Origin of the sequence: Aureimonas sp. AU40 (assembly GCF_001463785.1) — a bacterium.
Lineage (GTDB): Bacteria > Pseudomonadota > Alphaproteobacteria > Rhizobiales > Rhizobiaceae > Aureimonas.
In genome coordinates this window covers 57,159-114,829 of record NZ_BBWL01000005.1, presented here as the reverse complement: position 1 = coordinate 114,829, position 57,671 = coordinate 57,159, and the positions used below count along the sequence as shown (strand labels likewise).

Annotated in this window: 44 protein-coding genes (2 of these 44 cut by a window edge); 24 read left to right on the top strand and 20 right to left on the bottom strand. The window is 68.3% G+C overall.

Annotation, left to right across the window (positions count from 1 at the left end; genetic code table 11):
- The 12 genes from AUL32_RS02500 to AUL32_RS02445 form a co-directional block, all read left to right on the top strand.
- Positions 1-1,156: the 3' portion of an autotransporter assembly complex protein TamA gene (locus AUL32_RS02500; RefSeq protein ID WP_244497614.1), read on the top strand. It extends 809 nt beyond the left edge of the window; 1,156 of the gene's 1,965 nt are visible here — the last part of the coding sequence; the start codon falls outside the window, past its left edge; it ends in the stop codon at positions 1,154-1,156.
- On the top strand, positions 1,156-6,567 hold the full coding sequence (locus AUL32_RS02495; protein WP_062111453.1) for a translocation/assembly module TamB domain-containing protein: 5,412 nt from the start codon (positions 1,156-1,158) through the stop codon (positions 6,565-6,567). The genes AUL32_RS02500 and AUL32_RS02495 overlap by 1 nt, the downstream gene beginning before the upstream one ends.
- A 116-nt stretch (positions 6,568-6,683) precedes the next feature.
- Positions 6,684-6,911: a hypothetical protein gene (locus AUL32_RS02490; RefSeq protein WP_062111451.1), complete on the top strand. Its 228-nt coding sequence runs from the start codon at positions 6,684-6,686 to the stop codon at positions 6,909-6,911.
- Positions 6,912-7,244: 333 nt separating this feature from the next.
- On the top strand, positions 7,245-8,894 hold the full coding sequence (pgi, locus tag AUL32_RS02485; protein ID WP_156421295.1) for a glucose-6-phosphate isomerase: 1,650 nt from the start codon (positions 7,245-7,247) through the stop codon (positions 8,892-8,894).
- A complete protein-coding gene (locus AUL32_RS02480) occupies positions 8,891-11,383 on the top strand; it encodes a glycogen/starch/alpha-glucan phosphorylase (RefSeq protein ID WP_082659175.1) in 2,493 nt (830 codons plus the stop codon). The genes pgi and AUL32_RS02480 overlap by 4 nt, the downstream gene beginning before the upstream one ends.
- Positions 11,384-11,571: 188 nt before the next feature.
- Positions 11,572-12,840 (top strand): glucose-1-phosphate adenylyltransferase, encoded by a 1,269-nt coding sequence (gene glgC / locus AUL32_RS02475; RefSeq protein WP_061974612.1) that lies wholly within the window; start codon positions 11,572-11,574, stop codon positions 12,838-12,840.
- Positions 12,837-14,285 carry a glycogen synthase GlgA gene (glgA, locus tag AUL32_RS02470; RefSeq protein ID WP_062111445.1) on the top strand — a complete coding sequence of 483 codons (1,449 nt, stop codon included), beginning with the start codon at positions 12,837-12,839 and terminating at the stop codon, positions 14,283-14,285. Before glgC ends, glgA begins: the two co-directional genes overlap by 4 nt.
- Positions 14,282-15,910 carry an alpha-D-glucose phosphate-specific phosphoglucomutase gene (locus AUL32_RS02465; protein ID WP_062111443.1) on the top strand — a complete coding sequence of 543 codons (1,629 nt, stop codon included), beginning with the start codon at positions 14,282-14,284 and terminating at the stop codon, positions 15,908-15,910. The genes glgA and AUL32_RS02465 overlap by 4 nt, the downstream gene beginning before the upstream one ends.
- On the top strand, positions 15,907-16,506 hold the full coding sequence (locus AUL32_RS02460; protein WP_082659085.1) for a DUF2585 domain-containing protein: 600 nt from the start codon (positions 15,907-15,909) through the stop codon (positions 16,504-16,506). Before AUL32_RS02465 ends, AUL32_RS02460 begins: the two co-directional genes overlap by 4 nt.
- 31 nt (positions 16,507-16,537) lie before the next feature.
- Positions 16,538-18,553 carry a glycogen debranching protein GlgX gene (glgX, locus tag AUL32_RS02455; protein WP_062111440.1) on the top strand — a complete coding sequence of 672 codons (2,016 nt, stop codon included), beginning with the start codon at positions 16,538-16,540 and terminating at the stop codon, positions 18,551-18,553.
- A 186-nt stretch (positions 18,554-18,739) separates the two neighbouring features.
- Positions 18,740-20,626, top strand: coding sequence for a DNA mismatch repair endonuclease MutL (gene mutL, locus AUL32_RS02450; protein ID WP_062111437.1), 1,887 nt, complete (start codon positions 18,740-18,742; stop codon positions 20,624-20,626).
- 238 nt (positions 20,627-20,864) lie between these two features.
- Entirely contained in the window at positions 20,865-21,089 is a 225-nt protein-coding gene (locus AUL32_RS02445; protein WP_062111474.1) for a DUF2093 domain-containing protein, read from the top strand.
- 172 nt (positions 21,090-21,261) lie between these two features.
- Here the strand turns inward: AUL32_RS02445 and lpxK are convergent, their stop codons facing one another.
- From lpxK to AUL32_RS02415, 6 genes are read right to left on the bottom strand one after another with little or no spacing between them, the layout of a single operon-like run.
- Positions 21,262-22,299, bottom strand: a complete 1,038-nt coding sequence (gene lpxK, locus AUL32_RS02440; RefSeq protein ID WP_062111436.1) for a tetraacyldisaccharide 4'-kinase — start codon at positions 22,297-22,299, stop codon at positions 21,262-21,264.
- Position 22,300: 1 nt separating this feature from the next.
- A complete protein-coding gene (gene waaA, locus AUL32_RS02435; protein WP_062111434.1) occupies positions 22,301-23,614 on the bottom strand; it encodes a lipid IV(A) 3-deoxy-D-manno-octulosonic acid transferase in 1,314 nt (437 codons plus the stop codon).
- Positions 23,611-24,396: a lysophospholipid acyltransferase family protein gene (locus AUL32_RS02430; protein WP_156421294.1), complete on the bottom strand. Its 786-nt coding sequence runs from the start codon at positions 24,394-24,396 to the stop codon at positions 23,611-23,613. The genes waaA and AUL32_RS02430 overlap by 4 nt, the downstream gene beginning before the upstream one ends.
- A gap of 17 nt (positions 24,397-24,413) precedes the next feature.
- Positions 24,414-24,650: a DUF4170 domain-containing protein gene (locus AUL32_RS02425; RefSeq protein ID WP_061974595.1), complete on the bottom strand. Its 237-nt coding sequence runs from the start codon at positions 24,648-24,650 to the stop codon at positions 24,414-24,416.
- A gap of 56 nt (positions 24,651-24,706) precedes the next feature.
- A complete protein-coding gene (locus AUL32_RS02420; protein ID WP_062111429.1) occupies positions 24,707-25,489 on the bottom strand; it encodes a 3'(2'),5'-bisphosphate nucleotidase CysQ in 783 nt (260 codons plus the stop codon).
- A 2-nt stretch (positions 25,490-25,491) separates the two neighbouring features.
- A complete protein-coding gene (locus AUL32_RS02415) occupies positions 25,492-26,829 on the bottom strand; it encodes a TldD/PmbA family protein (protein WP_062111427.1) in 1,338 nt (445 codons plus the stop codon).
- A 92-nt stretch (positions 26,830-26,921) separates the two neighbouring features.
- On the opposite strand from AUL32_RS02415, the gene AUL32_RS02410 reads away from it, so the two are divergent.
- Both AUL32_RS02410 and AUL32_RS02405 read left to right on the top strand, forming a co-directional pair.
- Positions 26,922-28,775 (top strand): monovalent cation:proton antiporter-2 (CPA2) family protein, encoded by a 1,854-nt coding sequence (locus AUL32_RS02410; protein WP_062111425.1) that lies wholly within the window; start codon positions 26,922-26,924, stop codon positions 28,773-28,775.
- A gap of 71 nt (positions 28,776-28,846) precedes the next feature.
- Positions 28,847-29,884, top strand: coding sequence for a DNA topoisomerase IB (locus AUL32_RS02405; protein ID WP_062111424.1), 1,038 nt, complete (start codon positions 28,847-28,849; stop codon positions 29,882-29,884).
- A gap of 46 nt (positions 29,885-29,930) precedes the next feature.
- Here AUL32_RS02405 and AUL32_RS02400 read toward each other — a convergent pair whose 3' ends face one another.
- The 5 genes from AUL32_RS02400 to AUL32_RS26385 all read right to left on the bottom strand — a co-directional run bounded on the left by AUL32_RS02400 (position 29,931) and on the right by AUL32_RS26385 (position 37,108).
- The gene (locus AUL32_RS02400) at positions 29,931-30,809 is read right to left on the bottom strand and encodes a patatin-like phospholipase family protein (protein WP_062111422.1); all 879 of its coding nucleotides are present in this window, start codon (positions 30,807-30,809) and stop codon (positions 29,931-29,933) included.
- 191 nt (positions 30,810-31,000) lie between these two features.
- Positions 31,001-32,332 carry a M16 family metallopeptidase gene (locus AUL32_RS02395; protein ID WP_062111420.1) on the bottom strand — a complete coding sequence of 444 codons (1,332 nt, stop codon included), beginning with the start codon at positions 32,330-32,332 and terminating at the stop codon, positions 31,001-31,003.
- A 23-nt stretch (positions 32,333-32,355) separates the two neighbouring features.
- A complete protein-coding gene (locus AUL32_RS02390; protein ID WP_062111418.1) occupies positions 32,356-33,876 on the bottom strand; it encodes a M16 family metallopeptidase in 1,521 nt (506 codons plus the stop codon).
- Positions 33,877-34,210: 334 nt separating this feature from the next.
- A complete protein-coding gene (rsmD, locus tag AUL32_RS02385) occupies positions 34,211-34,771 on the bottom strand; it encodes a 16S rRNA (guanine(966)-N(2))-methyltransferase RsmD (protein ID WP_062111473.1) in 561 nt (186 codons plus the stop codon).
- Positions 34,772-34,783: 12 nt separating this feature from the next.
- Positions 34,784-37,108, bottom strand: a complete 2,325-nt coding sequence (locus AUL32_RS26385; protein WP_192847407.1) for a pseudouridine synthase — start codon at positions 37,106-37,108, stop codon at positions 34,784-34,786.
- 84 nt (positions 37,109-37,192) lie between these two features.
- On the opposite strand from AUL32_RS26385, the gene AUL32_RS02375 reads away from it, so the two are divergent.
- Positions 37,193-37,621, top strand: a complete 429-nt coding sequence (locus AUL32_RS02375; RefSeq protein ID WP_062111416.1) for a nucleoside deaminase — start codon at positions 37,193-37,195, stop codon at positions 37,619-37,621.
- Positions 37,622-37,641: 20 nt separating this feature from the next.
- Here the strand turns inward: AUL32_RS02375 and AUL32_RS02370 are convergent, their stop codons facing one another.
- The 5 genes from AUL32_RS02370 to AUL32_RS02350 form a co-directional block, all read right to left on the bottom strand.
- On the bottom strand, positions 37,642-38,283 hold the full coding sequence (locus tag AUL32_RS02370; protein WP_061974577.1) for a hypothetical protein: 642 nt from the start codon (positions 38,281-38,283) through the stop codon (positions 37,642-37,644).
- Positions 38,284-38,493: 210 nt separating this feature from the next.
- Positions 38,494-41,529, bottom strand: a complete 3,036-nt coding sequence (ileS, locus tag AUL32_RS02365; protein WP_062111414.1) for an isoleucine--tRNA ligase — start codon at positions 41,527-41,529, stop codon at positions 38,494-38,496.
- Positions 41,530-41,766: 237 nt separating this feature from the next.
- Positions 41,767-42,756 (bottom strand): bifunctional riboflavin kinase/FAD synthetase, encoded by a 990-nt coding sequence (locus AUL32_RS02360; RefSeq protein WP_062111412.1) that lies wholly within the window; start codon positions 42,754-42,756, stop codon positions 41,767-41,769.
- Between the two features lies 1 nt (position 42,757).
- Positions 42,758-43,597 carry a TIGR01459 family HAD-type hydrolase gene (locus AUL32_RS02355; protein WP_062111410.1) on the bottom strand — a complete coding sequence of 280 codons (840 nt, stop codon included), beginning with the start codon at positions 43,595-43,597 and terminating at the stop codon, positions 42,758-42,760.
- Between the two features lie 77 nt (positions 43,598-43,674).
- On the bottom strand, positions 43,675-45,600 hold the full coding sequence (locus AUL32_RS02350) for a pilus assembly protein TadG-related protein (protein WP_062111408.1): 1,926 nt from the start codon (positions 45,598-45,600) through the stop codon (positions 43,675-43,677).
- 294 nt (positions 45,601-45,894) lie between these two features.
- On the opposite strand from AUL32_RS02350, the gene groES reads away from it, so the two are divergent.
- The 6 genes from groES (at position 45,895) to AUL32_RS02320 (ending at position 51,307) form a co-directional block, all read left to right on the top strand.
- The gene (gene groES / locus AUL32_RS02345) at positions 45,895-46,191 is read left to right on the top strand and encodes a co-chaperone GroES (protein ID WP_019996686.1); all 297 of its coding nucleotides are present in this window, start codon (positions 45,895-45,897) and stop codon (positions 46,189-46,191) included.
- A 92-nt stretch (positions 46,192-46,283) separates the two neighbouring features.
- Complete coding sequence (groL, locus tag AUL32_RS02340) at positions 46,284-47,930, top strand: chaperonin GroEL (RefSeq protein ID WP_061974567.1); 1,647 nt, start codon at positions 46,284-46,286, stop codon at positions 47,928-47,930.
- A gap of 246 nt (positions 47,931-48,176) precedes the next feature.
- On the top strand, positions 48,177-48,953 hold the full coding sequence (locus AUL32_RS02335; RefSeq protein ID WP_062111406.1) for a sulfite exporter TauE/SafE family protein: 777 nt from the start codon (positions 48,177-48,179) through the stop codon (positions 48,951-48,953).
- 88 nt (positions 48,954-49,041) lie between these two features.
- Positions 49,042-49,233 carry a CsbD family protein gene (locus AUL32_RS02330; RefSeq protein WP_061974563.1) on the top strand — a complete coding sequence of 64 codons (192 nt, stop codon included), beginning with the start codon at positions 49,042-49,044 and terminating at the stop codon, positions 49,231-49,233.
- A 154-nt stretch (positions 49,234-49,387) separates the two neighbouring features.
- Positions 49,388-50,779, top strand: a complete 1,392-nt coding sequence (gene fumC, locus AUL32_RS02325; RefSeq protein WP_062111404.1) for a class II fumarate hydratase — start codon at positions 49,388-49,390, stop codon at positions 50,777-50,779.
- 150 nt (positions 50,780-50,929) lie between these two features.
- On the top strand, positions 50,930-51,307 hold the full coding sequence (locus AUL32_RS02320) for a DoxX family protein (RefSeq protein WP_244493067.1): 378 nt from the start codon (positions 50,930-50,932) through the stop codon (positions 51,305-51,307).
- A gap of 55 nt (positions 51,308-51,362) precedes the next feature.
- On the opposite strand, the gene hisG is transcribed toward AUL32_RS02320, so the two are convergent.
- The 4 genes from hisG to AUL32_RS02300 all read right to left on the bottom strand — a co-directional run bounded on the left by hisG (position 51,363) and on the right by AUL32_RS02300 (position 55,528).
- A complete protein-coding gene (gene hisG / locus AUL32_RS02315; RefSeq protein WP_062111402.1) occupies positions 51,363-52,055 on the bottom strand; it encodes an ATP phosphoribosyltransferase in 693 nt (230 codons plus the stop codon).
- Positions 52,052-53,206 carry an ATP phosphoribosyltransferase regulatory subunit gene (locus AUL32_RS02310; protein WP_062111400.1) on the bottom strand — a complete coding sequence of 385 codons (1,155 nt, stop codon included), beginning with the start codon at positions 53,204-53,206 and terminating at the stop codon, positions 52,052-52,054. The genes hisG and AUL32_RS02310 overlap by 4 nt, the downstream gene beginning before the upstream one ends.
- Before the next feature lie 27 nt (positions 53,207-53,233).
- The gene (gene hisS / locus AUL32_RS02305; protein ID WP_062111398.1) at positions 53,234-54,787 is read right to left on the bottom strand and encodes a histidine--tRNA ligase; all 1,554 of its coding nucleotides are present in this window, start codon (positions 54,785-54,787) and stop codon (positions 53,234-53,236) included.
- A gap of 84 nt (positions 54,788-54,871) precedes the next feature.
- On the bottom strand, positions 54,872-55,528 hold the full coding sequence (locus tag AUL32_RS02300; protein ID WP_062111396.1) for a DNA-3-methyladenine glycosylase I: 657 nt from the start codon (positions 55,526-55,528) through the stop codon (positions 54,872-54,874).
- Positions 55,529-55,654: 126 nt separating this feature from the next.
- On the opposite strand from AUL32_RS02300, the gene AUL32_RS02295 reads away from it, so the two are divergent.
- From AUL32_RS02295 to AUL32_RS02285, 3 genes are all read left to right on the top strand, one after another.
- Positions 55,655-56,413, top strand: coding sequence for a DUF2927 domain-containing protein (locus tag AUL32_RS02295; RefSeq protein ID WP_062111394.1), 759 nt, complete (start codon positions 55,655-55,657; stop codon positions 56,411-56,413).
- Positions 56,414-56,571: 158 nt separating this feature from the next.
- Positions 56,572-57,447 carry a L,D-transpeptidase gene (locus tag AUL32_RS24405; RefSeq protein ID WP_062111392.1) on the top strand — a complete coding sequence of 292 codons (876 nt, stop codon included), beginning with the start codon at positions 56,572-56,574 and terminating at the stop codon, positions 57,445-57,447.
- Positions 57,448-57,591: 144 nt separating this feature from the next.
- Positions 57,592-57,671, top strand: the 5' portion of a protein-coding gene (locus tag AUL32_RS02285; RefSeq protein WP_062111390.1) for a L,D-transpeptidase. The gene runs 700 nt beyond the window's last position; only the first 80 of its 780 coding nucleotides appear in the window; the start codon lies at positions 57,592-57,594; its stop codon lies beyond the right edge, outside the window.

The following is a 57,671-nucleotide window of genomic DNA, read 5'->3' as shown; positions in this document are numbered from 1 at the left end:
GCTGGAAAAGGCGCGCAAGCGCCTCGTCGATCTCGGCGTGTTCTCCACGGTCTCGGTCAAGGCCGGCGACGCGCAGGTGGACGACGGCACGCTGCCCGTGCAGGTGACGGTGGCCGAGCGCAAGCTACGCGTCTTCGGCGCGGGCGCCACCTTCTCCAACACCGAAGGCGGCGGCGTGAACGCCTATTGGGAGCATCGCAACCTGTTCGGCCGGGCCGAGAGCCTGCGCCTCGAAGGCGCGGTCTCGCGCATCGGCGCCGACACGATCAGCACCACCGGCCGCGAGCTCGACGGCTTCGACTACAAGCTGGGCGCAACCTTCAAGAAGCCGGGCGTGCTGGGCCCCGACTCCGTCTATGTCGGCTCGATCACCGCGCTGACCGAGCAGCCCCTGGCCTACGACCGCAGTTCCATCGCCGTGTCCAACGGGGTGGAATATTCGATCGACGACCGGCAGCGGCTGACCGTCGCCGTGAAGGCGGAGTACGAGACCATCACCGACTATCTCGTTTCCGACGAGGAGTTTCTCCTGGCCTCCGTGCCGGTGACCTACACGTTCGACACGCGCGACAACAAGTTGAACCCGACCAAGGGCTTCCTCGCGTCGCTCTCGGCCGAGCCGACCTACGAGTTCGAGAACTCAGTGCCCTTCGTCAAGGCGCGGGCCGACGCTTCGGCCTATCTCTCCTTCGATCAGGAAAGCCGCTTCGTGCTGGCCGGGCGGGTCGGCTACGGCATCGTGGCGGGCGCCGATCTCGAAGACGTGCCGAACGACCGGCGCTTCTACGCCGGCGGCGGCGGCTCGGTGCGCGGTTACGTGTTCCAGTCCATCGGACCCTACTACCCCGGCTTCGCGCTGCCCGGCACCAATGCGCGCTTCGTCGATACGCCGATCGGCGGCCTGTCGGTGTTCGAGGCTTCGGCCGAGCTGCGCTTCAAGGTGACGGACAATATCCAGGTCGTGCCCTTCGTGGACGCGGGCGCGGTGGGCGACGATTTCGCCCCCGATTTCAGCAAGCTGAAGATCGGCGCGGGCGTCGGCGCGCGCTACATGACGAGCTTCGGCCCGATCCGCGTCGATGTCGGTGTGCCGCTCGACCCCGGCCCGCGCGACAGCGACTTCCAGATTTATGCCGGCATCGGACAGGCCTTCTGATGATGACGATGCACCTCCTTCTCGACCGCCTCCTTCTCGCCCGTCTGGCCCGCCTGCGCGGGGCCTTCGTGCTGGTCGCCTGCGTCTTCGCATCGCTCGCCGCGACGCAGCCCGCCAAGGCGCAGTTCCTCGCCGGCCAGCTGGAAAACCTCCTGTCCACCGAGGACAGGCAGGTGAAGATCCAGGGCCTCTCGGGCGCGCTCAGCGGCAATGTGCGGATCGAGGAGGTCACGGTGTCGGACCGCGACGGCGTCTGGCTGACGGCGCGCGACCTCGCGCTGGACTGGTCGCCGTTGGCGCTGGTGCGCAAGAATGTCGAGATCCAGAACCTTTCGGCCGGCTCGATCCGGCTCGACCGCCTGCCCCGCGCATCGACGCAGACGACCGAAGCTTCCTCGGGCGGCTTCTCGCTGCCGAGCATTACCGCCAATATCGGCCGCATCGCGATCAACGAATTCGTGCTGGGCGAGGCCGTGGCCGGCGTTCCCGCGCGCCTTTCGGCGGAAGCCGGGCTGACGCTCGCCGCCGACCCGGCGCAGCTCGACCTGCAGGCCGCGATCCGCCGGCTTGACCAGGGCGGCGACATCGCGCTGAAGATCGGCTTCCAGCCGGGGGCCAACCGGCTGGAACTGAACGTGACAGCCAGCGAGCCGGCGGGCGGCCTTGTTGCGAGCCTCCTGAAACTGCCGGGCGCCCCGCCCGTCGCGCTCAGCATCCAGGGCTCCGGCCCCTTCGACAATTTCGCCGCCAACGGCACGCTGGACCTCGGCACCGAGCGCGCCGCAACGCTGCAGGCGACGACGCAGACCGGCGCGGACGGACGGCGCGTCTCGGCGACGCTCACCGCTCTGACGCAGCCTTTCGTGCCGGAGGCCTATCTCGGCTCGGTTGGCCAGGACCTTGCGCTCAACGCCAATGTCCTCCTGCGCAACGACGGCGCGATCGTGATCGACGCTGGGCGCCTCCAGTCCGGCCCGCTTGACCTCACCGCCCAGGGCACGCTCGACCGCAGCGGCTCCGCCAACGATCTGACGCTCGCGCTGCGCACGGGATCGGGCGATCCGATCCCGCTTGCCTTCGGCTCGCAGGGCGCTCGCACGGCACTGGAAATCGCCTCGCTCGACGCCAAGCTCACCGGCGCCTTCTCCGCCGCTGGGATCGATCTCGCCGTCAAGGCCCGCACCGCCGGCTTCGAGACCTATGTCCTGAACGAGGTCAGCGCAACGGCGCGCTCCTCCGCCTTCGACCTCAACAATCTCGTCGGCCCCCTTCTGCTCAAGGTCGACGCGCGCAACGCCACCGTCTCGAACACTCAGAATTCCCAGGTCGCCCTAGTCGCCTCGCGCATTCTGGAAGGGCCGATCGCGCTCGACGCAGATGGCGCGCTCACCAGCGACGGCCTCAGCTTCAACCGCGCCACGCTCACCACCGGCGCGGCCGATCTCGCGTTGAGCGGTCAGGCCGCGCTGAACTTTTCGACCTTCCTTCTCGACATCCGCTCCAGCTTCGAAACGGCGGCGCTTTCGCGCGAAGCCGTGCCCTATGTCGGCCAGCGGGTGGCGATCAACGGTCAGGCGCGCCGCGCCGCCGATGGAAGCCTCGGCGTCAGCAGTCTCGTTGTGGATGGCGACGCGCTGGAGATTGCCGGCTCGGCCAGCCTGACGGGCGAGACACTTGCCGCCGCCATTACTGGCCGCCTCGATCAGGCTGGGGTTGCCGACCAGGCGCTGAAGGGCAAGGCCAATTTCACGCTCAATGCCGCCGGTACCTTGAGCGCGCCGGAGGTGAAGCTGACGGCGAACGCTGAGAATCTGGAGGTCGCCGGGCGGCGGCTTCAGGCGCTCGACGCGCGGATCGACGGCACGTTCGCGGCTGACGCGCCGAGCGGCACGATCGCCGTCAACGGCACCTACAACGACGCGCCGCTGGCACTGACGGCGGACCTCGCCACCGAAGGCTCGGTGCGCTCGCTCCGCAACCTCCTGCTGCGCCAAGGCCGCAACAACCTGTCCGGCACGCTGTCGCTGGACGGCCAGAACCGCCCCTCGGGCGATCTCGCGGTCGATGTGCCAGACGCTTCCACTCTTCTAGCGCTGGCCGGCCAGACCGGCTCGGGCGATCTGCGCGGCCGCCTCGCCTTCGCGCTCGGCAATGGTGGTACGCCGGTCGCCGACGTGGACCTGACCTCGGGAGGCGTCACGGTGGGCTCGAACAGGCTCGCCAACGCCCGGATCGACCTGCGCATTCAGAATTTCCTCCAGGCACCGCTGGCGGCGGGGACGATTCGTGCCGCCACGCTGCAGGCCGGCGGCCAGCGCATCGAGAATCTCGACGCGACGCTGGAGACCGTCAACGACGCGACCGCGATCAACGCACGAACGTCCCTCAACGGCGTGCCGACCCGTTTCAGCGGCGATGTCGCCTTCACCGACGCCGGCACGGTGGTGCAGCTTCGCACCCTCACCGCCGACATTCCGAACGCGCGGCTGGCGCTCCGCGAGCCCGCGACGGTGACGCTCGGCTCGGTTCGCACCACGCTCGGCACGCTGCGCTTCGATGTCGGCTCCGGCTCGCTCACCGCCTCCGGCTCGCTGGCGGACAGGCTCGATCTCGATCTCGCCCTGGAACGCCTGCCGCTGGCTCTGGCCAATCCCTTCGTCGCCGGGCTAGATGCCTCGGGCACGCTGGACGGCACGCTGAAGGTCGGCGGTCTTGCAAACGCCCCCGATCTCGACTTCGACCTGCGCGCGGCCGGCGTTCGCACCAGCCAGACCCGCGCAGCCAAGATCGACGCGGTCGATGCCGCCCTCGCGGGCCAGTATCGCGACGGAACCGCGACGCTGCGAACCGCCCGCGTCACGCTCGGCCAAGGCTCCGTCACCGCGACGGGCACTGTGGGTCAGTCGCTCGATCTCGACCTGCGCCTCGTGGACATTCCGGTCGCGCTCGCCAACGGCTTCGTTTCCGGCCTCGACGCCGGAGGCCTGTTGAACGGCACGGCCCGGGCCACCGGCTCGCTCCAGAACCCGGCCGTCACCTTCGACGTGGCGGGCGCGGGCATCACCGCCGCCGAGGTGCGCCGCGCGGGCGTGCAGCCCCTGTCGCTGGACGTGTCCGGTACCTATCGCGCCGCGACCGTTCGGATCGAGACAGCGCGGGTCGATGTCGGCTCCGGCCGACTGGAGGCGACCGGCAGCGTCGGCCGTGCCCTCGATCTCCAGCTTCAGCTCGTCGATTTCCCGGCCGCGCTCGCCAACGGCGTGCGCCCCGGCCTCGGCGCTTCCGGCACGCTCAACGGCACGGCCACCGCAACCGGCTCGATCAGCAATCCCGACGCGCGCTTCCAGCTTACCGGCCGGGATCTCACCGCCGCGCCGCTGCGCCAGTCCGGCGTGCGCCCGCTGGCGCTGGACGTCGCCGGCACCTATGCCGACGGCACGGCGCGCTTCGAACGCGGGCGGATCGATGTGGGCGACGGCTCGCTCGACCTGTCCGGCACGGTCGGCCGCGCCCTCGACCTATCGCTGACGCTCGACCGGCTGCCTGTGGCGCTCGCCAACGCCGCAAGGCCCGACCTCGACGCGCGCGGCACACTCTCGGGCACCGCCCGGGCCACCGGCTCGCTCTCGGCTCCCAATGCCGAGTTCGACCTGCGCGCCGACGCCGTCTCCGTGGCGCAGACGCGCCAGGCCGGAGCGCCGCCGATCGACGCGGTCGCCGCCGGAACCTTCGCCAATGGCAGCGCGAGCCTTCGCGCCGCTCGCATCACGCTCGGCTCCGGCCGCTTGGAGGCGACGGGTACGGTGGGCGAACGGCTCGATCTCGACGTTCAGCTCGTCAACATCCCGGCCTCGATCGCGGCCGCCGCCGCGCCCGATCTCGGCCCCCAGGGCACGCTCAACGGCAGGGTGCGCGCGGGCGGCACGATCGCGGCGCCCCAGGTTCAATACGACCTGTCGCTCGCCGGCTTCTCCGTGCAACCGACGCGGGACGCGGGCGTTGGCTCGCTCGCCATCGCCGCCAACGGCCAGTTCGCCGACAATCGCGTGACGCTGGACTCGACCCTGTCGGGCTCGGGCCTCCAGTTCGCCGCCAACGGCTCGGTCAATGTCGCGGGCACGCCGAGTTTCGACCTTCGCCTCGACGGCACGGCGCCGCTCTCGCTCGCCAACCGCATCCTGGCCGAGAACGGCCGCTCGGTTCAGGGAACGGCGCGCATCAACGCCACGGTGACCGGAACCGCCGCCAACCCGAACGTGGTCGGCACGGTCTCCACCGCCGGGGCGAGCTTCGTCGACACCGGCGCCAATCTGGCAGTGAACGGCATCAACGCGACGGTCGCGCTGAACGGCCAGACGGCGACACTGCAGGGCGTTACCGCGCAGCTCGGCGGCGGCGGCACGGTGTCGGTCTCCGGCACGATCGGCCTTGGCGCCGGCTTCCCGGCCGACCTCGCCATCCGCGTGCAGGACGGGCGCTACAGCGATGGCGAACTCGTCACCGTTCGCCTCAATGCCGGGCTGACGCTGCAAGGACCGTTGACGGGCGCGGCGGTTCTGGCCGGCACGATCGACGCGTCCGAGATCGCGATCCTCGTTCCCGACAATCTGCCGACCTCGGTCGCGCGCATCGACCTCAAGCGGCGCAACACGCCGCCGCCCGTCCTGCAGCAGCTGCGCGAGATCGACCCCAAGTCGGGTTCGGGCGGCACCACGAGTTCGGCCGGCATCAGCCTCAACGTCACGCTGAACGCGCCGAACCGCGTCTTCGTGCGCGGCCGGGGGTTGGATCTCGAGCTTGGCGGCACGATCCGTATCACCGGCCCGGTGTCGAATCTTGGCATCGCCGGCGCCTTCGAGCTGCGGCGCGGCCGCTTCCAACTTCTGTCGCGGCGCCTGAACTTCGAGCGCGCGACGTTGACCTTCGACGGTAATCTCGTGCCGACGCTGGATCTCCTGGCCTCCTCCGACACGGGCGAGGTGACGGTCTATGTCGCGATCACCGGCCCCGCCGCGAGCCCGAGCTTCGCCTTCTCCTCCTCCCCTGCCCTGCCGCAGGACGAGGTTCTGGCGCGGCTGATCTTCGGCCAGGGCACCTCGGACCTGTCGCCTGTCCAGATCGCCCAGCTCGCCAGCGCGGCGGCGCAGCTCGCCGGCGTCGGCGGGTCCACCGGGCTTCTCGACAATCTGCGCTCGCAGCTGGGCGTGGACGACATCGACGTGCGCACCACGGCGGACGGTCAGGCGGCCGTCGGCGTCGGGCGCTACCTCAACGAGAACACCTATGTCGGCGTGGATTCCACGGGCCGCGTCTCGATCGACCTTGATCTCGGGGCCGACATCAAGGCGCGCGGCGCGGTGACGGCGGGCGGTGGCGGCGAGGTCGGCATCTTCTACGAGAAGGAATATTGAGGCCCACTGGCCTGCATCCGCGCCCGCAACAATTCGCGGCTCCATGCGTTTGACGGGGATAAGAGGGACGGCCGGCCGATGAAGCCGGCCGCCCGCTCGCCGAAGGAGCGTAAGACATGAGCACAGAGTCCCTGAAATACGCCAAGTTCGATCGCGACGACGGCAAGAGCTACGCCTCGCCCATGGCCGTTGTGGAAGACGCCGGGCTGCATGGCGGCGAAAAGCGCTCGATCCTCGAAGAGTGGAAGCGCCGCGTCGCCGAGCACAATCGCGCCGACGGCATCCACACGATGGACCATGAGCTCGACAGCGCGATCGAACGTCTGGCGGGCCTCGGGACCTGACCACCTCATTCTGTCCATCGCATTCGCCGCAATCGTGAAAGCCGAGCCGCCCCTCCGGGCGGCTTTTTTTATGGGTGGGTCCGACCGCATGGCCCCGCCTGTCTCAGCCTCACGGAAAAGCGATTTGCCAGCTGTCGCCCCTGCGTTCCCGGACTTTGATGTAAATTCGAAAGACTCGCCGTGCTAGACATGCATCGAACGCATGGATGCCCTGGGACTTGACCCGGATGGAGCGGGCCGGTTTGCTTCCCGTCCGTTTGGTCTATCTCCCGACAGACCTTCAGACCCGCCGGACTCGCCTCACGAGCCCGGCACAGCGACGGATCGATCAGCGTGAACGAACAGCCCCTTGCCGACATCACCCTCGACCAGCTCAAGGAGCGCGGCTCGCAAGCGCTGACAACCGGCATTCGGGCGCTCTTCGCGGGCGATGCCCAGCGCTTCGCCCACCTCTCTTTCCGCCATGACGATCTGCTGCTCGACCTGTCCAAATGCGCGCTTTCGCCGGACGATCTCTCCGCGCTGATCGCCTATGCCGGCGTGGTCGGCGTCGAGGCCCGGCGCGACGCCATGTATGCCGGCGCGCGCATCAACACGACCGAGAACCGCTCCGTGCTGCATGTCGCGCTGCGCGCCCACGAAGAGGACGGGTTCAAGGCCGACGGCGAAAGCGTCGGCGCCGCCGTGGAGGAGGTTCTCCAGGCCATGGCGCGCTTTGCCTCCGGCATTCGCGACGGCTCGATTGCCGGCGCCACGGGCAAGCCGATCACCGACATCGTCAATATCGGCATCGGCGGCTCGGATCTCGGCCCCGTCATGGCCGCGATCGCCCTGTCGCCCTACCATGACGGCCCGCGCACGCATTTCGTCTCGAACATCGACGGCGCGCATATGGCGGACACGCTGGCGTTGGTCGATCCCGAGACCACGCTCTTCATCGTGGCCTCCAAGACCTTCACCACGATCGAGACCATGACCAACGCGCAGACCGCGCGCCGCTTCATCGCCGGCGCGCTGGGCGAAGCGGCAGTGGGCGCGCATTTCTGCGCCGTCTCCACCGCGCTCGATAAGGTCTCGGCTTTCGGCATCGGCGCGGATCGCACCTTCGGCTTCTGGGATTGGGTGGGCGGACGCTATTCCGTCTGGTCGGCGATCGGCCTGCCGCTGATGATCGCGATTGGCCCGGATCATTTCCGCCAGTTCCTCGACGGGGCGCGCGATCTCGACCGGCACTTTAAGTCGGCTCCGGCCGGCGAGAACCTGCCGATCCTGCTCGGACTTGCCGGCTGGTGGCACCGCGTGGCGCAGAACCATCCCTCGCGCGCCATCATCCCCTACGACCAGCGCCTCGCGCGCCTGCCTGCCTACCTCCAGCAGCTCGATATGGAGTCCAACGGCAAGCATGTCGGCCTCGACGGGCTGCGCACGCCGACCGCCACCGGCCCCGTGGTCTGGGGCGAGCCCGGCACCAATGGCCAGCACGCCTTCTTCCAGCTCCTGCACCAGGGCACGGACATCGTGCCGGTGGAGTTCATCGTCGGCGCCAACCCGCACGAGAGCGACCCGGCCATGCGCGTCCACCAGGACCTGCTGCTGGCTAACTGCCTCGCCCAGTCGGAAGCGCTGATGAAGGGCCGCACTCTGGAGGAAGCGCGCGAGCAACTGCTCAAGGCCGGGCGCTCGCCCGAGGAAGCCGAGCAGATCGCCCCCCACCGTGAGTTTTCCGGCGACCGGCCTTCGATTACCATCCTCTACGACAAGCTGACGCCCTTCGCCTTCGGTCGCCTCGTGGCGCTCTACGAGCACCGTGTCTTCGTCGAGGCGCAGCTTTTCGGCATCAACGCCTTCGATCAATGGGGCGTCGAACTCGGCAAGGAGCTGGCCACCGGCCTCCTCCCGGTCATCCAAGGAACCCAATCCGCCCAATCGCGCGATTCTTCGACCGCCGGCCTCGTGGCCGCGATCGCCGCACTCAGGAGCTGAACACGATGACGCCTGCCAGCCCCATCGCGCGCTCCCCGGCCGCCGAGAAGCCCGAACCGCGCCTCAACGACGCCGACACGATCGCCACCGAGATCGTCGAGAAGCTGACCTATTCCATCGGCAAGACCGTGAAGGCCGCGCGCCTGCACGACTGGCTGGAGGCCACGACCCTCGTTGTGCGCGATCGCATCATCGACAATTGGTTCGATTCCACGATCCGCACCTATGAGCGGCAGGACAAGCGCGTCTGCTATCTCTCGATGGAGTTTCTGATCGGCCGCCTTCTGCGCGACGCGATCAGCAACCTGAACCTCACCGAGCCGGTGCGCGAGGCGCTGGCGCGCTACGATGTCGATCTCGACCTCGTGGAGCTTCTGGAGCCGGACGCAGCCCTCGGAAACGGCGGCCTCGGCCGCCTCGCCGCCTGCTTCATGGAATCCATGGCGACCACGGGCGTTCCCGGTTTCGGCTACGGCATCCGCTATGTCCACGGCTTCTTCCGCCAGGAAGTGGTCGACGGCGCGCAGGTCGAGCTGCCCGAGACCTGGCTGAAGCACGGCAATCCTTGGGAGTTCGAGCGACGCGAAAGCTCCTACGAGATCGGCTTCGGCGGCAAGGTCTCCTCGATCGACGAGAACGGCAAGCCGCGCTTCGTCTGGCGCCCGGCCGAGCGCGTGCTCGCCGTCGCCTACGACACGCCGGTCGTCGGCTGGCGCGGCCAGCATGTGAACACGCTGCGCCTGTGGAGCGCGCAGTCGCTCGACCCGATTCTGCTCGACGCGTTCAACGCGGGCGACCATATCGGCGCGCTGCTGGAATCCAACAAGGCGGAGGCGATCACCCGCGTCCTCTATCCCGCCGATTCGCACCAGGCCGGCCAGGAGCTGCGCCTGCGCCAGGAATATTTCTTTTCCTCCGCCTCGCTGCAGGACATCATCCGCCGCCATCTCGCGCAGCATGACGACCTGACCAACCTTGCCGACAAGGTGGCGATCCAGCTTAACGACACGCATCCGGCCGTCTCGGTGGCCGAGCTGATGCGCCTCCTCGTGGACGTTCACGGCATGGAGTGGGACGCGGCCTGGAAGGTGACGCGCGACACGTTCAGCTACACCAACCACACGCTTCTGCCCGAAGCGCTGGAAACCTGGCCGATCCATCTCTTCGAGCGCCTGCTGCCGCGCCAGATGCAGATCATCTACCAGATCAACGCCGAGGTCCTGCGCGAGGCGACGACCGGAAAGGAACTCGACGGCGCCACCATCTCGGCGATCTCGCTGATCGACGAGAACAACGGCCGGCGCGTGCGCATGGGCCAGCTCGCCTTCGTCGGCAGTCATGCGGTGAACGGCGTTTCGGCACTGCACACCGAGCTGATGAAGGAGACGGTGTTCCGCGATCTTCATAAGGTCTACCCCACGCGCATCGAGAACAAGACCAATGGCGTGACGCCCCGCCGCTGGCTGTTCGAGGCCAATCCGGGCCTGACCAAGCTGATCGAGGAGACGATCGGCCCGCGCTTCAAGGACGAGATCGGCGAACTCATCAAGCTCGACCCGCATTCCGAGGATGCCGGTTTCCGTGAACGCTTCGCGGCTGTGAAGCGTCACAACAAGACGCGCCTCGCCCGCCTCGTGGAGGAGCGTCTGGCGATCCATCTCGATCCCGACGCGATCTTCGACATCCAGGTCAAGCGCATCCACGAGTACAAGCGCCAGCTTCTCAACATCCTGGAGACGGTGGCGCTCTACGAGCAGATCCGCTCGCTGCCCCATCTCGACTGGACCCCGCGCGTGAAGATCTTCGCCGGCAAGGCGGCGCCTTCCTACGTCCAGGCCAAGGAGATCATCCATCTGGCCGGCGATGTGGCGCGGGTCATCAATTCCGACCCGACCGTGCGCGGCCTTCTGAAGGTCGTCTTCATCCCGAACTACAATGTGAGTTTGGCCGAGATCATCATGCCGGCGGCGGACGTGTCGGAGCAGATCTCCACCGCCGGTCTGGAAGCCTCCGGCACGGGCAACATGAAGTTCGCGCTGAACGGCGCCCTGACGATCGGCACGCTCGACGGCGCCAATGTCGAGATGCTGGAGCACTTGGGCGAAGACAACATCTTCATCTTCGGCCTCAAGGCCGACGAAGTCGCCCGGATGCGCGCCGAGGACCATCGCGGCCAGAGCGTCATCGACAAGCAGCCCATGCTGCGCTCGGCGATCGACTCCATCTCGGCCGGCGTCTTCAGCCAGGACGATCCGAACCGATACGCCAATCTGATGAACTCCATCCGCGACCGCGACTGGTGGATGATCGCGGCCGACTTCCGCGCCTATTGGGACACGCAGCGCCAGCTCGACATGGTCTGGAAGGACCGCGCCAAGTGGGACGCGATCGCGGTTCGCAACACAGCCCGGATGGCCTGGTTCTCCTCCGACCGATCGATCGACGAGTACGCGCACGACATCTGGCGCGCCGGCCCGAAGGGGGCCTAAGCGCCCTCCCCTTCCCACGTCTTTTTCGCCGCGACAGGATCGCGGCGAAAAAACGTGTGGGCACCGCTTTCCCCTTGCTGGAAGGTCTGGTGCCACACGCTATGTTGATACGGGAAGATCGATATAGAAAACTGCGGGGGATCGCCGGCTGAGCCGGACACGCAGCGATCCTTGGGGGAGAGAACGGGATGGCCGACAGCCGGCGAGTGGCACCGATCGCGCGCGATACAATGGCCTATGTTTTGGCCGGCGGTCGCGGTTCGCGTCTGATGGAACTGACGGACGACCGGGCCAAGCCCGCCGTCTATTTCGGCGGCAAGTCCCGCATCATCGACTTCGCCCTGTCGAACGCGGTGAACTCGGGCATCCGCCGCATCGGCGTCGCGACCCAGTACAAGGCCCACTCGCTGATCCGGCATCTCCACCGGGGGTGGAACTTCCTGCGCCCGGGCCGCAACGAGAGCTTCGACGTCCTCCCCGCCTCGCAGCGCGTGTCGGAAGACCAATGGTATGCCGGCACGGCCGACGCCGTGTACCAGAACATCGACATCATCGAGGCCTACGCCCCTAAGTACATCATCATCCTGGCGGGCGACCACATCTACAAGATGGACTACGAGATCATGCTCCAGCAGCATGTGGACACGGGCTCCGACGTGACCGTCGGCTGTCTCGAAGTCCCGCGAATGGAAGCGGTCGGTTTCGGCGTCATGCATGTCGACGAAAAGGGCCAGATCACCGACTTCATCGAGAAGCCTGCCGATCCCCCGGCCATTCCCGGCCGGCCCGATACGGCGCTGGCGTCCATGGGCATCTACGTCTTCAACACGGCCTTCCTCGCCGACCAGCTGCGGCGCGACGCGGCCGACCCGAAGTCGAGCCGCGACTTCGGCAAGGACATCATCCCCCATATCGTCAAGCACGGCACGGCCTGGGCACACTCGTTCAACACGTCGGTCGTGCGCTCGGCCGCCGAATACGGCTCGTACTGGCGCGACGTCGGAACGGTGGACGCCTATTGGCAGGCCAATATCGACCTGACCGACGTGGTGCCACAGCTCGATATCTACGACCGCGACTGGCCGATCTGGACCTATGCCGACGTCACCCCGCCAGCCAAGTTCGTGCATGACGAGGAAGGGCGCCGTGGCATGGCGATCTCCTCGCTCGTCTCGGGCGACTGCATCATTTCGGGTGGCACGCTGCACCGCTCGCTCCTGTTCACGGGCGTTCGCCAGAACAGCTATTCCAAGCTGGACGAAGCGGTGGTCCTGCCGGGTTGCCATATTGGGCGCGGCGTGCGCATCACCAAGGCGGTGGTGGATCGCGGCGTCCATATTCCGGACGGGCTCGTCATCGGCGAGGACCCCGAACTCGACGCCCAGCGCTTCCGCCGCACGTCGAGCGGCGTTTGTCTCGTCACCAGGCCGATGATCGAACGGCTCAACTACAGATGACATCCGTCCTTTCCGTTGCATCGGAAGTCTTCCCCCTGGTGAAGACCGGCGGGCTTGCGGACGTCACGGGCGCCTTGCCGCTCGCGCTGGGGCCTCTGGGCATCGAGGTGCGCACGCTTCTCCCGGCCTATCCCAGCATCCTCGCCGAGATCGGCGAGGCCGTGAGCGTCGCCGAGATCGCCGATCTGTTCGGCGGGCCGGCGCGCATTCTCGCCACTGAGAAAGCCGGGCTCGACCTCCTGCTGCTCGACGCGCCGCATCTCTACAATCGGCCGGGCGGCCCCTATGTCGGGCCGAACGGCTACGACCATCCCGACAATTGGGCGCGCTTCGCCGCGCTCTGCAAGGCGGCGGCCGAGGTCGGCCTCGGCCTCGTGCCGGGCTATCGGCCCGACATCGTCCATGCTCACGATTGGCAGGCCGCGCTCGCCCCGGTCTATCTCGAGGCGGCGGGCGCGGGGCGCCCACGCACCGTCCTCACCATCCACAATCTCGCCTTTCAGGGCGCCTTTCCGCAGACGATCTTTTCCGAGCTCGGCCTGCCGGACAGCGCCTGGGGCATCGACGGCGTCGAGTATTACGGCTCGGTCGGCTATCTCAAGGGCGGCCTTCGCGCGGCCGACCGCATCACCACCGTCAGCCCGAACTATGCCGACGAGATCCTCCAGCCGGCCGGCGGCATGGGGCTCGACGGGCTTCTGCGCGGCCGGGCGGACCGGCTGACCGGTATCGTCAACGGCATCGACATCGATGTCTGGGACCCCGCCGCCGATCCCAACATCGCCGCGACCTTCACCCGCGACGAGCTGTTCCGCCGCGCCATCAACAAGCGCGCGCTGGAAACCGAGTTCGCGCTGGACGAAGACGAGACGCCCATCCTCGCCGTGGTCAGCCGCCTGACTTGGCAAAAGGGGCTCGACCTTCTGGCCGAGGCGGTGGACGACGTCGTGGTCGCCGGTTGCCGGCTGGTCGTGGTCGGCTCGGGCGACCGCCTCCTGGAAGGGGCGTTTCTCAGCGGCGCGGCGCGCCATTCGGGCCGTGTCGGCGTGCGCATCGGCTATGACGAGTTGCTCTCGCACCGCGTCCAGGCCGGCGCCGATGCGCTGCTCGTGCCCTCGCGCTTCGAGCCCTGCGGGCTGACGCAGCTTTATGCCCTGCGCTATGGCTGCCTGCCTGTCGTCAGCCGCGTCGGCGGCCTGGCCGATACGGTGATCGACGCGAATTTCGCAGCGCTCGCGGCAGGCGTTGCGACCGGCGTCATCTTCGCGCCCGTCACGCGCGAGGCTCTGCTCGACGGCATCACCCGCCTCACCCGCCTTTACGCCGACCCGTCGCTCTGGCGCGATCTGCAGCGCTCCGCCATGGCGGGCGACGTGTCCTGGACGGCCAGCGCCCGGCGCTATGCCGATCTCTATTCGAGCCTCTCCGAGGAAAGCCCCCGATGATCCGCACCGTCGCGACGACGCCCTATCTCGACCAGAAGCCCGGCACGTCCGGCCTGCGCAAGAAGGTGCCGCACTTCCAGCAGCCCCACTATGCCGAGAACTTCCTGCAGGCGATCTTCGACGCGACGGAGCGCCCGGCGGGCGCTTCGCTGGTGATCGGCGGCGACGGACGCTTCTTCAACGCCGAAGTGGTGCGCAAAGCGATCCGCATGGCGGCGGCCAACGGTGTCGCCAAGGTCGTGGTCGGCCAGAACGGCCTGCTCTCGACCCCCGCCGCCTCGAACCTGATCCGCCAGCGCAAGGCCGCCGGCGGTATCATCCTGTCCGCCTCGCACAATCCGGGCGGGCCGGACGGCGATTTCGGCATCAAGTACAACATCTCCAACGGCGGCCCCGCCCCCGAGGGCGTGACCGACGCGATCTACAAGCGCACGCGCGAGATCACCGAATACAAGATAGTGGAGGAGGACGCGCCGGACCTTTCCGTCGTCGGCACTTCGCGCCTGGGCGAAACCGAGGTCGAGATCGTCGATCCCGTCGCCGACTATGCGGCGCTGATGGAAACGCTGTTCGACTTCGGCGCCATTCGCGAGGCGATCAAGGGCGGGCTGACGCTGCGCTTCGACGCCATGCACGCCGTGACCGGTCCCTATGCCAAGGAAATCCTGGAGCGCCGGCTCGGAAGCCCGGAGGGTACGGTGATGAACGGCGTGCCGTCCGAAGATTTCGGCGGCGGCCATCCCGATCCCAACGTGGTCTGGGCCGCCCCGCTGGTCGATCTCCTGCTCGGCCCCACCGCGCCGGACTTCGGCGCGGCGTCGGATGGCGACGGTGATCGCAACATGATTCTCGGTCGGGGCATCGTGGTCACGCCCTCCGACTCGCTCGCCGTGCTCGCCGCCAACGCGCATCTGGCGCCGGGCTATGCCCGTGGCATCGCCGGTATCGCCCGCTCCATGCCGACCAGTGGCGCGGCCGACCGCGTCGCCAAGAAGCGCGGCATCGGCATCTACGAGACGCCGACCGGCTGGAAGTTCTTCGGCAATCTGCTCGACGCCGGCAAGGTGACGATCTGCGGCGAGGAGAGCGCCGGCACCGGCTCCGACCACGTACGCGAGAAGGACGGCCTCTGGGCGGTGCTGCTCTGGCTGAACATTCTCGCCGTGCGCAAGGAATCGGTGGCCGAGATCGTCAAGGGCCACTGGGCCGAGTTCGGGCGCAACTACTACCAGCGCCACGACTACGAGGAGGTCGACAAGACCGCTGCGGAAGGGCTGATGGAGAGCCTGCGCGATCGCCTCGCCTCCATGGCCGGCCAGCGCTTCGGCACGCTCGTCGTCTCGGAAGCCGACGACTTCTCCTACAAGGATCCGATCGACGGCTCGGTCTCGACCGGCCAGGGCGTGCGCATCGTCTTCTCCGGCGGCTCACGCATCGTCTTCCGCCTGTCGGGCACGGGCACAGTGGGCGCGACGCTCCGCGTCTATATCGAGCGTTTCGAGCCCGACGCGGCCAAGCATGATCTCTCGATCGAGGAAGCGTTGGGCGAGCTGGTGCGCACGGCCGACGCGATCGGCGAGATCACCAAGCGCACGGGCCGCACGGAACCCGACGTTCGCACGTGAGCACGCTCGCTTCCTCGCCCATCCGCTCCGGTTGGCGGGCGATTCGCCCCGTCCACTGGGCGCTCACTCTCGGGGTCGTGGCGCTTGCCGCCACGACCCTGCTCCTCATGGGCCGGGTGCCGATCTGCGAATGCGGATACGTCAAGCTCTGGCACGGCACAGTGGTGAGTTCGGAGAACTCGCAGCATCTGTCCGACTGGTACTCGCCCTCCCATCTCATCCACGGCTTCCTGTTCTACGGGGCGCTCTGGCTCGTCGCCCGGCGCTGGCCGATCGGCCGAAGGCTGGTGCTGGCCACGATCGTGGAAGCGGCCTGGGAAATCGTGGAGAACACCGACGCTATCATTCGCCATTATCGCGAGACCACCATCTCGCTCGACTACTTCGGCGACAGCGTCATCAATTCGGTGTCGGACATCGGTTTCATGATCGCCGGCTTTCTCTTCGCCGCGCGCCTGCCGATCTGGCTGACGGTCTTGATCGCGCTCGGATTCGAACTGCTGACCGGTTTCCTCATCCGCGATAACCTGACCTTGAACGTCCTCATGCTTCTCTACCCGCTGGATGCCGTGCGCGCATGGCAGGGCGGAGCCTGACCGGGCCACTGCGGGATCGAAGGAGAGGCCCTTGGCGAGCATCAGTGTGGAGCGCGGCGCGCCGGAGCGGCTGGGCGCGAGCGTCGCGGCGGACGGCGTCCATTTCGCCGTCTTCTCCGCCCATGCCGAGCGGATCGAGCTTTGCCTGTTCGAGCCCGGCGGCGTGCAGGAGCGTGAACGCCTGATCCTTCCCGGCCGCACGCCGGAGGGCGTCCATTTCGGCTTCGTGCCGGGGCTTGCCGTCGGCGCGCTTTATGGCCTGCGCGCCCACGGCCCCTACGCCCCCGAGCAGGGCCATAGGTTCGATGCATCGAAGCTGCTGGTCGATCCCTATGCCTCCCGGCTCGATCGGCCGTTTCTGTATCACGGCGCGCTGGCCGCCCCGCCCACGCGCGGGCTCGACACGACGCCCTTCGTGCCGCGCGCGGTGGTGGAGGACCTTCGGCGCGACGCCGCCCCCCTCCCCTTCGCCAAGCCGGGCTTCACCTACGAACTGCCCGTTCGCGCCTTCTCGCAGCGCCGCGTCGACCTGCCGCTGAATCTCCGCGGCACGTTAGGCGCGCTCGCCGAGCCCGCCTCGCTCGACCATCTCGTACGGCTCGGCGTCGAGACGGTGGAGCTGATGCCGCTGGCATCGGCCATCGACGAGCGCCACCTCGTCGCCCTCGGCCTCACCAATGCCTGGGGCTACAACACCGTCGCCCACGGCGCACCCGACCCGCGCCTCGTGCCAGGCGGCTGGGCCGAGGCGCGGCGTGTGGTGGAGGCGCTGCATGCGCGCGGCATCCGCGTGCTGCTCGACGTGGTGCTGAACCATTCCGGCGAAAGCGACCGGTTCGGCCCGACCTTCTCCTATCGCGGGCTGGACAACCGCACCTATTACGCCGCAGCGCCCGATGATCCCGACCAGCTCGTCAACGACACCGGTACGGGCAACACGTTCGCACTCTGGCGCAAGCCGGTGGCCGACATGGCGCTGGAGGCCCTGAAGCGCTGGGTCGAGGTCGGCGGGGTGGACGGGTTCCGCTACGATCTCGGCACGGTGCTCGGCCGCACGCCCGAGGGCTTCCGGCCCGACGCGTCGCTCCTCCAGAGGATCGCCGCCGATCCCGTGTTGAAGGACCGCGTCCATGTCGCGGAGCCCTGGGACATCGGCCCCGGCGGCTATCAGGTCGGCGCCTTTCCGCCACCCTTCCTGGAATGGCAGGACCGGTTCAGGGACGACGTGCGCCGCTTCTGGCGCGGCGATGCGGGAACGGTGTCGGCGCTGGCGACGCGCCTGTCGGGCTCGCCCGACCTGTTCGACCGGCCCGGCAGAAGCGCGTCCGACGGCGTCAACTTCATCACCGCCCATGACGGGTTCACGCTGCGCGACGTCGTGAGCTACGAGCAGAAGCACAACGAGGCCAACGGCGAGGGAAACCGCGACGGCCACGGTGACAACCATTCCTGGAACAATGGATGGGAAGGCGCGACGCAGGACCCCGCCATCACCGAGCGCCGCCGGCGCGACGCGCGCGCGTTGCTCGCGACCCTGTTCGTGGCGCGCGGCAATCCGATGATCGTCGCCGGCGACGAGTTGGGCCGCACGCAGGGCGGCAACAACAACGCCTATGCGCAGGACAACGAGATCTTCTGGATCGACTGGGCGGACGCCGACGACGCGCTCATTGCCTTCACCGGCCGGCTCCAGCGCCTGCGCCGCGCGCTGGAGCCGCTGTCGCGCGACCGCTTCCTGACGGGCGAGAGCGTCGCGGGAGAGCCGGACGCGCGCTGGCTGCGCGCCGATGGCGGCGAGATGGGGCCGGACGACTGGGCGGATGCCGGCCGCACGCTGCTGGCCCTTCGCATGGCCGGCGAGCGCGAGGCGGCGCTGATCTATATCAACCGGGGCTTTGAGCCCCTCTCGATCCGGCCGCCCGAGCCGAAGGAAGGGCGCAGCCTCTGGCTGGAGCTGACGAGCGACCGACCGGACGCCGAGCCGCGCCCGCTCGGCGGCGTGTTCGAGCTCGGCGCCCGCGCCATCGCAATCCTGCGCGAGGGCTGAGAACGCCCTGAAGCTCTGCTGAAAGAGGCCAGTGCGTTCGGTGAAGAGTGCGGGAAATCGTTCGGCCCGCGCTAGGATTGGGCGGTCGCTTGCCTCGCAAAGCCGGGGATAGGGCGCGGGCGGATTTGCACGAGGCCGGCCAAGCCCTTACATCGGATAGGCTCCTGCCAGGGAAGACCGCCCTCCATGCCCATCCAGCTCCTGCCCGAAACGCTTATCGACCAGATCGCCGCCGGCGAAGTGGTGGAGCGGCCGGCGAGCGTCGTGAAGGAACTGGTGGAAAACGCGCTGGACGCGGGCGCGCGCCGGGTCGAGATCGTCACCGCCGGCGGCGGCAAGAGCCTGCTTCGCATCACCGACGACGGAGGCGGCATCCCCGCCGCCGAACTGCCGCTCGCCATCCGCCGCCATTGCACCTCCAAGATGGCGGGCGGGTTGGAAGGCATCGATACGCTCGGCTTTCGCGGCGAGGCGCTGCCCTCGATCGGATCGGTCGCCCGCCTTACCTTGCGCTCGCGCGCACGCGGCGCGGAGGGCGCGCACGAAATTCGCGTCGACAATGGCGCGCAGGACGGGCCGCGCCCGGCCGCGCTCTCGGCCGGGACGATGGTCGAGGTGCGCGATCTCTTCCACTCCGTGCCCGCACGGCTGAAATTTTTGAAGACCGACCGAGCCGAGGCCGCCGCGATCACCGAGACGGTGCGGCGCATCGCCATCGCCTTTCCCGCCGTGCGCTTCGAGCTTGCGGGCGAGGACCGGGCCGAGACGGTACTCGCCGCCGGCACGCCGGAAGCGCGCGTCGGGCAGATCGTAGGGCCGGAATTTCTCGACAATGCCGTGGCGCTCGACGCCGTTCGCGAGGGCGTGCGGCTCACCGGCTGGGCAGGGCTGCCGACCTATCATCGCGGCAATGCGCAGCACCAATATGCCTATGTGAACGGGCGGCCGGTGCGCGACAAGATGATCCTCTCGGCCATTCGTGGCGCCTATGTCGATTTCGTGCCGCGCGATCGCTACCCCGTCTGCGTCCTATTCTTCGACGTTGATCCGCGCGACGTGGACGTGAACGTCCACCCGGCCAAGGCCGACGTGCGCTTTCGCGACCCGGCTTTGGTGCGTGGGCTCATCGTCGGCGCCATTCGCCAGGCGCTCGGCGGCATGAGCCTTCGCGCCTCGACCGAAGGCGCCGAGGGGCTGATGGCGCGGTTTCGTCCAGGCGGCATGGGCGCGCCTAGCGAGCCCGCACCCCCGCCCTTTTCCGGCCCAGCGGCGCCCGGTGCGATGGCGGCGAGCGAGCGCGGCGCGTCCGCCGTTCTCGGTCGGCGCACGGGGGGCTTTCGCGAGCGGGGGGACACGCCTTTCGAGGCGGCGACGAATTTCTTCCGCCCGCTGGAGACGCCCTCCGTGCGCGAGCCCGCGCCGCGCATGGCGGGCTTCGAGCCGGCCGCGCGGCCCGTGCGCGAGGCCGAGCAGGCCCCCGCACCGGCCGGCGCCGAGTTTCCGCTAGGGGCGGCGCGCGCCCAGATCGACAAGGCCTTCATCGTCTCGGAAACGCAGGACAGTCTGGTGATCGTGGACCAGCACGCCGCGCATGAGCGGCTGGTCTACGAAGCGCTGAAGGAGGCACTGCATACCGACGCCATCCCCGCGCAGATGCTGCTGATCCCCGACATCGTGGACTGCACGGAAAGCGAGGCGGAGCGCCTTGGCGAGGAAGCCGAGACGCTGTCGCGTTTCGGCCTCATCCTGGAGCGCTTCGGCCCCGGCGCGGTGATGGTGCGCGGCACGCCCGCGATCCTGGGCGAGGTGGATGCCAAGGCGCTCGTGCGCGATCTCGCCGACGAATTGTTCGAGGGCGGTCAGGTGGGCCTTAAGGCGCGGATCGACCATGTGGCGGCGACCATGGCCTGCCACGGCTCGGTGCGCTCGGGCCGCCGGCTTCAGCCGGCCGAGATGAACGCGCTTCTGCGCCAGATGGAGCGCACGCCGGGCTCCGGCCAGTGCAACCACGGTCGCCCGACCTTCATCGAACTGAAGCTCGCCGACATCGAACGCCTGTTCGGGCGGCGTTGACATCAAGGGCCTCTCGGCCGAACACAGGGTTCAGAGACTGTTCGACAACTCGGTCGGGTCGGTCCGTCGGCGCTTTTCTGCCGTCTCATCGTTGCCAATCCTCGCCGATGCCGCTGGCATCGACTGCGTTTGGCGCCTCGCGAACGGCAAAAAATCACTCGACGGCCCTCAGCCGCCAAGTTGTCAAACAGTCTCTCAAGACGCCGGCCATGCCGGCCACGGACAAATGGACACGAGCATGATGAACCGGATGGACAGCGGCGGCGAAGCCAAGCTGCATTATGGCGACGGCGATTTCGAGGTGGTGCGCCCCGGCGCCTTCGTGCGCTGCGCGGTGACGGGCGAGGCGATCCCGCTCGATCTGCTGCGCTACTGGAACGTCGAGCGTCAGGAGCCCTACCGGGACGCCGCCGCCTCGCTCCAGCGCGAACTCGACCTCGCCCCGGCGCGCCGCCGGGGCTAAGTCGATTTAGAGCGCCTCACAAAACCTCTGGGCGGAGGATGGTCGAGGGATGTTCGGCCGAGGACGAGGAGCGAGGCGCAGTCGATGCCGGCGGCATCGGCGAGCATTCGCGATGAAGTCCCCGGCGGAAAGACTAGGGCCAGCCGACCCCACGAGGTTTTGTTTAGCGCTCTTAGGCCGAAGCGCGCTCCGCGAAGCGCGCCAACGCAGCGCGAACCAGCGCCTCGCCCGTGTCCGACTCGGCGAAGTGAAGCTCGGCTTGGAGCACCTTGGCGAGCCGGTTGAGGCCGCGCATCGGCCCCGTGTCCTGGCTGCGAAACCGTGTCTTGTCCTTGGCGGTGGTGACGAGATCGAGGCCGAGACTGTCGGCCTCGCCCAAGAGATCGCGCGCGTTCTCGGCCGTGAAGGCATGATGGTCGGGGAAGCTGCGGGTCGCCACGATTTCCGCCCCCGCGAGCCGCAGCGAGGCGTAGAACTTCTCGGGGTCCGCGATGCCGGCGAAGGCGAGGCAGCGCCGACCCTGGAACTCGGCGGCATTGGGCGCGAACGTCGCGGCGCGGTGGATCGGCAGGCCGCTCCGGCCGAGGCGAGAGGCCAGCGCACCGCTGGGCTCGGGGTCGCCGACGAGAAGCCAAGCGTCGGCATGGGCGATCTGCGCGCCGAGCGGCGCGCGCAAGGGGCCGGCGGGCAGGAGCCGCCCATTGCCGAGGCCACGCCTCGCATCCACCACGAGCAGCGCCAGATCGAAGCGGAGGCGCGCGCTCTGGAATCCGTCGTCCATGATGGCGACATCGCAGCCGGCCTCGGCCAGAAGCCGGGCGCCGGCCGCGCGGTCCCGCCCCACCACGGTCGGCGCGAGGTCGGCCAGCAGCAGCGGCTCGTCGCCCACAAGATCGGCCGCGTGGCGCATGGGGTCCACCAAAAGCGGCGCCCCGGCTTGCCCGCCATGGCCGCGCGAGAGGAAGCCGGGCTTGCGGCCGAGCGCCAGGGCGGCGCGGCCCAGCGCCAAGGCGGTCGGCGTCTTGCCCCCTCCCCCCACGGTCGGGTTGCCGACGCAGATGACTGGCAGGGGCGCCTGGACGCGCGCCCCGCGTTCCAGATTGCGGCGTGCCACCGTGCCATAGGCCAAGGCCGGCAACGCCAGAAGGCGCGAGCGAAAGCCCGGCGCTTCGCGCCACCAGAAGCCGGGCGCCGTGCCGAACAGTGCCATCTCAGCCGCCCCAGTCCATACGGCTGGACAGACGCAGCGGCAGGAGGAAGGGGTCGAGTGCGGCCATGGTGCGCTTCAGCGCGCCGCCCATGTCGGCGACGCTTTCGCGCCCAGCCGTGATCATCTGCCGGCGCGCGGCCGGCCGGTCGAACAGCTCCGACACCGCGGCGCCGAGTTCCGCCTCGTCCTGCACGATCCAGGCCCCGCCCTTGTCGATCAGGCGATGGTAGACCTCGCGGAAATTCTGGACATAGCGGCCTGACAGGATGGCCGTGCCGAGCATGGCGGCTTCCAGCGGGTTCTGCCCGCCCTCGCCCCGGATCGACTTGCCCATGAAGGCGATTTCGGTCAGCCGGGCGTAGAAGCCCATGTCGCCCATCGTGTCGCCGAGAAAGATGTCGGTGGTCGGCAGCGGCAGTTCGCCCCGGCTCCAGCGCGCCACCTGCAGCCCCCTGGCTTCGAGATCGCGGTGGATGGCGTCCGCCCGGTCGACATGGCGCGGCACGATGATGGTGAGGAGCCGTCCGCGCTCTTCCCGAAGGCGCAGATGGATATTGGCGGCGATCTCCTCCTCGCCCTCGTGCGTGGAGAGGGCGGCCCAGACCGGGCGCATACCGATGCCCCGGCGCGTGTCCTCGAGATCTTCCAGATTGGCGGGCGGCGCCTCGACATCGGCCTTCAGATTTCCCGCGACCGTGACGGCGCGCGCGCCGAGGAGATGGTAGCGCTCGCCGTCGATCTCGGACTGGGCGACGACATGGGCGAGCTTCGAAAGCAGCGCCTCGGCGACGCCCGGCGCCGATTTCCATCGCTTGAAGGAGCGGTCCGACAGGCGGGCATTGACCAGGACCTGCGGAATGCGCCGCGCGGCGAGCTCGGTCATCGTGGTCGGCCAGATCTCGCTTTCGGCGACGATGGCGAGCTCCGGCTGCCAATGGTCGAGAAAGCGCGAGACGCAAGGCTTGAGGTCGAGCGGGACATATTGGTGGATGACGCTGTCGCCGAGCCGCTCCTGCACTGTGGCCGCCGAGGTGACGGTGCCCGTCGTCATCACCACGGTAATGCCGTCATCGGCGATGGCGGCGACGAGCGGCGCCACGGCGGCGCTTTCCCCCATCGAGGCGGCATGGACCCAGACCAGCGGCACGCCCGGCGGGCGGATCTCGCTCGGCACGCCGTAGCGCTCGCGTCGGCGCTCCTTGTCTTCCTTGCCGCGCGAGGCGCGCCAGCTCACATAGGAGCCGGCCGCCGGATAGGCGAGCGAGCCGGCGACGCGATAGGCGGTCAGCGCCGCCTTGGCCCATTTGTCGTTCAATGCGATGTCTTTCGGTCCGCCAGGTCCGCGGCCCGCCGGTTCGCCCTTTCGATGGCGAGCGTCAGCTGGGCGCGAATCGCCTCCAACTCGTCCGCGCCGGCCTGAGGCGGCACGAAGATCGGCTCTTCCATGACCACGGCAATGCGGCCGAAGGGCAGCGGAAGGGTGGTTTTGTCCCAGGTTTTTTCAAGGACGCGGCGGCGGCTGGTGACGGCGGCGCTGGGCACGATCGGCCGGCCCGACAGGCGAGCGAGAGTGACGATGCCGAGGCCCGCCTCGCGCGGAGTGCCCTTGGGCACGTCGGCGATCATGCAGATGCCCAAACCATCGTCCAGGGCACGCTTCATGCGGATCAGGGCGCGCACCCCGCCCTTTTCGGACGCGGCCTCGCGCACGCGCCCGCCCGAGCCGCGCACCGTCTCGATGCCGAAACGCTCCACCACGGCGGCGTTGATCTCGGCGTCGGCGCTGCGCGACAGGAGCGCGAGATAGGGCAGATCGCGCGGGCGGAAGAAGGGCGCGAGCAGATGCTGCCCGTGCCAGAGCGCGACGATCGCGGGATGCTCCCGGTGCAGGATGGCGTCGAAGTCGCTGGAGTCGGCGGCCGGGCGCTGCGACGCGCGAATGCCGCGCAGCGCCTCGTAGATGAGGCGGCCGACGAAGCGCACGGCGCCGGGCGAGCGCGAAGCCGCCTTCAGCCGACGCTGCAGGCGCACCCGCCATTTGCGGCGCTTAGGCCGCGTGGCCGGGGCGGTCTTCTGGTCCTCTTCGGCCGGCGGCACCGGGCCTCTAGCGCCGGTCACTGGCCCTGCGGGTCGAGGAGCCGGTGCATGTGGACGATGAAGTAGCGCATGGCCGCGTTGTCGACGGTGGCCTGCGCCTTGCCGCGCCAAGCGGCGAGCGCAGAGGCGTAGTCGGGATAGATGCCGACGATGTCGAGCGCCGACAGGTCGCGGAAATCCACCGCATCCAGACTGTTCAGCTCGCCGCCGAACACGAGATGCAGCAGCTGCTTGGGCTTTTCTTCGCTGACCATTCGAACAGTCTCCGATTGACGGGATAGGCGGACCAAAGGGGAGGACGGCGGCCTGTTCAGGCCGCTTCGAGACCGTAATCCAGGAGGCGACGAACCGCGCCCTGCGCGCCGGCCACGAGGACGCCATGCCTTTCCGGGGCGGGATTGTAAAGATGCGGCTGGCCGTCGGCGCGAACGAGACGTCCGCCGGCCCGCTCCAGGATCAGATCGCCCGCCGCGATGTCCCAATCGTTGGCGCGCGCGCCGACCAGCGTCCCGTCCAGCCGGCCGCTCGCCACCATGGCGAGGCGATAGGCGAGCGAGGGAACGTTGGCGGCAAAATCGATCTCCCCGCCCCGCAGGCCTTCCAGCCGGCGGCGCATGGAATCGGGCATGGACAGAAGCAGCTTACGCTTGCGCTCGAAGGCCGAGACGGCGATGGGCTGGTCGTTCAGCGTCGCAGCGCCATCGGCAGTCGCGCCGAACACCTCGCCCAGCGCCGGCGCGTCGAGCACGCCCGCGATCGGCCGCCCTTCGCCGATCACCGCGACGGAGATACACCAGGTCGTCTCGCCCCGCAGAAAGGCGCGCGTGCCGTCGATCGGGTCCACCACGAAGAAGCGCTGCTCGCCCGCCCCGGCAGGCTGGGCGGCGGTTTCCTCCGAGATCCAGCCATAGTGCGGCCGGGCTGCCAGCAGAACGCGGCGCAGATGGGCATCGGCCGCGAAATCGGCCTCCGACACGGGCGAGGAGCCCTTCCACCAGACCTCCGGCTCCCGCTTCCAGAAGCCGAGCGCGATGCGCCCGGCCTCGGCGGCGGCGGTCCGGATCAGCGCGAGATCGTCCTCCGGCGTGAACATCCCTAGCGGCCCGCGACCGTCATCTCACCGATGCGCAAGCTCGGCACCACCAGCGAGAAGCGCGTGTCGCCATCGTTCGCCGGTTCGATCGCGGCGAACATGTCGGTGAGATTGCCGGCGATGGTGAACTCCGAAACCGGGCCGGCGAGTTCGCCATTCTCGATCAGGAAGCCCGAGGCGCCGCAGCTATAATCGCCGGTCACGAGATTGGCGCCGTGCCCGATCGTCTCGGTGACGTAGATGCCCCGCCCCGTGTCGCGGATCAGCTCGGCGGCGCTGCGGGCGCCCGGCGTCAGCGTGACGTTGGAGGACGAGGGCGAAACGCCGCTGGAGGAGCGCGAGGCGCGGCCGTTGGAAGCAAGGTTCAACTCGCGCGCCGTGGCGCTATCCAGCACCCAGTTGCGCAAGGTGCCGTTCTCGACCAGCATCAATCGCTCGCCGCGCACGCCTTCGCCGTCGAAGGGGCGCGAGCCCGGACGGCGGGCCAGCTGCGGATCGTCCACGAGGTCGAGCCCCTCGGGCAGGACGCGCTCGCCCATCCGGTCCTTCAGGAAGCTGGTGCGCCGGGCGATGGAGGCGCCGTTCAGCGCGCCGACCAAGCTGCCGATAAAGCCGCGAGAAACGCGGGGGTCGAGCACGATGGCATAGCGCCCGGTGTCCATCTTCGCAGGGTGGAGGCGGCGCACCGCGCGCTCGCCAGCCCGCCGGCCGATCGCCTCGGCCGCGTCGAGATCGCCGGCGTGGATGCGCGAATCGAAGTCGTAGTCGCGCTCCATGCCCGTGCCCTCGCCGGCGACCACGCTGACCGAGCGCGAGAAGCCCGAGCGCAGGCGCGACCCGGAAAAGCCGGTGGAAGTGACGAGCACGAGACCCGACGTGCCGAAGCCCGACGTCGCGCCGCTGGAATTGCTGACGCCCTGAACGGCAAGCGCCGCGGCTTCCAGCGCCTTGGCCTCGTCGGCCAGCGCCGCGCCATCCGGCTCGGTCGGATCATAGAGGTCGAGCCCGTCCGCCCCGTCCGACAAGAGGCTCGCGTCGGCGAGACCGGCATAGGGGTCTTCCGGCGAAACGCGCGCCATGGCGACGGCGCGCTCGGCGAGCCTTTGCGGGTCGGAGCGGAGATCGGACGAAACGGTCGCGACCCGCCGGCCGACGAAGACGCGCAGCGAGACCTCGTCGCTCTCGCTGGATTCCAGCTCCTCCACGCGGCCCATGCGCACCTGCACTGACCGCGAGCGCGCGCTCACCACGGCGGCGTCGGCGGCGTCGGCGCCGCTGCGACGAGCAGCCTCGACCAGCCTTGCGCCGAGGTCGAGAAGGCGCGGAATATCGTCATTCATGGGGGAACCGCCGAAACTTTTGCACTTGCACCATCTATTATGCCATTCGCTGCCTTCAAGCCGAATTGACCGACCGCCCTGGAGGATTCCCCGTGGAACAAACCGTCCCGCTGTTTCTGGAAATCCTTCTGATCCTCGGCGGCGGCATCCTGGCCGGCACCTTGTTCAAGCGGATCGGCCTCGGCACCGTTCTCGGCTATCTCTTCGCCGGGATCGTGCTCGGGCCGCTGCTCCGCGTCGTGGAAAGCGGCCAGAACGAGATCCTGCATATCGGCGAACTCGGCGTCGTCTTCCTTTTGTTCATCATCGGCCTGGAACTCAAGCCCTCGCGTCTCTGGTCGCTGCGCCGGCAGATCTTCGGCCTCGGCCTCGCGCAGGTTCTCTTGACGGGCGCGGCGCTCACCGCCGCCCTCGCCTTCCTGCCGCTCGGCTGGCGCGCGGCCTGTGTCATCGGCTTCGGCTTCGCCCTTTCCTCCACCGCCTTCGCGCTGCAGCTTCTGGAGGAGGCGGGCGAGCTCAACACGCGCTTCGGCCAGACCTCCTTCTCGGTTCTCCTGTTCCAGGACCTCGCCATCGTGCCGCTTCTGGCGGCACTGCCGATTCTGGCGCCGGGCGGGGGCGATGCGGGGATCGACGTGCGGGCCGTGGGAATGAGCTTCGCCGCGCTCGGTGCGCTGGTCCTGTCGGGCCGCTACCTCATCAACCCGCTGTTTCGAATTCTCGCCAATTCAGGCGCGCGCGAGGTGATGATCGGCGCGGCGCTCTTCGTGGTGCTGGCTTCGGCGCTGCTCATGGCGCTGGCCGGCTTCTCCATGGCCATGGGCGCCTTCATCGCCGGCGTGCTGCTCGCCGAATCCAACTACCGGCACGAGCTGGAAGCCAATATCGACCCGTTCCGCGGCCTGCTGCTCGGTCTGTTCTTCATCGCCGTCGGCCTGTCGCTCGACATCACGGTGATCGCCGACAATTGGTGGATCATTCTGCTCGCCGCCCCCGCGCTGATGCTGGTGAAGGCCGCCGTTCTCTTTCCGCTCTGCCTCCTGTTCGGCGAAAGCCGGCAGACGGCGCTGCGCACGGCGCTGATCCTGCCGCAGGGCGGCGAGTTCGCCTTCGTGCTCTTCTCGGCCGCTTCCTCGGCTGCGATCTTCGACGGGCAGATCGGCTCGCTCCTCGTCTCCGTCGTCACGCTGTCCATGGCGCTGACGCCGCTCACCGCCTATCTCGGCCGCCGCCTGTCGGGCGAGGATGCCGAGTTGGAGGAATTGGAGGAGGATTTCGCCGGTGCCGGCGCCGACATCCTGATGATCGGCTTCTCGCGCTTCGGCCAGATGGCGGCGCAGGTGCTGCTTTCCAGCGGCTACGACATGACGATCCTCGACTCCTCGGCCGAGCGCATCAAATCGGCCGGGCGGTTCGGCTTCCGCATCTATTTCGGCTCGGGCCTGCGGCGCGACGTGCTGGCCGCTGCCGGCATCAGGCAGGCCAAGGTCGTCCTGGTCTGCACCAACAAGCCTGAGATCACCAATGGCGTGGTTGATCTGATCCGCTCGGAATTTCCAGAGACGCGGCTTTTCGTGCGCTCCTACGACCGAAACCATTCGCTGTCGCTGCGCGAGCGGGGCGTCGCCTTCGAGCTGCGCGAAACGCTGGAATCGGCGCTGCGCTTCGGCGGCGAGACGCTGCGCGAGCTGGGCTTCGAGCCGGGGCGCATCGAGGAGATCGTCGACGACGTGCGCCGACGCGACGCCGAGCGGCTGGCGCTCCAGCAGGCGCGCGGCGCGGGCGTCGGCGGCGGCAGCGTGCTCGCCCCCTCGCGCGTTTCGCCCGAGCCCCTCACCCGCCCACGCCGGGCCGACGGCGCCGTGCGCCAGCCGCGCGGCGCGCCCCCGCGCCACCTGCAGGAGGCCGCCGAGCGGCAGCCGAGCGAGGCCGCCCCGCCGGCTTGAGCGCCCACGGAACTGGGAGCCGGCGGCGGAGTTTAGGTCTGACCTTTTCGCTTCTGGCCCCCGCTGCTTTGATGAACAAACGCCTTCAGTTTCACGCCGATCGCATCGGCCTTGTCATGGTCGATCCCGCCGCGTTCGAGATCGAGCAGCACAAGCATGGGCGTGGAAACCGCGTTTGCTTCTCGACCGGCGAGAAGATCACCGACAAGCGCCTGAAGGCGCGGATCAAGGCGCTGGTGATTCCGCCTGCCTGGACGGACGTCCGGATCTGCGTCGAGGAGAACGGCCATATCCAGGCCGTCGGGCGCGACGAGAAGGGGCGCATCCAGTATCGCTATCACGACTCGTGGGTCAGCGTGCGCAACGCGGTGAAGACCGAACGCCTCCTGCGCTTCGGCCGCGCCCTGCCCAAGCTGCGTCGGCGCATCGGCAAGGACCTGCGCCGCCGCGCGCTGGACCGGCAGACCACCTCGGCCGTCGCCGCCCGCCTGATCGACGTGTCCGCCATGAGGCCGGGGCACGAGAAATATGCCGAGGATGGCGGGCGTGGCGTCGCCTCGCTGCGCAAGGGCAATCTGACCGTCAAGAAGAGCCGCGCCACGCTGCGCTTCGTCGGAAAGTCGAGCAAGCTCAACGTCGTGGAGATCGAGGATCGTTCGCTGGTTCGCTCGCTCGAAAAGATGCGCGCCCAGAAGGGCAAGCGTCTGTTCCGTTTTCGCGGCGAGGACGCCAAGCCCCGCGACCTGACCGCGACGCTGCTCAACGAATATCTTAAGGACGCCGCGCACGCCAAGATTTCGGCCAAGGACTTCCGCACCTTCCACGGCTCGGCCGAGGCGCTGCGCTTTTTGGTGGAAGAGGTGACGCCGACTGACGCCGACACCGACGCCAAGCGACGGCGCGTCATCGGCAAGGCGATGAAGGCGGTGAGCGAGATGCTGCGCAACACGCCGGCCGTAGCGCGAGCGTCCTACGTCCATCCCGAGATCGTCTCGGCCTTCGAGACCGATCGCCTGCCCGCCGACCTTCTCAAGGGCCGCTGCCGCGAGGGGCTGACCAAGGCGGAAAGCGCGCTTATGCGGTTTCTGGAAGAGACGGCGACGCGCTGAAGCCTCTCAGCCGTCGGGCAATGCGAAAACCCAACGACCTGAAGCGTTAGCCCGCCAGCCGCAGACGCGCTTCCAAGGCCTCGCCGACGCGGCGCTTGGTCTCTTCGCGCAGGGCGGCGGTTTCATCGATGATGACGCGCGCGCGCATGAAGTCGAGAACCTTGTAGGTCGAGACCTCTGGCTGGATCAGAACGTCCGGCGCGATGCAGCCGAGCTTGGCGCGGATGATGGCGTGCATCATCAGTTGCGAGGCGCCGAACATGGCCTCCATGGGCGAAGGCATGAGCGAGCCCGAATCGACCGGCCCGCCCGTCACGTCGCAGGCGACGACGAAGTCGGTCTCCTCCGCCACCACGTCGAAGGGCAGCGGGTTGCTGATGCCGCCGTCGATCAGCACCTCCTCGTCGCGCCGCACCGGGCGAAACACGGCGGGAAGCGCGACGGAGGCGCCGACCGCACTCGGCAGATCGCCCGTGCGCAGCGGCCGCTCGCCGCCGGCAAAGAAGCTCGTCGCCATGACGGTCAGCGGAATGCGCAGTTCCTCGAACGTCCTGGGTACGATCTCCGGCAGGAAGGCGGCCACGACCTTTTCGGCATTGAGCTGGCCGAAGCGGAAGCCGCCATCGGCCAGGAATTCGCCGAGGCTCGCCGGCCGCGTGCGCCAGAGCTTGCCGACCACGAGGCGGCGATGGGCGAGAGACTGGAGAACGTGGTCCTCGATCTCTATGCCGGTCAGCCCGGCGGCATAGGCCGCGCCGATCAGCGCGCCGATCGAGCTACCGGCGATATGGGCGGGGCGCAGGCCCAGCTCGTCCAGCGCGCGCAGGACATGGATATGCGCGATCCCCCGCGCCCCGCCCCCGCCGAGCGCCAGACCGAGGCGCGGCAGAGGGGTGGAACCGGAGGACGCGAGGGGTTGGTTCATGGGACCTGTCGGCTGGCGCTAGAGCATTTCCAGGCAAAGCGGATGCGCTATGCCGTTGGATAATGCGACGAAGTCAAAGACCTAGAGCAGTTCTAGTGAATCCTTACTCACCGGAATTGCTCTAGTCGGCGCCCCGAAAATGGATCGCCGACCGGGTTTCGCCAAGGTCTTTCGACGTCTCGCTGGGGCGATCAGCTTCCGGCCGGGCCGACGGTGACGATCGTCGGGTCGGTGGCGAGCAATTCCTTGGCGACGCGCTTGGCGTCGTCCATCGTCACCGCGTCGATCAGGCCCTGGCGCTTGTCGATGTAGTCGACGCCGAGGTCTTCGAGTTGGATGCCGACCAGGGTCGAGGCGATGGACAGCGACGACGACAGGTTCTGCACGGCGTAGGAGCCCTTCACGAAGGCCTTGGCCTTGGCGAGTTCGTCCTCGGTCGGGCCGTTCTCGGCCATGCGCTTCAGCTCGGTGCGGATGATCGCGATGCTCTCGCTCGCCTTGTCGGCACGCGTCGCAGTCGAGCCTGCCAGCATGGCGGCATGGTCGAAGCTGGAAAGCCCGGTGCCGACGCCGTAGGCGAGGCCGCGCTTTTCGCGGATTTCCTGGTAGAGGCGCGAGGAGAAGGTGCCGCCGCCCAGGACATGGTTCACGAGATAGGCGGCGAAGAAGTCGGGGTCCTTGCGCTGAACGCCCGGCAGCGCGAACTGGATCTGCGTCTGCGGCACGTCGAGCGTCACCGTCTCGCTCTTGCCCGTCACCGGACGGATGTCGGGAACGGGTTTAAGCTCGGCGGTCTGGCGCAAGGGGCCGAAGGTCTCGTCCAGCCGCCGCTTCAGCGTCTCCGGGCTGATCGCGCCGACGACGCCGACCACCAGATTGTCACGGCCGAAATGCGTGGCGCGGAACGACTTGAGATCGTCCGCCGTCACGCTGGCGAGCGTCTCCTGCGTGCCCTCCAGCGGCCGGGAATAGGCATGGTCGGGGAACACGGTGCGGCGGAAGGCGCGCGAGGCGAGCGTGCCGGGGTCCTGCTCGTTGGCGCGGATATTGGCCGCGATCTGGCCCCGGATGCGCGCCACCGGCTCCTCGTCGAAGCGCGGCTCGTTCAGCGAGAGCTTCAGGAGGCGGAAGGCCTCGTCCTCGTTCTCGACGATGGTGCGGAAATTGCCGGAGAAATTGTCGAAGCCTGCGTCATAGGAGAGAGCGACGCCGAGTTCGTCCAGCTTGCCCTGAAAATCCTGGCTCTTGATGTCGCCGGCGCCCTCGTCCAAGAGGCCCGACAGGAGATTGGCCGTGCCCTCCTTGCCGGGCGCGTCCTGCGTCGAGCCCGCTCCCTTGAAGGCGAAGCGCATGGCGATTAGCGGGTTGGTGTAGTCCTCGACCAGAAGGGCGTGGATGCCCCCCGGGCTCGTGACTTCCTTGATCTCCACCGCCTCGGCGGCGTTGAGGACGGTCAAGAAGCCGGCGGCGGTGAGGCCGAGAAGGCAGGCGGCGCGGCGCAGAGGCGCGGTGAAGGCGTTCATGGAAAAGGTCCCTCTGCGGTCGATCAGGAGCGGGTGTCGCCGGGCACCGGCGCGCCGGCGGTCGGGTCCACCGCGCCGGCGGCGGCAGGCGAGCCCTCCGGCGCCTTGGCCTCGGCGCTGCTTTCGGCCGTGGCCGGCAGAAGCGTGCCGGTGACGGAGCGCTTCTTCTGGAGGTAAGCGCGGGCGGCGGCGTTCACCTGGTCCACCGTAACGGCCTCGATCCGGTCCGGCCAGCTTTCGATCTCGGCGATCGTCTGCCCGGTGGAGAGCGCTGCGCCGTAGCGGCGCGCCATGGAGGTCTGATTGTCGCGTTGGTAGATCAGCGCCTTGCGCACGCGGTTCTTGGCCGATTCCAGCTCGGCCGGCGTCACGCCGTCCTTCACCAGCTTCTCGACCTCGGCGTCGACAGCCTTCTCCACCTGCTCCAGCGTCGCCTCTCCGCGCGGCGTGCCATAGGTCATGAACTGGCCGTCATCCAGCGCCGTGCCCTGGTAATAGGCGCCGGTGCCGGCCGCGATGCCCTGTTCCACCACGAGCGCGCGGTAAAGCCGGCTCGTGGCGCCCCCGCCCAGAATGTCGGCGAGAAGATCGAGCGACTCGGCCTCGCCGGGCTTGGCCGTGTTTTCGGACGGGGCGAGATAGGTGGTCTGGACGCTGGGCTGCGTCACACGCGGGTCCGACAGGGACACGGTGCGGGTGGCGCGGGGCTCGGGCTCCTGCGGCCGGTCGCGCTCGCCCGGCTCGGCTCGGCGCTTCACCTTGCCGAAGGTCTCCTCCGCCATGGCGCGCACCTGATCCAGCGTCACGTCGCCGGCGATCAGGAGCGTGGCGTTGTTGGGCGTGTAGTAGCGATTGTAGAAGGCGATCGCGTCGTCGCGCGAGAGCTTTTCCATCTCGTGGCGCCAGCCGATCACCGGAATGCCGTAATGCGAATTCTGGAAAAGGGCGGCGTCCACCGCCTCGGAGAGTTGCGCGCCGGGATCGTTGTCGATCCGCATGCGGCGCTCCTCTAAGATCACGTCGCGCTCGGGCAGAACCACCTCGTCGGTCAGGACGAGATTCTCCATCCGATCGGCCTCGAAGCCCATCATATCGCGCAGCGCCTCGACCGGCACCTGCTGATAATAGGCGGTGTAGTCGTAGGAGGTGAAGGCGTTCTCCTCGCCGCCGATGGCGGACACGGCGTTGGAGAACTCGCCCTCCTTATGCGTCTTCGTGCCCTTGAACATGAGATGTTCGAGGAAGTGGGCGATGCCGCTGACGCCGGGCGTCTCGTCGGCCGAGCCGACCTTGTACCAGATCATCTGCGTGGCGATCGGCGCGCGGTGGTCGGGCAGCACCACGACCTGCAGCCCGTTCGCCAGCGTGAAGCTCTCGATCTTCGGCCGCTTGGCCTCGGCCTCGGCGGCCGCTCCCGTCTGAGCGGAGGCGGCGGGCGCGCCAGGCTGCGGCGCCGGAGTCTGCGCAAAAGCGGGCGTGAGCATGGAGCCGGCCAGAAGTGCGGCAAGGCAGGACGCGCGCAAGCGGCGAAGAGGAGACGTCATGAAAGGGCTGTTCCTCGCGTTCGGGGCTTCGTCGGTCAAGCCGCCGGTATGCCTTGTGGCAGCAAAAGGCACCAATTACGTTTTTGTAAGGGCCGGCGCGACCGGCCGAAGTGCTGCCGCGTCGCTTTCGGGAGCCGGTTGCGCGCCTCGCCGGCCTTGGTCGGACGGCGTTTTGCACCATCAACCGAGGGCAAGCCGAGCAGCGCGGGCGCGGAAGACCCGCGACCGTCCGGTTGAATGGCTATCAATGCGCCTGCGCATTGCGTGAGGCGGGCACCCGCCGGACGACGAAAGCACTTCGCCGCCTGTACGCTCGCGAATTTCCCCGCAGGCCTCAAGCGACAGCGGGTCGCAGGAAGCGCAGCCGCGTTTCGCCCATCGTCCGCTCGTCCTCGATCTCGAGGCCGCTCACCGGCTCGAAGGGCGCATTCAGAGCCTCTTCCAGCACCACCAGCGCATCCGGCTTCAGCCAGCCGCCGACGAGCGCGCCGGCCAGCGCCGCCTCGCCGAGCCGCTTGCCGTAGGGCGGGTCGAGCAGCACGAGGTCGAAGGGCTCGATCGTGCCCGCCGGCCCGAGCTTCGTCGCGTCGCGCCGCAGGATCTTGGTGCATCCCCCGAGGCCGAAGCTCTCGACATTGGTGCGAATGAGCCCGCGCCCTTCCGCGCTTTCCTCGACGAACGTGCCGAAGCGACAGCCGCGCGAGAGCGCTTCCAGCCCGAGCGCGCCCGTGCCGGCAAAGAGATCGAGCACCCGGCCGCCGTCGAAGCGAAAGCCGAACCCGTGCTGGAGAATGTCGAACAGGGCGCCGCGATGGCGCTCCGAGGTCGGGCGGATGCCCTCCCCCTTGGGCGTGGCCAGCGGACGCCCCTTCAGGGCGCCCGCGACGATCCGCATGGCCATGCGGGATTAGGACCGATCGCCGCGCGGCGGCCGTCCACCGGCGCCGCCCGGGCGCGGCCCGCGCGGACGATCGCTGCCGCCGGGGCGTGAGCCGCCGGCCGGACGGGGCGTGCGCGGACGATCGCCGCCGGGACGATCACCACTGGGGCGACCGGCGCCGGAGCGCTCACCGCCAAAAGGCCGCTCGCCGCGCGGGCGATCGCTTCCGCCTTCCGCACGCGGGCGGAAGGTCCGGGGCTTGGCGTCGCGCTCGACCAAGCGCTCCTCGCGCTCGCGCTTCTTCTTCTCGCCCATGGCGCGGGCGCCGGGCGCCATCCAGACATTGGACGAGCGCTTGGCGGCAACCGGCGCGCTCGGGCGGCGGGCCGGACGCTCGCCGCTCTCGCCGCCTTCGTCGGAGCGCGGCCGGAACGGCTTGCGCTCGCGATCGCCGCCGCGATCATTGCCCTCGCGGGCCCGGAAGGGACGCGGCGAGCGGTCGCCATCGCCGTCACGGCCCGTGCGGGGGCCGCGCGGGGCCTTGGTGTCCATGCGCGACAGTGCGTCCTCGCGCTTGGCGGCGCCGAACTTCTTGCGGTTGGGCGTGACGTCGGAGGCCGAGATCCACTCGCGGCCCGCGCGCTGGGGCTTTTCCTCGGTTTCCGGCGCGGTGTCGGCCTGCTGCCGGCGGGCAGCCAGCACGGGCTTGTTGGAGAAGGGCGTGACGATCGGCGCGTCGAAATCGGCGCCCGACTCCTCGATCAGCGTCGGCCCGAGCTGCTCGCGCAGCGTGCGGCCGTTGATCTCCTGCACCGCGCCCTCTTCCAGCTCGCCGAGCTGGAACGGGCCGAAGCTGAGGCGGATCAGCCGGTTCACGTCGAGGCCGAGATGGCCGAGTACGCGCTTGACCTCGCGGTTCTTGCCCTCGCGCAGGCCCAGCGTCAGCCAGACATTGGAGCCTTGCTTGCGGTCCAGCGTCGCCTCGATCGCGCCGTAGAACACGCCGTCCACCGCGACGCCGTTGCGCAGATCGTCCAGCTTGGCCTGGTCGATGTCGCCATGGGCGCGCACGCGGTAGCGCCGCATCCAGCCGGTGGCCGGCAGTTCCAGCGTGCGGGCGAGGCCGCCATCGTTGGTGAGAAGCAGGAGGCCTTCGGTGTTGATGTCGAGCCGGCCGATGGTGAGAACGCGCGGCATGTCCTGCGGCAGGCGATCGAACACGGTCGGGCGCCCTTCCGGGTCGCGGTTCGTGGTGACCAGCCCGGCCGGCTTGTGAAACATCCACAGGCGCGTGCGCTCGATCGCCGGCAGCGGGCGACCGTCGATCTCGATCTGGTCGGTCATCTTGACGTCGACGGCCGGCGAATCCAGGCGCTTGCCGTTCAGCGTCACGCGGCCGTCCGCGATCATGCCTTCCGCGTCGCGCCGCGAGGCGATGCCGGCGCGGGCCAGCCGCTTGGCGATGCGCATCCGGTCGTCGCCGGCGGCGCCCACGACGCGCGGGCTGGCGGCCCGGGAGGGACGATCCTCGGAGCGGCGCGGGCGATCCCCGCCCCGATCCTCGCCCTGCACGGCGCGCGGCTTACGCTCGCCGGTCGCGCCATGCGACAGGCGGCCGTAGGAGCGCGGCTTCTCGGTCTGGCCGTCTTCCGTGGTTCGCGCGCCGCCATGGCTGTACATGCCGCGCGAGCGGGGAACGAAGCTCTTCTCGCCGCCCTCGCCCGCATCGCGCTTCGGCCGGCCACCCGGCTTGCCCCCTTCGCGCGGGCGGAAGGTCCGCTCGCCACCTTCGGAGCGCTCGGCACGGGGACGGAACGGCTTGTCGCCGCGCGGTGCGCCACGCTCGCCCTCAGTCCGGGCGCGGAACGGACGACCCTCGCCGCCCTCGGTGCGCGGACGGAACGTGCGTTCACCGCCTTCGGAACGCTCCGTACGGGCGCGGAACGGCTTGTCGCCACGCGGCGCGCCGCGCTCCCCATCCGGCCGGGCACGGGGCGCACGGCTTTCGCCGCCCTCGGTGCGCGGGCGGAACGTGCGCTCGCCGCCTTCGGGCCGTTCCGTGCGGGCGCGGAACGGCTTGTCGCCGCGCGATGCGCTGCGCTCAGCGCCTTCCGTCCGGGCGCGCGGCGCGCGGCTTTCGCCGCTCGCGCCTTCCGGCTTGGCGCGGACGGGGCGGTCGCCCCGCGCGCCCTTGGCCGCCGCGCCGAATGGCTTGTCGCCGCGCGGCGCGCGCTTTTCGCCCGCCCCGCCCGAGGCCGGCCGTGCGCCCCGAGGGCCGCCCTTGCCGCCCCCGCCGCGCGTGGAACCACCCTTGCCTTTGCCGCCCGAACGGCCGTCCGTGTCGTCGCTCATCTTTTCGCTATGCCTTGTTTCGCGCGACGCATATCAAAAACCCGTCGTTGAAACGAGGGAAACCGCGTGTCTCGCTTGAGTTCCATGGAAGAAGCCGTGATCGAGGCCCGCCTGGCCGCCGGCCGGGACGAGACGCCCGTCGGCGCCGTGATCGTGTTCGAGGATCGAATCATCGCCCGCGCCGGGAATGAAACCCGAGCCCAGCGCGATCCGACCGCCCATGCGGAAATTCTGGCGATCCGCCGCGCCTGCGAGGCCGTGGGCGAAGAACGCCTGCCCGGCTTCGATCTGTATGTGACGCTGGAGCCCTGCGCCATGTGCGCGGCGGCGATTTCCTTCGCCCGCATCCGGCGGCTCTACTTCGGCGCGTCCGACCCGAAGGGCGGAGCGGTGGAGAACGGGCCGCGCTTCTACGCGCAGCCGACCTGCCACCATGCGCCGGAGGTCTATTCCGGGATCGGCGAACGGGAGGCCGCCGACCTTCTTCGCGATTTCTTTCGCGCCAAGCGCTAAGAAGGCCCGGCGCTGGCCGATCAGAAGGGCCAGAGGCTCTTGAGCTTGGAGCCCACCGAGGTGGTGCCCTTGAGGCGGCGCTCCTTCACCTCCTCGTCGTCGCCCGGCACGCCGACCGGCGCCGTGGCGGCGGGCTGGCGATAGGCGAGCGGCGGCTCTGAGAGGTAGCGGCGCTGGTCGGGGCTGCCCTGCGCGCCGACCTTCCTCTTTTCCTGCGCGGCGACGCGCTGGCCGGCCATGGAGCGCGGGTCGATCCAGCTGTTGTCCTCGTCCTGCTGGCGCTTGAAGCTGGCGGGGGCCTCGACCTCCATGCCTTCCTTCTCGGCCGTCATGAAGCCGACCGGCAGGACGCCGTCGCGATTGGGCGCGGCGGCCTGGAGCCGGCCGCGGCGCGCCTCGGGCGATTCGGGCAGGTTGGGATCGGCCACGGTGTCGCGCGGCGCCGGCAGGGCGCCGATCGCCTTCGGCTTCACCAACTCGGCACGCGGCGAATAATCGACGCGCGGCTTGGAGGAGCCGAGGGTCACCGCATTGTCCAGATCGTTCAGAAACTGCTGGCCCTGGCTGACGCCGGTGCCATAGGTCGGCCCGACGCAGCCAGATAGCGCACAGGCGCCGGCGAGAAGAGCGAGAACCCGCAGGCGGGCCGTTGCAGAGTTCATGCTGGATTCTTCCCCTCACGCTCGAAACCGCCCGCGCTGGACAAACGGCAACGAGACCTTATCTCGCGCGATCCCACGACAATCCGGCGATTTTGAGAAGCGGCTTTAGCTGAAAGCCGCTTCCCCGTCCAGAAAGGTTAAGAACTCGGAACGAAACGCGCCGGGCTGTCCGGTCGCCCGCTCCGAGTCCAACCACGTGCCGACCCGGCGTCAGGCCGCGTCGCGGCGAAGCCCCAGCTCGCGCAGGGCGTCCGCGTCGCGCGGCGTCACGTCCGGGAAGTCCGGGTCCGTGCCGACGAGCGGCGAGATCTTCCACGAGCGCTGGCACTTGCGCCCCTCGGCCCGCGCCGGCACGACCGCGATTCCCGGCGTGTCGGCAAGGCGGAAGGCGCCGTCCGGCGCCGACTTGCCCGAAAGCGAGAGATCGCTGGTGATGGCGATCTCGGCGAAGTCGATCGCGCCGAGCAGCGCGCGCAGGCTCGCGTCCTCGACATGCACCACGGGAGCCGCCTCCAGCGAGGAGCCGATGCGCTTGGCGCGGCGCTCCTCCTCCAGGGCGCCGGTGACGACGCGGCGCACGCGGCGGATCTTCGCCCAGCGCTCGGCCAGGGCCTGATCGCGCCAGGCCGGGTCGCAGGCGCGGAACTGCTCCAGATGCACCGAGCGGGCCTCCGGGTGGCGCGACAGCCATGCCTCTTCCATGGTGAAGGGCAGGAGCGGCGCCAGCCACGTCACCAGCTGGTCGAACAGGATGCGAACCACCTGGAGCGCGGCCTTGCGCCGGGTGGAGGACGGCGCGTCGCAGTAGAGCGCGTCCTTGCGGATGTCGAAATAGAAAGCCGACAGCTCCACCACCATGAAGTCCGACAGCGTCCGGGCGATGCGCTTGAAGTCGAACGCATCGTAGGCGCGCAGCACCACCTCCTCGATCTCGGCGAGGCGATGGAGCATCAGGCGCTCCAGCTCCGGCATGTCGGCCGGGGCGACGTCCTCGCCCGTGTCGTGGGCGAGCGTGCCGAGCATCCAACGGATCGTGTTGCGCAGCTTGCGGTAACTGTCGATATTGGTCTGGAGGATCGTCTTGCCGAGGCGCAGGTCCTCCGAATAATCGGAGGAGACGACCCAGAGCCGCAGAATGTCGGCGCCCGACTGCCCGATGACCTCCTGTGGGGTGACCACGTTGCCGAGCGACTTCGACATCTTGCGCCCTTCCTCGTCCATGACGAAGCCGTGCGTCAGCACCGCGTCGTAGGGCGCGCGGCCGCGCGTGCCGCAGGCTTCGAGGAGCGAGGAGTGGAACCAGCCGCGATGCTGGTCCGAGCCTTCGAGATAAAGGTCGGCCGGCCACTTCAGGTCGGGGCGCTTTTCCAGACAGAAGGCGTGGGTGCTGCCCGAATCGAACCAGACGTCGAGGATGTCGCGGACCATGGTCCACTTCTCGCCGTCATGCTCGTTGCCGAGGAAGCGCTCCTTGGCGCCTTCCGCGAACCAGGCGTCCGCCCCTTCCCGGTCGAAGGCGGCGAGGATGCGCGCGTTCACCGCCTCGTCCTTCAGGACTTCGCCGTTCTCGTCGGCGAAGACGCAGATCGGCACGCCCCAGGCACGCTGGCGCGACAGGACCCAATCCGGCCGGTCGGCGATCATGGCGTGGAGTCGGTTCTGCCCGGCGGCCGGCACGAAGCGCGTGTCGGCGATCGCTTTCAAGGCACGCTCACGCAGCGTGTCCTGGCCCGGCGCGGGGGTTTGCGTCCCATAGCCCTTCAGGTCCTTGTCCATATGGACGAACCATTGCGGCGTGTTGCGGAAGATCACCGGCTTCTTGGAGCGCCAGGAATGCGGGTAGGAATGCTTCAGACGCCCACGCGCCAGGAGATGGCCGGCCGCCACCAGGGCGTCGATCACGCGCTTGTTGGCGTCGCCCTTCTTGCCCTTGTCGTCGAGCACGCGCGCCGGCCCGCCCTCGGCGTCCGGCCCGAAGCCCGGCACGTCCTTGGTGTAGAAGCCGTCGTCATCCACCGTGAAGGGGATGGCGGCGTCGATGCCGCGCGCTTCAAGTTCACGGCGCGAGGCCATCCACACGTCAAAATCCTCGCGGCCGTGGCTGGGCGCGGTGTGGACGAAGCCCGTGCCGGCGTCGTCGGTCACATGGTCGCCGGCCAGAAGCGGCACGGCGAAGCCGTAGCCGCCGCCGAGGCCCTTCAGCGGATGGTCGCAGACGAGGGTGGCGAGATCGGCGGCCGAGACGTCCCGCAGCCGGCGGAAGCCGCCGTCGGGTACGCGCGCCTTGGCGAACGCATCAGCGGCCAGCGCGTCGGCCAGAACCAGCCGCTCGCCATGGCGCGCCCAGCGCGGGTTCTCGGCGTCGTCTTCGGCCGTAACCTCGTAGAGCCCGTAGGCGACGCGGGTGGAATAGGCGACCGCGCGGTTACCGGGGATAGTCCAGGGCGTCGTCGTCCAGATCACCACGCTGGCACCGTCGAGCGGGCCGAGGTCGGGCTGGCCGGCCTTGGGAAAGCCCGACATGCCGCCCTTGAAGGCCGGCGCGAAGCCGCCCGTCGCCGGGCGCACGGGGAACTTCACCCAGATGGTGTCGGACTCGTGGTCGTGATACTCGACCTCGGCCTCGGCCAGCGCCGTCTTCTCGACCACGGACCACATGATGGGCTTGGAGCCGCGATAAAGCTGGCCGGACATGGCGAACTTCAGGAGCTCGCCGGCGATCACCGATTCGGACTCGAACTTCATGGTGAGATAGGGGTTCTTGAAGTCCCCCTCGACGCCCAGTCGGCGGAACTCGCCGGACTGCACGCCGACCCAATGCTCGGCATAGGCGCGGCACTCGCGGCGGAAGGCGAGCATGGCGGCCGAGTCCAGAAGGTCGGGTTTCGGCTTGCCCTTGGCGCGGTAGTTCTCTTCCTCGATCTTCCACTCGATCGGCAGGCCGTGGCAGTCCCAACCCGGCACGTAGTTGGAATCGTAGCCGCGCATCTGGAACGAGCGGGTGATCGCGTCCTTCAGCACCTTGTTCAGCGCATGGCCGATATGGAGATGGCCATTGGCATAGGGGGGGCCGTCGTGGAGGACGTATTTCGGCCGGCCGGCGGATTCGCGCCGCAGCGTCGCGTAGAGATCCATCTCGTCCCAGCGCTTGAGCCAGCGCGGCTCGGCCTCCGGCAGGCCGGCGCGCATGGGAAAGTCGGTCTCGGGCAGGAAGAGCGTCTTGGAATAGTCTGATGTGTCGGTCATGGGTCCGCTTTCGAACGGGCCTGCATCGGGCGAACGGCGCCCGGAAAGGCATGTCTCAACGAGGAACGTCTTTAAATTTCGAGCCCTGTGGCGGGCCGTGCAGGCGCATCCCGGCCTCCGCCCCCGCTTCGCTCAGCGGGCAGCGCAAGCCGGGCGTCTAATTCGCTGGCAAAGACGGGCGGTCGTGTTCCTCATTCGCCCTCTCTATCAATCGCGCCGTTTGAGATAAAGCCCGATCTAGAAAGCGATCGCGGCGTCCAGTTCCGACAGGGGCCCGACGCCCGACAGAAGCGCCCTCGCCTCCTCCGAGTCCCGGTTCATCCGCTCCACCAGCGCCTCGACGCTTTCGAAACGCTCCTCGCCGCGCAGGAAGCCGAAAAGCGAGACGCTCGCCGCCTCGCCATAGAGATCGCCGGAGAAGTCGAAGAGATAGGTCTCGAACAGGGCCGCGCCATTGTCGAAGGTCGGGCGGCGGCCGAAGCTCGCCACCCCGTCATGCAGCGCGCCGTCGGCGCGGCGCAGGCGCACGGCGTAGATGCCGTGCGCAAGAACGCCGTCCTCGCCCAGCATCATGTTGGCCGTGGGATAGCCGAGCGTGCGGCCGAGCTTGGCGCCATGCCCGACCACGCCCTCGAAGGTCCAGCGATAGCCCAAAAGGCCGGCGGCGGCGGCCACGTCGCCGTTCATCAGGTCCTCGCGGATGCGCGAGGAAGAGACCACCAGCGCGCCCTCGTCGGCGAACGCCTCGACAGCGGTGACGCCGAAGCCGAGCCGCGCGCCGGCCTCCGTGAGAAAGGGCAAATCTCCCTGGCGCCGAGCGCCGAAGCGGAAGTCGAAGCCGACCACGACATGGGCGGCGCCGAGATCGCGCAGCAGCGTTTCCTCCACGAAAATCTCGGCGGGGTGCGCGGCGTATTCGAGGTCGAAGGGCTGCTCCACCACGGCCTTGACCCCGAGCGCGCCGAGCAGGCGCGCCTTCATCGAGGCCGGCGTCAGCCGCGCCACCGGCGCCTGCGGGCGGAACACGCTGCGCGGATGCGGCTCGAAGGTGAGGCATAGGAGCGGGCGCCCCTCTCGTTCAGCGACCGCGCGCGCCGTGTCGATCACCGCCTGATGGCCGCGATGCACGCCATCGAAATTGCCGATCGCCACCACGCCGCCGCGCAGGTTCGCCGGCAGGGCGCTTGCGGCCCCGATACGCTGGATGGCTCGCGAACCCGCCCGCATGTCAGCGCAGGAACGGCTGGACGAAGCGGGCCTTGAGGCCCCGCGCTTCGAGCGCTGCTCCAAGCCGCGCCGGGTCGCCGCCCGCCTCGGCCAGTTCCTCGCGGTGGATGCCGTCCGAAATGAAGAGGCAGTCGGCGTCGAGCGTATTGGCGCCCTTCACGTCCGTGAACATCCCGTCGCCGATGCACAGGATCGCGGCGTCCTCCTTGGGCAGGAGCGAGCGGGCGACGTCGTAGATCGGCGGATGCGGCTTGCCGGCGAGATGCACGATCTGGCCGCGCTCGGCATAGCTCCTGGCCACCGCGCCCGCGCAATAGATCAGCCGCTCGCCGCGATGAACGACGATGTCGGGATTGGCGCAGATCATCGGCAGATTGCGGGCCGCCAGCCGGTCCAGCAGCGGGGCGTAGTCCTCCGGCGTTTCGCGCTCGTCGTCGAACAGGCCCGTCGCCACCACGAGGTCGGCCTCTTCCGGCGGCAGGAGATCGAGATGCAGCCCCTCGAACAGGTCCTCGTTGCGCGGCGTGCCGATATGGAAGACGCGCCGCGAACCGGCCGAGATCAGCGCGCGCGTAGCGTCGCCCGAAGTGACGATCGCGTCATAGGCCTCGCGCGAGACGCCGAGCGCGTCGAGCTGTTCGCGAACGCCCTCGGCCGGCCGGGGCGAATTGGTGAGAAGCACCACATGCGCGCCTCCCCGGCGCGTTTCGATCAGCGCGGCCTCGGCGGGCGGGTTCTTGGCCTCCCCATCGTGCACGACGCCCCAGACATCGCAGAAGACGGCGCCGTAGCGGCCGGACAGCTCGCCGAGGCGGCCGATCGATTCCAGTGTCTGAGCCATGTCCGCCTTCTCTCGCCTGACCTTGAGCGCCCTCGCGATATCGGAGGCGCACCGGACGGGTCAAGGCGAGCCGCTCTTTAGCGCGCGATGCGAAGGCTGGTCAGCGAGGCCATGATGTCGCTGAAGGCGCTTTCCAGATCCTTGGCGTTGGAGGCGCTGTAGAAATACTTGCCCTTGTCCTTATAGGCGAGATTGGTGTTGCGAAGGTCGCCGAGCTTGTAGGAGGCGCAGCCCTTGAGAAGCCCGTTGACCATGGTCTGGTACTGGGCCGGAATGTCGAAGGCGATCGTGTAGATCAAAACGCCGTCGCGCGAGACCGGCCCCTTCTCGTCGGACAATTGCTTGCCCGAGCCGTCCTTCAGCTTGATCTTGCCATCCGCCTTGGCATTCTCGCAGATCGCGGCGAGGCGTCCGTTCAGCGCCGCCGTGTAGTTGGTGTCGGTCGTGGCCGTGGAGACGCCCGTCTTGTAGTCGAACAGACGCGGGACGGTGAAATTACGTTCGGGATAGCTGGCATAGCCATAGGCGCCGAAAGCGGAGATCGCCTCGCTCCCAGAATTATAGTATGTGTTCTGACCGTCGGTCATGACGATCATGGCCTTGATGTTGTTCTCGTCTCCCGACGCCCGGCCTTCGGGAAAGGGCTCGTTCTTGGACAGAACCTTCCAGCCCCACTCCACCCCCTGCGGCACGTTGGTCGCGCCCGTCGCCACGAGACCGCCAACGGCCGAAAGAGCGCTGGTCTTGTCGTTCGTAAGAGGCGTCAACGGGGCCGAGTCGCACATGAAGCTCGGAGAATTGCGATAGTTGTTCGCCAGGCGGTCGTCGATTGCAGGATTGATCAGATACTTACGGACATCCGTCAGCGCCAAACGGTAGTTGCTGTATCCATTAAAATTATACCGGCGTTTTTTATCGCCATCGGAGGCGTTGTAGTCCTTGACATAACTATTCGACCAGCCTGACCACGCGGAGGACTCCGGCTCGTCCGGCGCAAAGAACGGAACAAAGAGCGTGGACGGGTTCAACTCGGACGGGGCGGTGTCCAACAGAGCATAGGGAGCAGGCCTCGACTCGACGCAGCCTCGATAGGCCCAGTTCGAATTCTTCGGACCCATCGCCTTGTAGAGATATTGCCGGGTCAGAAAGGTCGTTGGATGGAGCGTGGAAACCCAACCAGCCCCGAGTGGCGACAGCGTCGCCGTATCGGTCACTGCTGCTCCCAGAAGCGCGTCCGGCACAAAGTAGCTCGTCTGCCAGTCCAGGTTCTCATGATGGATCGGCGAAAGACCCTTCGGATCCATCCACCAGTCATTGAGGTGATCCGCGCCTATATTAACGCCGCCCGAGAACGGCACGATGCCGACGCGCACCGGGTCCTCGCCCCCCGTCGAGTTGCCCGAGCCGAAGATCGTGTTGATCGCCTTGGCCGCCTGCGCCTTGAGCGTCGTGATCTTGGCGGGGCCGCCGGCCGCCGGGCTGTCGTTCATCGAGCCCGACGTATCGAGGACGAAGGCGACCTCGACCGTGGTCGAGCCGACCGCCACGACGCTTTCCGCCTTGGCGCAGTCCCCTCCCTTGAGGCCGGGGAAAGAAATGTTCAGCGCCGACAGGAATACGGGGTCGTAGGTCGAGCAGACCGAAAGGCGCAATTCGCGCGTGCCCTCCGGCGTCCAGTCCGTGCCCTCGTATTTCAACGTGCTGGTGGTCCGCGAAACGCTGGCCATGTTCGCGGTGAACACGTTCTGCGCATAGGTTTGAAGGGTCTGGGGATTGGGGTCGGTGCCGAAGCGCTTGGCGGTGGCGAGTGCGGCTGCGTCGGCGGCGGACTGCACCGCCGTCCGATCGCTGTAGAAGAGACTGATGTCGGCGGCGGCCGCGATGGACATCAGGACCGGGATGAAGATCACCGCCGCCATGATCGCGAAATTGCCGTTCCGGTCGGCGACAAATCGCCGAACCACGCCCTGAGGCTCGAAGGAAGCGGGGGAGAAACGATCCATGCGGTTGACCCCTCTGCGCGACAGGCGGCTTCGTTGCCGCCCAGACGATCGGTCGTCCCACGGATACCCCTTGATTCCTTACGATTCCTCTTTGCGCGCAGGTCAAAGTTTCAAGGGTTGCCAAACTAACGGCGCTTCATCTCGCTTAACGGCGGACCTGTCTCCAACCTTGACAGCGCGGCCCCTCCTCCCCTATCTAGCGGCTCGTTAGCACTCCACGTTAGCGAGTGCCAGAATCCTGGATCGGCCGCTTCCGGGCGCTCGATCCCCTAAGCCCAAGAAGGTTCGACTGAGATGGCCAACGTGAACTTCCGCCCTCTGCATGATCGAGTCGTGGTGCGGCGCGTCGAGTCCGAGAGCAAGACGGCCGGCGGCATCATCATCCCGGACACCGCGAAGGAAAAGCCGCAGGAAGGCGAGATCGTCGCCGTCGGCGCCGGCGCGCGCGACGAGACCGGCAAGGTCAACCCGCTCGAGGTCAAGGCCGGCGACCGCATCCTGTTCGGCAAGTGGTCGGGCACCGAGATCAAGCTCGGCGGCGAAGACCTGCTCATCATGAAGGAATCCGACATCCTGGGGATCGTCGGCTGAGCCATTGGCCGGGCTGAGATTTCGGCCCGTTCCTTCCCCCTTCCCTTTACGACGGCGCGGACCGGCCTCCGGCGCGCCCAGGAGATAAGATCATGGCTGCCAAGGAAGTCAAATTCGGTCGTGACGCCCGCGAGCGCATGCTGCGCGGCGTCGACATTCTCGCCGACGCGGTAAAGGTCACGCTCGGCCCCAAGGGCCGCAACGTCGTGATCGACAAGTCGTTCGGCGCGCCTCGCATCACCAAGGACGGCGTGTCCGTCGCCAAGGAGATCGAGCTCGAGGACAAGTTCGAGAACATGGGCGCCCAGATGGTGCGCGAAGTGGCCTCGAAGACCAACGACAAGGCCGGTGACGGCACCACCACCGCGACGGTCCTGGCCCAGGCCATCGTCCGCGAGGGCGCCAAGGCGGTTGCCGCCGGCATGAACCCGATGGACGTCAAGCGCGGCATCGACGCGGCAGTCGCCAAGGTCGTCGAGACGCTCGTCTCCTCCGCCCGCAAGATCGAGACCTCCGACGAGGTCGCGCAGGTCGGCACCATCTCCGCCAACGGCGAGAAGGAAATCGGCCAGATGATCGCCTCGGCGATGCAGAAGGTCGGCAACGAGGGTGTCATCACCGTCGAGGAAGCCAAGACCGCCGAGACCGAGCTCGAAGTCGTCGAAGGCATGCAGTTCGACCGGGGCTACCTCTCGCCCTACTTCGTGACCAATGCCGAGAAGATGATCGCCGAGCTCGAGGATGCCTACATCCTCCTGCATGAGAAGAAGCTCTCCAACCTCCAGGCGATGCTGCCGGTCCTCGAGGCTGTCGTGCAGTCGGGCCGTCCGCTCGTCATCATCGCCGAGGACGTCGAGGGCGAGGCTCTCGCCACGCTCGTGGTCAACAAGCTGCGTGGCGGCCTGAAGATCGCCGCCGTCAAGGCTCCGGGCTTCGGCGACCGCCGCAAGGCCATGCTCGAGGACATCGCGATCCTCACGGGCGGCCAGGTCATCTCCGAAGACCTCGGCATCAAGCTCGAGAGCGTCACGCTCGACATGCTCGGCCGCGCCAAGAAGGTCTCCATCACCAAGGAGAACACCACGATCGTCGACGGCAACGGTGAAGCCGACGGCATCAAGGCGCGCGTCGCCCAGATCAAGCAGCAGATCGAGGAGACCACCTCGGACTACGACCGCGAGAAGCTCCAGGAGCGCCTGGCCAAGCTCGCCGGCGGCGTCGCGGTGATCCGCGTCGGCGGCTCGACGGAAGTCGAAGTCAAGGAAAAGAAGGACCGCGTTGACGACGCTCTCAACGCGACCCGCGCGGCCGTGGAAGAAGGCATCGTCCCCGGCGGCGGCGTCGCTCTCCTGCGCGCTTCCAACTCGGTCGACCTCAAGGGCGAGAACGCCGATCAGGACGCCGGCATCGCCATCGTCCGCAAGGCGCTCCAGGCTCCGATCCGTCAGATCGTCCAGAACGCGGGCGGCGAAGGCTCGATCGTGGTCGGCAAGATCCTCGACAACTCGTCGCTGACCTACGGCTACAACGCCCAGACCGGCGAATACGGCGACATGATCCAGGCCGGCATCGTCGACCCGGTGAAGGTCGTTCGCTCGGCGCTCCAGGACGCGGCCTCGGTCGCCGGCCTGCTCGTCACCACGGAAGCCATGATCTCGGAAGCTCCCCGCAAGGACTCCGGCGCCCCTTCGATGCCGGGCGGCGGCGGCATGGGCGGCATGGGCGGCATGGACTTCTAAGCCGACCGGACTTCCGGCGCCGCAAGGGCGCCGGCGTTCCACGCCAAGATCAGGGGCTCGCTCGCGCGGGCCCCTTTTTCGTTGGGCCGTCCGATTTTCTGCTTTGCTCGGCCTCTCCTCGACGACCACGCGGTTGTCAGGCATTTCCCCTCGGGCGTGATCGGCCCGCGCTGGCGCCGAAGGGTGTTTTCGAGTCTAAGAGCGCCCGAAACCCGGGGCGTCGGCCTCGTCGCATCAGGACGCCGCATGAGCGAATTTCTCATCTTCTTCTTCGTCGGGTCGCTGGCGCAGCTCGTCGACGGCGCGCTCGGCATGGCCTATGGCGTCATCTCCTCCACGGTTCTCATGAGCTTCGGCGTGCCGCCGTCGGTCGCCTCCGCGTCCGTCCACACGGCCGAGCTCTTCACCACGGCCGCCTCCGGCACGGCCCATATCGCCAATCGCAATATCGACTGGAAGCTGTTCTGGCGCCTCGTGCCCTTCGGCGTCCTCGGCGCGGTGCTCGGCACCTATGTCCTCACCTCGATCGACAGTTCCTCGATCCGCCCCTTCGTCGCGGCCTATCTCGCGGTGATCGGCGTGATGCTGACGCTGCGCTCCTTCCGCAAGCTGCCACGCGCCCAGACGCCGATGGCGCTCGTGCCGCCGCTGGGCGCTGCGGGCGGCTTTCTCGATTCGGTCGGCGGCGGCGGATGGGGGCCGATCGTCACCTCCGGCCTGCTCGGGGCCGGCGGCCAGCCGCGCTATGTCATCGGCACGGTGAACGCGGCCGAGTTCCTGATCACGCTTTCGGTCTCGCTGTCCTTCCTCGTCGCGCTGCTGACGGGGCATTGGGAAGAAGCGGGGGATCTCACAGACCACGCCCTGTCGGTTCTCGGCCTGATCGCGGGCGGCGTTCTGGCTGCGCCGCTCGCCGGCTATGCCGTGAAGCGCATCCCCGAGCGCCTGCTCCTGCGCATCGTCGGCCTGTTGATCTGCGCGCTGGCGCTGCAGCAGCTCTATGGAATCCTTTCCAAAATGTAATGCCGGGTCTGGAACGGATCGCACCCCTCGGCGGTTCTCCTTTTCGAAAGTCGGACACGCCGTCCGATACAATCTTGAGGAGACGATCATGGTCGACAAGAACGAAATTTCTGGTGGCGCCAAGGAAGTCGGTGGCAAGATCAAGGAAGGCGTCGGCAAGCTCGTCGGTAACGAACGTCTCCAGGCCGAAGGCATGGCCGACCAGGTCGAGGGCAAGACCGAGAAGAACTACGGCAAGGTCAAGGACGCCGTAAAGGATCAGGTCGGCGCCAAGCACTGAGCGCACCTGAACCGTTTGAAGAAGGAGCCAGCCGCAAGGCTGGCTCTTTTTCGTTGCGGCAAAGGGTTTCGCGCCGCTGGCCTGTCGTGATAACCGCGCGAGGGTGCCCCATCCAGATAGGATCAGCGGGCGCCTTGTCGCGAGGGGAAGACCGATGACCAGCACCAGACGCGAGACCGATTCGATCGGCGCGATCGACGTCGCGAGCGACCGCTACTGGGGGGCGCAGACCGAGCGCTCGCTCAACAATTTCCGCATCGGCACCGACAAGCAGCCGATCGCCGTTATCCACGCCCTCGCCACGGTCAAGAAGGCCGCAGCGCGCGTCAACCGCGCCATGGGCAAGCTCGACGGCGGGATCGCCGGGACGATCGAGACGGCGGCCGACGAGGTGATCTCCGGCAAGCTCGACGATCATTTCCCGCTCGTGGTCTACCAGACCGGCTCGGGCACGCAGACCAATATGAACGTCAACGAGGTCATCTCCAACCGCGGCATCGAGATGCTGGGCGGCGAGATGGGCTCCAAGAAGCCGATCCACCCGAACGACCACGTCAATATGGGCCAGTCGTCCAACGACGTGTTCCCGACCGCGATCCACGTCGCCGTGGCGATCGAGACCACCAAGCGCATCCTGCCGGCGATCGACGCGCTGCACGCTTCGCTTGACGCCAAGGCGAATGAATTCGACCACATCATCAAGATCGGCCGCACCCACACGCAAGATGCGACGCCGATCACGCTCGGCCAGGAGTTCTCCGGCTACGCCGCAGCGCTCCAGCTCGGCAAGATCCGGATCGAGAAGGCGCTCTACGACGTCTTCGCGCTGGCGCAGGGCGGCACGGCGGTCGGCACCGGCCTCAACGCCCCGGTCGGCTTCGACGTGAAGATCGCCGACGAGATCGCCTCGCTCACCGGCCTGCCCTTCCGCACCGCCGAGAACAAGTTCGAGGCGCTGGCCTCGCACGGTGCGCTGGCCTTCTTCCACGGCTCGCTCAACGCGCTCGCTACCGATCTCTTCAAGATCGCCAACGACATCCGCTTCCTCGGCTCCGGCCCGCGCTCCGGCCTGGGCGAACTCTCGCTGCCCGAGAACGAGCCGGGCTCCTCGATCATGCCGGGCAAGGTCAACCCGACCCAATGCGAAGCGCTGACCATGGTCGCGGCCGAGGTGTTCGGCCACGAGACGACCGTGACGGTCGCAGCCTCGCAGGGCCATTTCGAGTTGAACGTCTTCAAGCCGGTAATCGCCAACGCCGTGATCTCCACGATCCGCCTCCTGGCGGACGGCATGGACTCGTTCCGCGAGCATTGCGTGGACGGGATCAAGGCAAACGAGGACCGGATCAAGGACCTCATGCAGCAGTCGCTCATGCTGGTGACGGCGCTGGCGCCGACGATCGGCTACGACAACGCCGCGAACATCGCCAAGACCGCGCACAAGAAGGGCACGACCTTGCGCGAGGAGGCCCTCGCCTCCGGTCTGGTCTCCGGCGAGGATTACGACCGGATCGTCGATCCGGCGGCGATGACCCGACCGGGCTAATCGAACGCCAAGTCATTGGACTTTGGAAACGCCCCAATCTTCGGATTGGGGCGTTTTTCGTTGACGATCAGTCTTGCAAAGAATCGCTATCTTCGGCGGCGGCCCTCGGTCACTCTGCGCCATCACAACTCCGTGTCGATGGACGCTCTCATGAACTCCGGTCTGCTTCTTCTCGCCCGCATTCTCCTGTCGATTCTCTTCATCGTGTCCGGCTTCGGCAAGCTGGCCGGCGCGGCTGGCTTTGCCGGCTATCTCGGCAATCTGGGCCTGCCCGGTGGCGTGGCGCTGGCCTATCTCGTCGGCGCGCTGGAGTTCTTCGGCGGGCTCGCGATCCTCGTCGGCTTCCAGGTCCGCATCGTCGCCTCGGTTCTCGCCGTGTTCTGCGTGGCGACCGCGCTGGTCGCTCATCTCGGCCCCGACCAGTCGACGCAGCTGATGAAGAATCTCGGCCTGTGCGGCGGCTTCCTGGCCCTCGCGACTGCTGGCGCCGGTGCCTACTCGATCGACGCGCGCTCGCGCCGCGTCTGAGCCTACGCCCTAACGGAGATCGGGACGGCCGCCTTCGGGCGGCCGTTTCGCGTTTTCAGGCTTCGAAGCGCGGCAGGAGCGCCGCGAGGCGCGCATCGTCGTCCGCGCTGCGCGGCTTGGCTGCCAAGGCGAGGCAGGCTTCGGAGCGAAGGATCGTGCCGTCCTTCAGGATGCGCAGATGGTTGGCCGTCAGCGTCGAGCCGGTGGACGTGATGTCCACGATGATGTCGGCGGAGCCGGCGGCCGGCGCGCCTTCGGTAGCGCCGAGGCTTTCCACAATGCGATAGCTTTGGATGCCGTGGCTCTTGGTGAAGAAGCCCTGCGTCAGGCGCCAATATTTGGTGGCGATGCGAAGGCGCCGCCCATGCGCGGCGCGATAGCCGGCGGCGACGTCGCCCAGATCCTCCATCGTCTCGACGTCAAGCCAGCTGTCGGGCACGGCCACCACCACGTCGGCATGGCCGAAGCCGAGTCGTGAGACGATGCGGCCGCGCTCGTCGAAATCGGGCATGGTCTCGCGCAGGAGGTCCTCGCCCGTCACGCCGAGGTCGATCGCCCCGTCGCGCAGCTCGCGCGCGATCTCGGAGGCCGAAAGAAGCAGAACCTCCAGCCCCTCGGCGCCCTCGACGCGGGTGCGATAGGAGCGCGCGTCCTCGCTGGCGTGGACGAGAATGCCGGCTTTGGCGAGGGAGGCCACGCACTGGTCCTTGAGCCGGCCCTTGGACGGAATGGCGAGGGTCAGCGTCATGGGCGCGCGCCTTCCTGCGTCAGCGAGAGACGGTCGAGATAAAGCGCGAAGCCCACGGCAGGGATCGGCTCGCGCGCGCCGAGATAGGAAACGAGCCGGTCGTAGCGCCCGCCGCCGGTGAGCGGCCCGGCAAAGCCCGGCCGGGCGATCTCGAAGACGAAGCCGGTGTAGTAGTCGAGCGTGCGGCCGAAGGCGGCGCGGTAGCGCAGCGTCGAGAGATCGACCCCGGCGCGCGACAGCGCCTCGGCCCGCGCCTCGAAGAAGGCGAGCGCCCCGGCGAGATCCAGCCCGTGCTCGCGAGATAAGGCGCGAAGCCGCTCGGAGGCCTCCGACACCGGGCAGTCCAGCGACAGGAAGGCGCGCAGCCGCTCCAGCGCCGCGCCGCGCAGGCGTGTGTCGGACAGGCGCACCTTCTCGGCAAGGCGCGCGGCGATCTCGGCGGCGCTGCGGCTGCGATTGGGCGGCAGGCCAGCCGCGCCCATGCGCTCGGCCACCAGCGCCTCCAGTTCGAGCAGGCGCCCGTCCCGCGCCAGCGCCAGCGCGTCCGCGTCGATGCCGGCGACATCGCCGGAGCGGTCGCTCGCCAGCGTTTCCAGCGCGCGGGCGAGAAGGTCGTTCTGACCGAAGGTGCGGATCAAGCGGCGCTGCCAGCCGGCGGGCAGGTCCAGCGCCTTCAACACGGCCTCGAACAGGCCCTGGTCGCCGATCGTGATGTCGAGCGTTCCAGGATCGTTGAGGCCGCAGGCGGCGAGCGCCGTCAGCGCTTCGGCCAGCGTCGCGGCATCCGCCTCGGCCCGGTCGCCATCGCCCAGATTCTCGATGCCCGCCTGCCGGAACTCCGCCGGCTCGCCCCGCCGCTGGCGGAACACCGGGCCGTTATAGGCGTAGCGGCGCGGCAGGCCGGCCTCGCCCGCGATATGGGCAAGGCAGACCGGAATGGTGAAGTCAGGCCGCAGGCACAGCGTCTCGCCGCCCTCGCCGCGCGTCAGAAAGATGCGCCGGCGCAGGTCCTCGCCCGCCGTGTCGAGATAGGGCTCGGCGCGTTGGAGGAGCGGCGTCGACACCAGCGAGGCGCCGACCGAGACGAAGAATCGCGCCAGCGCGCCGTCGAAGGGCGTGCCGCTCTCGGCCGCCGGAAACAGCCGGCTCATGCCTGCTCCCCGCTCATGAACCGGCCCTCACCGCGTCTCGGACGCCTGGCGCGCCAGAATGCGCCGGACGGCCTCGACCAGATCGCTCTCGTCCACCAGTTCCTGCCCCGCGCGCGCCTCGCGCCATTCGGCATTGTCCTCGATCCCGGCGGCGACGCGCTTGCCTTCCACGAGGTCCTTCACCTGCACCTTGCCGGCCGCCTTCTCGTCTCCGCCCTGGATGACGACGACGGGCGCGCCGCGCCGGTCGGCATATTGCAGCTGCTTGCCGAACTGCTTGGGGTTGCCCTGGAACACCTCGACCGGGACGAGCGGCTGGCCCTCGCCGTTCAGCTCGCGGCGCAGAAGCGTCGCCATGCGCTGGTAGTCGGCCATGCGGTCCCGGTCCATCACGGTGACGACCACGGGGCCGGGCAACGCGGCATTGCCGAGACGGCCGAGATTCTTGAGCGCGGTCTGAAGGCGCGAGACGCCGATCGAGAAGCCCGTGGCGGGAACCGGCGTCGACATGAAGCGCGACACCAGCCCGTCATAGCGCCCGCCGCCGCCGACCGAGCCGAACTGCACCTTCTGACCCTTCTCGTTCACGACATCGAACAGGAGTTCGGCTTCGAAGACCGGGCCGGTGTAATATTCGAGGCCGCGCACGACGGAAGGGTCGATCTTCACGCGCCCGTCGGAATATCCGGCGCGATCAACCATCAGATAGATGTCTCGCAGTTCCTCAGCACCAGCGGTAGAAACTCCCGCCTGCCGAAGGGCTTCGAACAAATTCTCGATTGTGATCCCATCGCCTTGCGGTGCTGAACTCATAGAACCTGAACCAGGAGTGCCCCACCCCAGCGTGTTCACGAGCATGCTGATCTGCTCGTCGTTGAGTCCGGCGCCTTTTGTGAAGTCCCCCTTGCCGCCGCTCTCATCCAGACGTCCGGGACCGAGCAGCAGGCATACGCCTTCAACTTTAAACTTATCAAATTTGTCGAGCGCCCGCAGTACCGTCAAACGGCGCGCTGGATCGCCTTCGAGACCCACCGCATCAAGAAGAGCATCCAGCACCTTGCGGTTGTTCACCCGGATCACATACTGGCCGCGCTCAATGCCGAGCGCCTCCATCGTGTCGGCCATCATCATGGCCATCTCGGCATCGGCCGAGACGTTGGGCGCGCCCACGATATCGGCGTCGAACTGCATAAACTGGCGGAAGCGGCCGGGGCCGGGCTTCTCGTTGCGAAAGACATAGCCCGCCCGGTAGGAGCGGTAGGGCTTGGGCAGGTCCTCGAAATTCTCCGCCACATGGCGGGCGAGCGGCGCCGTCAGGTCGTAGCGCAGCGACAGCCATTCCTCGTCGTCGTCCTGCAAGGAGAAGACGCCCTCGTTGGGCCGGTCCGAGTCGGGCAGGAACTTGCCGAGCGCGTCGGTGTATTCGAAGAAGGGCGTCTCCACCGGCTCGAAACCATAGGTCTCGTAGACGCGGCGGATCGTAGCGAGCATGCGCTCCTGCGCCAGGAGATCGGCGGACGTGCGATCCACGAAGCCGCGCGGCTGGCGCGCCTTCACGCGGGAGGGCTTCTTGGGGGCCATGGAACTGCCTGAACGCTGGATAAGAAACGAGTTACCCGGCGTCCTAGCCCATCGGGCGCGGGAGCGGCAAGGCTGGAGCCCGTTTCAGCGCGGCCGAATGAAGTTTCGCCGCGCCGCCTCGCACGCGCCCTGCGCGCAACACTCCTCCATATGGTCGTTCACGAAGCCCATGGACTGCATGAACGCATAGGCCGTGGTCGGGCCGACGAAGGAGAAGCCTTCCGCCCGCAGCGCCTTGGATAGCCGCCGCGAGGCCGGCGTTTCCGGGTTGGCCCGCGCCCAGGCGAGCGTCATGCGCTCCGGGCGTTCCTCAGGGAGCGGCTCGAAGCGCCAGAGGAAGCTGGCGAGACTGCTGCCCGTCTTCTCGCGCAGCGCCAGCGCCCGCCGGGCGTTGTTGATCGTGGAGGCGATCTTGGCGCGGTGGCGCACCACGCCGGGGTCGGCGAGGATCGCCTCGATCCGCGCCTCGTCGAAGCCGGCGACGCGCTCGATCTGGAACCCTTCGAACCGCTCGCGAAAGCGCTCCCGCTTGCGCAGGATCGTGATCCAAGAGAGCCCGGCCTGGAACCCCTCGAGGCACAGCTTCTCGAAGAGCTGGGTGTCGTCGGCGGTGGGCCGGCCCCATTCGCCGTCGTGGTAGCGGATATAGTCCTCGCCCGCGCCCGCCCAGGCGCAGCGGGTCTCGCCGTCCGCCCCGAGGCGCAGACCCGATTCGGAAGGAAGGTCGCTGGTTTCGCTCATGCCTCCTTGTGCCGCGCGGTCGGCGCGGGGCGCAAGCGCCCTCCCCCGAGCTTCACCTCGAAGGCGACTTGCCTCCGCGCGCCCCGCGCCGCACAAACGAGGCGAACACGCCGAACGAGTCTGCCCATGTCCGTCCGCCCGCTTCCGTTTCGCCTCTTGGCTGCCCTCACCTGCCGAACCGCCCTCCTGCTGGCCTTCGGTCTGGCGCTGCTCCTGGCCGCGCAGCCGGCCCGCGCCCAGCGCCTGCCCGGCGACGAGGCGATGATTCGCGGTTTCGAGGCGGTGGTGTTCGGCGCCGAGATCACGGGGCCTCTCAGCGATTCCAGCTATCTCAAGAAATTCGCGGCGCCGGTTCGCGTGCGCGTCGAAAACCCCGCCAAGATCGATCGCAAGCCGGCGGTGGCGACCTTCGTGCGCCAGCTCGCCCGGCAGGTGAAAGGGCTCGACATCGCCATGGCGGGCCGGGGCGAGCCGGCCAATTTCGTGGTCCATGTCGTGGACCGCGACGATTACCAGCGCACCGGGCGCGCGGTCTATCACCGCCCCTTCGGCCGCACGCCGGGCAACTGCATCGTGCGCTCCAGCTACGGGCGTGCCGGCATCACGCGTTCGGACGCCATCATCGTCTCGGACGAGGGCGATCTCCTGTTTCGCCGCTGCCTGATCGAGGAGGTGCTGCAGGGTCTGGGGCCGCTCAACGACAACACCGACGCGCCGCAGAGCGTCTTCAACGACACCTCGAAGCTCACCAGCTTCACGCCCTACGATCGCCTCCTCGTCAACATGCTCTACGACAGCCGTCTTCGCCCCGGCATGAGCCTTGCCGACGCCGAGCCGCTGCTCCCGGCGGTGCTGCGCGACAACAGGCGACGCCTGGGATTGTGACGCAGCGTTAGCGGCGCGTTCACCACGTTGGGACAGGGGAGGCGGAACCGGAGGGCCAAGGCGCGCGGATTCACCAATCGCTCGGATTTGGGGCGGCATTCTCATCCCAAAGCGGCTCGCCCTTTTCGAGCCCCGCGACGTTTCCGAGGTGTCCGCCGATGTTCGCCCGCCGCCTTCTGGCGCTTTCGCTCGTTCTTGCCGCCGGCTCCGCCGCCGATGCGCGCGACCGCCGCCCGCTTTCGCTCGACCGTGAGGATGCGGCCCAGCGCGTTCTCCAGCTCAGCCCCGGCAGCGGCGTCGTGCCGGGCTACCAGAATCCCAAGCTGACGCGCGGCTACCCCGCCGGCACGGTGATCTTCGACGGCAACATTCCCGTCGGCGTGGTGCGCCGCGACGGCGGCCCGGTGGAGCCGCTCGGCTCCTACCAGAACGCGCAGCCCATCGTGCTCGGCGCCGAGCCCGGCCCCCCGCCGCGCCCGCGCGCAGAGCGCCGCCGCGAGCGCCAGCCTCTGTTCGCCAGCGCGGGCGCGCCCGCCCGCAGCATGGCCGCCGCGCCGCGCCAGACGCAGCCGCGCGGGCTCGACCCCGCCTTCCTGCCGCAGGAAGTCGTCTATTCCGGCTACGAGCCGGGCACGATCGTCATCGATACGCAGGCGCGCTTTCTTTACCTCGTCGAGGCCGGCGGCCGGGCGACGCGCTACGGCGTGGGCGTCGGCAAGCCGGGCTTCGAATGGGCCGGCTCGCACCGCGTCAGCCGCAAGGCGGAGTGGCCGGACTGGACACCGCCCTCCGAGATGGTCGCGCGCGAGCGCGCCAAGGGCCGCATCCTGCCCGCGCGCATGGAAGGCGGCATCGAAAATCCGCTGGGCGCCCGCGCGCTGTATCTCGGCTCCTCGCTCTACCGCATCCACGGCACCAACCAGCCCTGGACCATCGGCCAGGCCGTGTCGTCGGGCTGCATCCGCATGCGCAACGAGGACGTGAGCGATCTCTACGAGCGTGTCCCGGTCGGCACGCGCGTGGTTGTGCTCTGAGCGCAACATCTCATGCAAAACGGGCGCGGGACCGGTCCCGACATTGTCTCGCGCCCCATGTTCCCCTCACGATAAGGCCGGCAGACTATCTCCAGGACGGCTCTGTTTTCATTCAACTTTTCGCCGGTTTCGAAGGATCGTTCGATGCGTCTCATTTCCCTGAAAACGGTAGCGCTGGCGGGTCTCGCCACCCTGGCCCTGGCCGGCGGCGCCAGCGCCGACAC

Coding starts and splice junctions, on each gene's coding strand:
- AUL32_RS02495 (WP_062111453.1), top strand. CDS start 1,156: ATGATGACGATGCACCTCCTTCTCGACCGCCTCCTTCTCGCCCGTCTG.
- AUL32_RS02490 (WP_062111451.1), top strand. CDS start 6,684: ATGAGCACAGAGTCCCTGAAATACGCCAAGTTCGATCGCGACGACGGC.
- glgC (WP_061974612.1), top strand. CDS start 11,572: ATGGCCGACAGCCGGCGAGTGGCACCGATCGCGCGCGATACAATGGCC.
- glgA (WP_062111445.1), top strand. CDS start 12,837: ATGACATCCGTCCTTTCCGTTGCATCGGAAGTCTTCCCCCTGGTGAAG.
- AUL32_RS02465 (WP_062111443.1), top strand. CDS start 14,282: ATGATCCGCACCGTCGCGACGACGCCCTATCTCGACCAGAAGCCCGGC.
- mutL (WP_062111437.1), top strand. CDS start 18,740: ATGCCCATCCAGCTCCTGCCCGAAACGCTTATCGACCAGATCGCCGCC.
- AUL32_RS02445 (WP_062111474.1), top strand. CDS start 20,865: ATGATGAACCGGATGGACAGCGGCGGCGAAGCCAAGCTGCATTATGGC.
- lpxK (WP_062111436.1), bottom strand. CDS start 22,299: ATGGCACTGTTCGGCACGGCGCCCGGCTTCTGGTGGCGCGAAGCGCCG.
- AUL32_RS02425 (WP_061974595.1), bottom strand. CDS start 24,650: ATGGTCAGCGAAGAAAAGCCCAAGCAGCTGCTGCATCTCGTGTTCGGC.
- AUL32_RS02420 (WP_062111429.1), bottom strand. CDS start 25,489: ATGTTCACGCCGGAGGACGATCTCGCGCTGATCCGGACCGCCGCCGCC.
- AUL32_RS02415 (WP_062111427.1), bottom strand. CDS start 26,829: ATGAATGACGATATTCCGCGCCTTCTCGACCTCGGCGCAAGGCTGGTC.
- AUL32_RS02405 (WP_062111424.1), top strand. CDS start 28,847: ATGAACAAACGCCTTCAGTTTCACGCCGATCGCATCGGCCTTGTCATG.
- AUL32_RS02400 (WP_062111422.1), bottom strand. CDS start 30,809: ATGAACCAACCCCTCGCGTCCTCCGGTTCCACCCCTCTGCCGCGCCTC.
- AUL32_RS02395 (WP_062111420.1), bottom strand. CDS start 32,332: ATGAACGCCTTCACCGCGCCTCTGCGCCGCGCCGCCTGCCTTCTCGGC.
- AUL32_RS02390 (WP_062111418.1), bottom strand. CDS start 33,876: ATGACGTCTCCTCTTCGCCGCTTGCGCGCGTCCTGCCTTGCCGCACTT.
- rsmD (WP_062111473.1), bottom strand. CDS start 34,771: ATGCGGATCGTCGCGGGCGCCCTGAAGGGGCGTCCGCTGGCCACGCCC.
- AUL32_RS26385 (WP_192847407.1), bottom strand. CDS start 37,108: ATGAGCGACGACACGGACGGCCGTTCGGGCGGCAAAGGCAAGGGTGGT.
- AUL32_RS02375 (WP_062111416.1), top strand. CDS start 37,193: ATGGAAGAAGCCGTGATCGAGGCCCGCCTGGCCGCCGGCCGGGACGAG.
- AUL32_RS02370 (WP_061974577.1), bottom strand. CDS start 38,283: ATGAACTCTGCAACGGCCCGCCTGCGGGTTCTCGCTCTTCTCGCCGGC.
- ileS (WP_062111414.1), bottom strand. CDS start 41,529: ATGACCGACACATCAGACTATTCCAAGACGCTCTTCCTGCCCGAGACC.
- AUL32_RS02360 (WP_062111412.1), bottom strand. CDS start 42,756: ATGCGGGCGGGTTCGCGAGCCATCCAGCGTATCGGGGCCGCAAGCGCC.
- AUL32_RS02355 (WP_062111410.1), bottom strand. CDS start 43,597: ATGGCTCAGACACTGGAATCGATCGGCCGCCTCGGCGAGCTGTCCGGC.
- AUL32_RS02350 (WP_062111408.1), bottom strand. CDS start 45,600: ATGGATCGTTTCTCCCCCGCTTCCTTCGAGCCTCAGGGCGTGGTTCGG.
- groES (WP_019996686.1), top strand. CDS start 45,895: ATGGCCAACGTGAACTTCCGCCCTCTGCATGATCGAGTCGTGGTGCGG.
- groL (WP_061974567.1), top strand. CDS start 46,284: ATGGCTGCCAAGGAAGTCAAATTCGGTCGTGACGCCCGCGAGCGCATG.
- AUL32_RS02335 (WP_062111406.1), top strand. CDS start 48,177: ATGAGCGAATTTCTCATCTTCTTCTTCGTCGGGTCGCTGGCGCAGCTC.
- AUL32_RS02330 (WP_061974563.1), top strand. CDS start 49,042: ATGGTCGACAAGAACGAAATTTCTGGTGGCGCCAAGGAAGTCGGTGGC.
- fumC (WP_062111404.1), top strand. CDS start 49,388: ATGACCAGCACCAGACGCGAGACCGATTCGATCGGCGCGATCGACGTC.
- AUL32_RS02320 (WP_244493067.1), top strand. CDS start 50,930: ATGAACTCCGGTCTGCTTCTTCTCGCCCGCATTCTCCTGTCGATTCTC.
- hisG (WP_062111402.1), bottom strand. CDS start 52,055: ATGACGCTGACCCTCGCCATTCCGTCCAAGGGCCGGCTCAAGGACCAG.
- AUL32_RS02310 (WP_062111400.1), bottom strand. CDS start 53,206: ATGAGCCGGCTGTTTCCGGCGGCCGAGAGCGGCACGCCCTTCGACGGC.
- hisS (WP_062111398.1), bottom strand. CDS start 54,787: ATGGCCCCCAAGAAGCCCTCCCGCGTGAAGGCGCGCCAGCCGCGCGGC.
- AUL32_RS02300 (WP_062111396.1), bottom strand. CDS start 55,528: ATGAGCGAAACCAGCGACCTTCCTTCCGAATCGGGTCTGCGCCTCGGG.
- AUL32_RS02295 (WP_062111394.1), top strand. CDS start 55,655: ATGTCCGTCCGCCCGCTTCCGTTTCGCCTCTTGGCTGCCCTCACCTGC.
- AUL32_RS24405 (WP_062111392.1), top strand. CDS start 56,572: ATGTTCGCCCGCCGCCTTCTGGCGCTTTCGCTCGTTCTTGCCGCCGGC.